Here is a 53,897-nt window from a genome sequence, read left to right on the forward strand (position 1 = left end):
CCCGGCCCCGGCCCCGGCCCCGGCCCCGGCCCCGGCCCCGGCCCCGGCCCCGGCCCCGGCCCCGGCCCCGGCCCCGGCCCCGGCCCCGGCCCCGGCCCCGGGCCCGGAACCCGCCGCCGCGCCCAAGGACCGCCGCAAGCTGTTCGCCGCACTGCGCTGGACCGCCGCCGTGCTCGTCTTCGCCACCGTCGGCGCCGGCGTCGCGTACGGAGTCGCCCGGCCCGAGCGCACGGACATCCCCGGGCTGTCCACCAAGTCCGACGGGCGATGGGTCTACCCGGCGCTGTCCAAGCCGCAGCTTCCGGCGGGCGCGGCCGTGCCCTTCGCCAAGGACAACCCGGCGGGCATCCACTACGCGGGCCTGACCCAGCTGCTGCTGCCGCCGCCCACCGGATCCACGCCCGACTCCACGCTGAAGCTGGAGAAGGACGAGGCGGTGACCGTCGACACCTTCCTGTCGGAGTACCAGGACATCCTCCGCGACAAGATGAGGGCGGACCTCGCGAACGAGGGGCTGCGCCAGATCGTCGCCCGCGGCTGGACCACCCCGGACGGCACGCGCACCCGCATCTACCTGCTCCGCTTCCACTCGTCGGGCTTCGCCGACGCCTTCACCGGCTGCAAGGTATCCATGGGGCTGAGCGACGCCCTGGTGCTGGAGGCCGACTCCGTGTGGGCCAAGGTCAAGTCCACGCAGCGCACCGACCTGGGGAACCGGACCTCCGGATACGCCACGCAGGGAAACACCAGCGACGTGTCCCTGTACCAGGAGGCCAAGCCCACGGGGGACCAGCAGGTGAGGGTCGGCTGCCTGCAGTCCGGCGACATCCAGGCCGTCGTCACGCAGACCCGCAAGGGCGAGGTGGGAGTCGTTCCCTTCCACCAGACGGTGGTCCTGCAGCACCAGCTGCTGCGCTGACCCGGGGCGACGCCCGGCGGCCCCGCGTACGGCCTACCTCACACGGTGCCCCGGTCCCCAGGCCAGTAGGCTTGGGGACCGGCCCCGTAACGCCACCCTGAAACCCTTAAGAACTCCGAGGAGCACCCCGTGCTTGAGGCAGTCTTCACCTCCCTGCTGGTCCTGGTCTGCGTCGGCGTCCTCGCCTTCTCCGGACTGGCCGTGAAGAAGCTCTACCAGGGCCAGCGCTGATCCCCTCGGATCTGCCGCCGACCGCCCCGGATACCGGAACCCCTCCCACAGATCGCCTGAGCTGAGCAGCCATTCATGATCCAGATCCCGTCCGACCTGAACCCGGGCCTCGTCCCCCTCGCCTTCCTCCTTGGGAACTGGGAGGGCGCAGGCGTCTTCGACTTCCCCGGTGAGGAGAAGTGCAACTTCGGCCAGGAAGTCGTCTTCAGCCACGACGGCCGGGACTTCCTGGAGTACACCTCCCACACCTGGGTGCTCGACGCCGAGGGCAACAAGGTGCGGCCGCTGGAGTCCGAGTCGGGCTACTGGCGCATCGACAAGGACCGCAAGGTCGAGATCGTCATGGTCCGCGACCAGGGCGTCGTCGAGGTCTGGTACGGCGAGCTCGCCGACAAGAAGCCGCAGATCGACGTCGTCACCGACGCGGTGGCCCGCACCGCGGCCTCCGGCCCGTACAGCGGCGGCAAGCGGCTCTACGGCTACGTGAAGAGCGACCTCATGTGGGTCGGCGAGAAGGCCACCCCCGAGGTGGAGCTGCGCCCCTACATGTCGGCCCAGCTGAAGAAGGTCGTCACGCCCGAGGAGGTCGCGGAGATGGCGCGCAACCTCCCGGACATGCCGGACGACGGCATCGCCTTCTTCCGCTAGACCGCTAGACCGCTAGACCGCGGCCGGACCGCGGCCGAGCCCGTACGCACGCAGGAGCCCCCGGCCGCCCCGGCCGCCGGGGGCTCCCGCATGTGCGCGGCGCGGTACCTCCCGGCGCCATACCCCCGGCGTCTTACCTCCCGGCGCCTTCCCGCCCGGGGCCTTCCCACCACCGGCGCTTTCCCGCCCGCCTCCCCGCTCCCCTCCGGCGGACCCGAGGCCTACACTGGCCGGGTGGTGACCACCGACAGCACCGAGAACCTCGCCGCCGCCGAAGGCGGCGACTGGAAGAGCGACCTGCGCCAGCGCGGATACCGCCTGACCCCGCAGCGCCAGCTCGTGCTGGAAGCAGTGGACGCCCTGGAGCACGCCACCCCGGACGAGATCCTCGTCGAGGTGCGCAAGACGGCCTCCGGGGTCAACATCTCCACGGTCTACCGCACGCTGGAGCTCCTGGAGGAGCTGAAGCTCGTCTCGCACGCCCACCTCGGGCACGGAGCCCCCACCTACCACCTCGCCGACCGGCACCACCACATCCACCTGGTCTGCCGCGACTGCACCGAGGTCATCGAGGCGGACGTGGACATCGCCGCCGACTTCACCGCCAAGCTCCGCGACACCTTCGGCTTCGAGACCGACATGAAGCACTTCGCGATCTTCGGCCGCTGCAAGAACTGCGCCGCCAAGCACCACCAGGCCCCGTAGGCAAGGCGCCCCTAGGTCCGCCCGGGCCAGGGTCGTAGGCTGGTGGCATGACCAGCAGCCCCTTGCTCCATCTCCCCGGCGCCGTCCAGGCCGAAGGCCGCGACGAGGGCGTCGCCGCCCACTACGGAGAGCTGTACGGCGAACAGCGCGCACTCGCCGACGGCCGCGGCTTCGTCGACCTCTCCCACCGCGGGGTCGTCACCGTCACCGGCTCCGACCGGCTGAGCTGGCTGCACCTGCTGATCACTCAGCACGTCACCGCGCTCCCGGCCGGCGAGGCCACCGAGGCGCTGATCCTCTCCGCGAACGGCCACATCGAGCACGCGCTCTACCTCGTCGACGACGGCGAGACGATGTGGATGCACGTCGAGCCCGGCACCCAGGAGGCGCTGATCGCCTACCTGGAGTCGATGATCTTCTTCTACCGGGTGGAAGTCGCCGACCGGACCGCCGAGTTCGCCGTCGTGCACCTGCCGGCCGGCTCCATCGCCGAGGTCCCCAAGGAACTCGCCGTACGGGAGACGCCGTACGGCCGCGACGTGTTCCTGCCGCGCGACGGGCTGGAGGCCTTCGCCGGCTCCCACGGCCCCGTCGCCGGACTGCTCGCCTACGAGGCCCTGCGCGTCGAGGCGCACCGGCCGCGGCTCGGCCTGGAGACCGACCACCGCACCATCCCGCACGAGCTCGGCTGGATCGGTACCGCCGTGCACCTGCAGAAGGGCTGCTACCGCGGCCAGGAGACCGTCGCCCGCGTCCACAACCTGGGGAAGCCGCCGCGCCGGCTGGTTTTCCTGCACCTGGACGGCTCCGAGGTGCTGCTCCCCGCGCACGGCGCGCCCGTACGGCTCGCCGCGGACGGGGAGGAGGGCCGCCAGCTGGGCTTCGTGACCACCTCGGTCCGCCACCACGAGCTGGGCCCGATCGCGCTCGCACTGGTCAAGCGCAACGTCCCGGTGGACGCCCCGCTGCTGGTGGGCAAGACGGCCGCCGCGCAGGAGGTCGTCGTAGCGCCGTAGCGGTCGCTAGATGTCGATGACGATGGTGAACGGGCCGTGGTTGGTCAGCGAGACGCGCATGTCCGCACCGAACCGGCCCGTCTCCACCGTCGCACCCAGCGCCCGCAGCTGCGCCACGACCTCGTCCACGAGCGGCTCGGCGAAGGCCCCGCCCGCGGCCGCGTTCCACGTGGGACGCCGGCCCTTGCGGGCGTCTCCGTAGAGGGTGAACTGGGAGATCACCAGCAGCGGCGCGTCCACGTCGCTGCAGGACTTCTCGGCCTCCAGGATCCGCACGGACCAGAGCTTGCGCGCCAGCAGCTCCGCCTTCTCCGGGGTGTCGTCGTGGGTCACCCCCACCAGGACGCACAGCCCCTCCCCGACGATCTCCCCGACGGTCTCGCCGGCCACCACGACGCTCGCGCCGTCCACCCTCTGCACCACTGCTCGCATACCACCTGTGTACCAGGCTTGCACCCGTCCGGGGCCGATCGGGTGGAGTGGGACTGCGTGGGGACCACGCGGAGTGGCACGATGCACGCAGGCGGTGCCCCCAGCACCGGTCGAGGGGACGGACACGAACGCATGAATACTTCTGGTACCTCCGCACCTGCTTCTGCGCCCATCACGCCCATCGGACCCGTGGGCCCCGGCGCGCCCGTCACACCCGCGCCATCCGCGGCGGCCGCCGAGACCACGGCGCCGCGACCGCCCGCACAGCGGACCGGGGCCTCGGACGCCCCCGCGACGGCTACCACCGCGCTCGGCCTGCCGGAGCTGCGCGGACTGCGCCGCGACGCGCAGCGCGACGAGGCCGACCTGAGCTACGTACGCCGGCTGCTCCAGGGCCGCATCGACATCCTGCGCGCCGAGCTCGCCCGGCGTACGGACCCCGAGGCGCCGGTGGTGGACCGGCTCTCGGAGATCCTCGCGGACGCCCCCTCCAGCCGCAGCGCCTCCGCCCGGCACGTCACGCTCGGCACCCCGCACGGGGAGGAGTACCGGCTGCTGGCGGCCGAGATGCTCTCCGACGTGGAGCTGTCGGACCTCGGTGCGCGCACGGACGAGGAACTCCACGAGGGCATGGGCCGGTTGGTGCGCTACGAGCAGCAGGTCTCGCGGCGCCGGCAGCAGCTCCAGCGCACGGCCGACGACTGCAGCGCGGAGATCACCCGGCGCTACCGGGAGGGCGAGGCCCAGGTGGACGACCTGCTGGCCTGAGCGGGCCGGGCGGTCGGTGGAGGCGCCGGGCGGCCGGGAGCGGTGCCGGGCGGGGGCCCGCGGGAAATCCGGGCGACGGGGCGGGCCGGGCCGATTAGCGTGGGCCGCTATGAGTGCTGACGTCCGGCCCATCGCCGCATCCGAGCTTCCCGACTGGCTGCGCGCTCAGCGCGCCGGTTTCCTGAACGCGTCGCGCGGCACGGCCGCGGACCTGGCGCTGCTGACCGAGACCCTCGACTTCGCCCGGACGCAGGGCGCGTTCGACGCGGACACCGGCCGGTGCGTGGCGTGCTTCCGCTCCTTCCCGCAGGAACTCACGGTGCCCGGCGGGGGGTTCGTCCCGTCGAGCGCCGTCACGAACGTGTCCGTGATGCCCACGCACCGCCGCCAGGGCCTGCTGAGCCGGATGATGGCCGCCGAGTTCACCGCCGCCCACGCGCGCGGTGACGTGCTGTCGACGCTGATCGCCGCCGAGTACCCCATCTACGGGCGGTACGGCTACGGGCCCGCCACCTCCATCGCGGAGTGGGAGATCGACCTGCCGCGCACGGGGCTCGGGCCGCGCGCCGCCGTCCCCGGGGGCGGCGCGCGGATCGACCTCGTGGACGAGGCCGAGGTACGGGAGCTGGGCCCGGTCCTGCACGAGCGGCTGCGCGCGCTGACCCCGGGTCTGGTGAGCCGCGACGCCCGCTGGTGGAGCGTGGCCACGGGCGCGGAGGCGCTCTCGCACAACCCGTACACGCCGTCCTTCCACGCGGTGTACCGGACCGCGCAGGGTGAGGTGACCGGGCTGGTCCGGTACACCGGCGACGACCACTGGACCGACGCCAAGGTGCCGCACAACACAGTGCAGGTACGGCAGTTGCTCGCCCTGACCCCGGAAGCGGAGCGGGCGCTGTGGTACTTCGTCTGCTCCATCGACTGGGTGGTGAAGGTCCGCACCGGCTACCGCGCCCCCGACGACCTCGTCACCGGGCTGCTGCCCGACGCGCGCGCCGCCCGGATGCTGACCTCGTCGGACCTGCTGTGGGTGCGGGTGCTGGACGTCGTACGGGCCCTCGGCGCGCGGACGTACGCCGTGCCCGGGGTCCTCGTCCTGGAGGTCGTCGACACCACCGGTCCCGCGGGCGGCCGCTACCGGCTGGACACGGGCGCGGGGGACTGCGTACGCACGGAGGAGCCGGCCGACCTGCGCCTGGACGTGGGCACACTGGGATCGCTGTACCTGGGCGACGCGTCGGCGGTGCGGCTGGGGGCGCTCGGCGCGATCACGGAGGAGCGCCCGGGGGCGCTGGCGCTCGCGGACGCGGCGTTCCGCACGGCGCGCCGGCCGTGGTGCCCGGACATCTTCTGAGCGCCGGACCGGAAACTGGAAACACGAGGGCTGAGGTACGTGGTGGCGACACTGGTGGAGACCCTGCGGGCGGCCGGCTGCGTCTTCGCGGAGGAGGAGGCGGAGCTGCTGACGGCCGCCGCCGAGGACGCGGGGCACCTGGAGGGGCTGGTGGCCCGGCGGGTGGCGGGCGAGCCGCTGGAACACGTCGTCGGCTGGGCGGAGTTCTGCGGGTTGCGGATGGCCGTCGGCGAGGGGGCCTTCGTGCCGCGCCGGCGCAGCGAGTTCCTCGCGCGGGAGGCGGTGGAGGCGGCCCGGCCCGGCGCGGTGATCGTGGACCTGTGCTGCGGGGTGGGCGCGCTGGGCGCCGCCGTTGCCGCGCAGGTGCCGGGTGCCGAGCTGCACGCGGCGGACATCGACCCGGCCGCGCTCGCCTACGCCCGGCGCAACCTGGCCCCGTACGGCGGCCGGGTCTGGGAGGGCGACCTCTACGCGGCCCTGCCCGCGGGGCTCCGGGGCCGGGTCGACGTCCTGGTGGTCAACGCCCCGTACGTGCCGACCGGGGAGATCGGCCTGCTGCCGGCGGAGGCCCGCGACCACGAGCCGCCCGTCTCCCTGGACGGCGGCGCGGACGGCCTGGACGTACACCGCCGGGTGGCCGCCGGCGCCCCGCCCTGGCTCGCACCGGGCGGCACCCTGCTGATCGAGACGAGCACCCGCCAGTCCCCGGTCACCGCCTCGGCCCTGACGGCAGCGGGCCTGTCGGTGCACGCGGTGTCCTCGGAGGAGTACTACGCGACGGTGATCATCGCGCAGGCCCCGTAGCCGGGGGCCACCGGTTGCGCCGTCGCCCGGCGAGGGTGGGAGTTATTGCAAGCAGCTGCTTGCAATAGTTAGCAAGGTGCGGCAGGATCGGGGCATGGCATCGCTCAACGTCGGCAACCTCGGCGAGTACCTGCGCGAGCAGCGGCGGCAGGCGCAGCTTTCGCTGCGGCAGCTGGCCGATGCGGCGGGGGTGTCGAATCCGTACCTCAGTCAGATCGAACGCGGGCTGCGCAAGCCGAGCGCGGACATCCTGCAGCAGCTCGCCAAGGCGCTGCGGATCTCCGCCGAGACGCTGTACGTGCAGGCCGGAATCCTGGACGAGCGGGACCGGGACGCCGTCGAGACGAGGGCCGCGATCCTCGCAGATCCGTCGATCAGCGAGCAGCAGAAGCAGGTGCTGCTCCAGATCTACGAGTCCTTCCGCAAGGAGAACGCCGCCGAGGCCGAGGTGAAGGCCGAAGCGAAGGCCGAAGCGAAGGCCGGGGGCGACGCGGAAGCGGAAGCCGCTGCCGAGGGCGATGCCGGGACGCATCCCGCGAGCTGAACACGCACGAACCGAGTACGAGTACGAGTTACGAGTACGAGTGACGAGTACGCACGCATCGAGACCGTGATCCGGGAGGACCACCACATGGCCATCGCCGATGACCTGAAGAAGACCCTCACCGACCCGACCCCCCTCTACTTCGCCGCCGGCACCGCCGACCTCGCCGTGCAGCAGGCCAAGAAGGTGCCCGGGCTGATCGAGCAGCTGCGCGCCGAGGCCCCCGCGCGCATCGAGGCCGTGAAGAACACCGACCCGAAGGCCGTGCAGGAGAAGGCCAAGGGGAAGGCCAAGGAGGCGCAGGAGGCGGTCACCGCCACGGTCGCCGAGGTGCTCGGCGCGATCGACGCGAAGAAGATCGGCGAGACTGCCCAGGACCTGGCGCTGCGCGGGGTCGGCGTGGCCGCCGAGTACGCGGTCAAGGCCAAGGAGGCCTACGACAAGGTCGCCGAGCACGGTGAGCAGACCGTACGGGCCTGGCGCGGCGAGGTCTCCGAGGAGATCGTCGACATCGCCGTGGTCGTGGAGCCGGAAGCCGCCGAGCCGGTGGCTGCCGAGCCGGTGGCGGAGTCCGCCGCCGAGCCCGCGCCGAAGAAAGCCCCGGCGCGCAAGGCCGCGGCCAAGAAGGCCGCCGCCGAGCCCGTCGCGGAGACGGCCGACGAGAGCTGATGTCCACGTGACGGACCGGGCACCCGCGGGGCGTCCGGTCCGTTGTGGTTTGGGAAAGAGGCTCTGCCGGTAGCGTGGAGGCAGGCGGCATCCGGCGAGCGAGGCGTGAGAAGGCGGTCAGACGATGTTGATGAACGGGTTCGATCAGGGAGTGCTTCCGCTGCTCGGATACGCCATGCTCGGGCTCGCCGTGGTGGCCTTCGTGCTGGCGGTCACCGCGCGCGAGGACGCGTACCGGGCGGCCGGGAAGCAGACCAAGACCTTCTGGCTGGTCATCCTCGGCATCACCGTGGTCGTGGACTTCTTCCTCGGGATGCTCTTCCTGCAGATCGCCGGACTGGTCGCGAGCATCGTCTTCTTCGTCGACGTGCGCCCCGCGCTCAAGCAGGTCTCCGGCGGTGGTGGCGGTGGCGGCCGGCGCGGCGGCAGCAGCAGTGACGGGCCGTACGGGCCCTACAACGGCGGACGCTAGCCGGAGGCGGGAGACGCTGGGCGGGGGAGTCCCCCCGGCCATCAGCCCTCGGCGCGGGAGAGCAGGACGACGGCGACGTCGTCCGTCAGCTCCCCGCCGTTGAGCCGGCGGGCCTCGGTCACGGAGGCTTCGAGCAGGCCTTCGCCGCTCAGCCCGTCGGCCAGGTGGCGGTTGATCATCTCGACCATCCCGTCCTGCCCCAGCCGTTCCTTGCCCGGCCCGATCCTGCCCTCGATCAGGCCGTCGGTGTAGAGCATCAGGCTCCACGTGCCGCCCAGCTCCACCTGGCGGCGCGGCCAGCGGGCCCGGGGCAGCAGGCCGAGCGCCGGGCCGCTGTTCTCGTACGGGAGCAGCCGCGCGGGGCGGCCCGGGCGGGAGATCAGCGGGGCCGGATGGCCCGCCAGGCACAGGCCCGCGCGCCGGCCGTCCGGGGCGATGTCCACCGTGCACAGCGTCGCGAAGATCTCCTCGCAGGGGCGCTCGACTTCGAGGACCTCCTGGAGGGTGGCGAGCAGGTCGTCCCCGCTCAGGCCGGCCAGGGTCAGCGCCCGCCAGGCGATGCGCAGCTCGACGCCGAGGGCGGCTTCGTCCGGGCCGTGCCCGCAGACGTCGCCGATCATCGCGTGGACGGTGCCGTCGGGGGTGCGGACGGTGTCGTAGAAGTCCCCGCCGAGGAGTGCGCGGCTGCGGCCGGGGCGGTAGCGGGCGGCGAAGCGGAGGTCGGAGCCCTCCAGGAGCGGGTGCGGGAGCAGGCCGCGTTCCAGCCGGGCGTTCTCCTGTGCCCGCAGTTTCGATTCTGCAAGCTTGTACTGGGCGATGTCCGCCCGTTTTCTCTCCACGGCGTAGCGGATGGCGCGGCTGAGCAGCCGCCCGTCGAGCTCGTCGCGGAACAGGAAGTCCTGGGCCCCCACCCGTACGGCCTCCGCGGCGCGCTCCGCTTCCTCCTCGGAGGTGAGCACGAGCACGGCGTGCCGCGGGGCGATGCGGAGCACCTGGCGCAGCGCGGCGAACGGATCGGCGGCGTCCCCCGCGCCGGATCCGGACCCGGATCCGGACCCGGACCCGGACCCGGACCCGGATCCGGACCCGGCACCGGCGCCCGGGCCGTGCGGGAGCGAGAGGTCGAGCAGGACGCAGTTCACGTCCGGGGTGAGCAGCCGGGCCGCCTCCGTGAGGTTGCGGGCGCTGCGCAGCCGGATGCGGTGGCCGTCGGCGTCGAGGATCTCGGGGACGGTGAGGCCGCCGGCGGGGTCGTCCTCGATCACCAGCAGGGTGAGCGACGACATGGCGCCCGGACCGCTCTCGGTGCTCGGGATGTCCCTCTGCCGCGGTACGGGTACGGGCATCGTCTCCGGTTCCTTCCCGCCCCCTCGGGGGTTCGCTCGTCCGGCGACCCTAGCCGCGGGACGGGGGAAGCGGAATGGCGGGTCCGGTGCGGGGCTCCGGCATATGCCGTTATCGGGTGGGAAAGTCCGTGTCGACGAATGACGAACGTCACGGCGCGGGGCTCCGGGATCCCGCCCACCGAGACGTCCTTCCGCCGGTGACGGGCCGCCCCTGAAGCGCGATATGTCCCGGTGTGCGGCCCGTCCCGGCGCGCCGCCCGTGCCGGCGACCGGCCCGCCGCTACGCGTCCGGCCGGACCACGGCCTTGATCGGCATCGAGCCCGCGCCCGCCATGGTGACGTTGCGGCCGGGGCGCGGGGCGTGGACCATCGCGCCGCCCCCGACGTACATCGCGACGTGGCTCGCGTCGTCGAAGTAGATGATCAGGTCGCCCGGCCGCATGTCCTTGATCGCGACCTTCGGCAGCCGCAGCTGCTCCTGCGAGGTGCGCGGGATCGCCTTGCCCGCCGCGAGCCAGGCCTGGGAGGTCAGCCCGGAGCAGTCGTACGAACCGGGTCCCTCCGCGCCCCACACGTACGGCTTCCCCATCTGGGCGACCGCGAACTGCACGGCCCGCTTGCCCGCGTCGGTGGCCGCCGCGCCCGTGGCGCCGGTCATCGCGCCGGTGGACAGCCAGTCGCTCTGCGCCTTGCGCTGGGCTTCCGCCTCCAGCTCCAGCAGCCGGGCCTTCTGCTCGGCCTCCAGCTTGCTCTCGAGCTCCTCCGCCGCCTTGATCTTTTCCTCGACCTGCTTCTTGGCGGCTTCCTGCTTGACCCGGTTGGCCTCCAGGGTCTCCCAGTGCGCGGTCGCGTCCCGGGCGTACTGCTGCAAGTCGGTCTGGGTCCGGTTCAGTTCGGAGAGCAGGTCCGAGGTGGCCTTCTCGCCCTGGCGCAGCCGGTCGTTGCCGTTCAGGAACTGCGTCGGGTTGTTGCTCAGGGCCAGCCGCGCGCCGGGCGGCAGCCCGCCCGAGCGGTACTGGGCGCGGGCGGCGGCGCCCGCGCGGCCCTTCAGTGCGGTGATGCGGTCCTGGCCCGCGAGGACCAGGTTGGCGATCTCCACGATCTTGTCGGACTGCGTCTTGGCCTCGCTCTCCGCGAGGTTGTAGGCGTCCGTGGCCGTGCCGGCCTCGCGGTAGAGCCCCTCTATGTCCTTGCGGACCTGCTCCAGGGACTTGCCCGTCTGGGGCTCAGGTGCGGCGAAGGCGGTGCCGGCCAGTGCGCCGGGCGCGGACAGCAGCGCCATCGCGCAGAGCAGAGTGAGGGCGATCGAACCCCGTCGTCGTTTCCTCATGGTCCCCCCAGACACCGGATTGACTAATCGTCAGTAACTTGTGATTCCTTCGGGATGGTGCCACGAGTCGGTGAATTCCAACACCCTTGTGGATATCCATCCGATGCGTCCCGATCGCCCCCGCAGCCCCTGTGGGCCCGGCAGTTCCGCCGGTCCCGGCCCGCCGCCCCGGTCACCCCGCAGACCCCAGCAGTCACCCCTCAGGCCTCCAGCCGTCACCCCGCATGCCCCAGCAGTCACCCCGAAGGCCTCAACGCTTCCCACCGCACCGTGAGTTCCCCCTGGCGCCACCGCACCGGACCGTCCGCCAGCGGCCAGTCCCCGGACAGCGCCCGCGCCGTCCGGATCCACCGCTGGCGCGCCCCGTAGGAGGCGTACGGAGCCGCCGCCGCCCACGCCCGGTCGAAGTCGCGCAGGAACGCGTGCACCGGCTCGCCCGGCACGTTGCGGTGGATCAGCGCCTTCGGCAGCCGCTCCGCCAGGTCGGAGGGGCGCTCCAGGGAGCCCAGCCGGGTCGCGAAGGTCACCGTGCGCGCCCCTTCGGGCCCGAGCGCGACCCATACGTGCCGCCGCCCGATCTCGTCGCAGGTCCCCTCCACGAGCAGCCCGTCGGGGGCCAGCCGGGAACACAAGCGCTCCCACACCGCCCCGACCTGCTCCTCGTCGTACTGGCGCAGCACGTTCGCCGCCCGGATCAGCGCCGGCCGGACCCCGCCGTCCAGCGGCACCTCGAAGCCGCCGTGCCGGAAGCTCAGGCCCTCCCGCTCGTACGGCTCGGCGCCCGCCACCCGGGCCGGCTCGATCTCGATGCCGACCACCCGCACCCGCGGAGCCGCCTCCCGCAGCCGCGCCAGCAGTTCCACCGCGGTCCAGGGCGCGGCCCCGTAGCCGAGGTCCACCGCGACGGGGTCGTCCGCGCGCCGCAGCGCCGCCCCGTGCGTGGCCGCGATCCAGCGGTCCATGCGGCGCAGGCGGTTCGGGTTCGTCGTCCCGCGGGTCACCGTGCCGACGGGGCGACGAGGGGGAGGGGTGGAGCGGGAGGCCATGTGCAGAGAGTAAGCGGAGCGCTCCCGCGCGATAAAAATCCGGGTCGGGGGCAGGAAAAACGGCGGTCCCGGAATGCGGGGGACGGCCGTTCGGGTTGCACTCCTAGAAGAGCGCCCACAGCGCTCTCCGCGTCATGCCGCCGAGCGAGAGGAACTGCTCCCTTGAGCCAGTACGTGTCCCGCATCGGCGGCAGCATCGGCGGCCGCTTCTCCGCGGCCCGTTCCGGCACCCGCCACGAGCCGCCCCGCCTGCGCCTGCCCGCCGCGGTCGGCGGCCACCGCAAACCGCGCCGCGTCGCCATGCTCAGCGTGCACACCTCACCGCTGCACCAGCCGGGCACCGGCGACGCCGGCGGGATGAACGTCTACATCGTGGAGCTGGCCCGGCGCCTCGCCGCGATCAACATCGAGGTCGAGATCTTCACCCGGGCCACCACCGGCGGCCTGCCGCCCGTGGTCGAGCTCGCGCCCGGAGTCCTCGTACGGCACGTGGACGCGGGCCCGTACGAGGGTCTCGCCAAGGAAGAGCTGCCGGCCCAGCTGTGCGCCTTCACCCACGGGGTCATGCAGGCCTGGGCCGGACACCGCCCCGGCTACTACGACCTGGTCCACTCCCACTACTGGCTCTCCGGCCACGTCGGCTGGCTCGCCGCCGAGCGCTGGGGCGTCCCGCTCGTGCACGCCATGCACACCATGGCCAAGGTCAAGAACGCGGCGCTCGCCGAGGGCGACACCCCCGAGCCCGCCGCCCGGGTCATCGGCGAGACGCAGATCGTCGACGCCGCCGACCGGCTCATCGCGAACACCGCCGAGGAAGCCGACGAGCTGGTCCGCCACTACGCGGCCGACCCCGGCAAGGTCGCCGTCGTCCACCCCGGCGTGAACCTGGAACGCTTCACCGTCGGCGACGGCCGCGCCGCCGCCCGCGCCCGCCTCGGGCTGCCGCAGGACGCCGTCATCCCGCTCTTCGCGGGCCGCATCCAGCCGCTCAAGGCCCCCGACATCCTGCTGCGGGCCGTCGCGGAGCTGGTCGACCGGGAGCCGGGGCTGCGCGCCCGGCTGTTCGTGCCCGTCGTCGGCGGGCCGAGCGGCAGCGGGCTCGCGAAGCCCGAGGGGCTGCAGAAGCTCGCCGCGAAGCTCGGCATCGCGGACCTCGTGCACTTCCACCCCCCGGTGGCGCAGGACGCGCTCGCGGACTGGTTCCGGGCGGCGTCCGTGCTGGTCATGCCCTCGTACAACGAGTCCTTCGGGCTGGTCGCCATAGAGGCGCAGGCCACCGGCACGCCGGTGCTGGCCGCGGCCGTCGGCGGGCTGCCCGTCGCCGTCAAGGACGGGGTGACGGGCATCCTCGTACCCGGCCACGATCCGGTGGACTACGCCCGTCAGCTACGGCGCTTCGTGGACGAGCCGGGGCTGTCGGACCGGATGGGCGCGGCGGCCGCGCGGCACGCGCAGTTCTTCGGCTGGGACACCGCCGCGAGCGGCACCGCGGACGTGTACACGGGGGCGATGCACGATCACCGCCGTCACGTACGCTCCCACCATGGCTGACGCTGAGCACCGCAGGATCATCGAAGCGACGCTGACCGGCGCGGAACTGAGCTGGGAGAGCCCGGCGCCGGGCTCGTACGTGGTCCAGCTCCCCGGCACCCGCAAGCTGAGCACCACCTGCTCGCTCAAGGCCGGGAAGCACTCCCTGTCGGTCAACGCCTTCGTGATCCGCCACCCGGACGAGAACGAGGCCGGCGTCCACCGGTGGCTGCTGGAGCGCAACCTCAAGCTCTACGGCATGGCCTACGCGGTGGACGCGCTCGGCGACGTCTACCTGACGGCCCGCCTCCCCCTCTCGGTGATCACCCCCGACGACCTCGACCGGCTCCTCGGCACGGTCCTGGAGGCCGCGGACGGGGCCTTCAACACCCTGCTGGAGCTGGGTTTCGCGAGCGCGATCCGGCGGGAGTACGAATGGCGGGTCTCGCGGGGCGAGTCCACGCGCAACCTGGACGCCTTCAAGAACCTGACGCAGCCGTCGGGCTGACACGGTCCAGCTCCGCCCTCAGACCCCGGCGGCATCAGGGGTGACGGCCGCCGCCGGGGCGGGCACCGCCGAGACCGGCTCCGCCGCGCCGGCGGCTCGGGGGGAGGCGCCCGTTCCCGTGCCCGTCCCCGTCCCCGGCTCCCCGGCAGGGAGCCCCCGCATCAGCAGCCAGTAGCCCGCCGCGGCCACCGTCCCCAGCACCGCCGTCGCACCCCACAGCCAGGCCGCGCCGAAGTGCTCGATCGCGAAGCCCGCCATCAGCGGCGCGATCAGCGAGGCCACCGCCCACGACATCGTGTACATGCCCTGGTAGCGGCCGCGCCCGTGCGTCGGGGAGAGCCGCGCGACCAGGCCCATCTGGGTCGGGGAGTTGACGATCTCGGCCAGCGTCCACACGCAGACGGTCAGCGCCAGGCTCCACACCGAACCGCCGAAGGCCGTCAGCCCGAACCCGTACCCGGCCAGCAGCGCCGAGATCACCAGCAGCTTCTGCGGATCTCGGTGCTCGATGAACCGGGTGACCGGGATCTGCAGCACCACGATCAGCACGCCGTTCACGGCGGAGACCAGCCCGTAGTCGACGGTGGAGAACCCGGCCGCGCCCATCGCCAGCGGCAGCCCGAACGAGCCCTGCATGAAGATCAACGAGATCAGGAACGACAGCCCGACCACCCCCATGAACCGCCCGTCCCGCAGCACCGTCCCCAGCCCGATCTCCGGCTCGGCGGCCGCCTTCTCCGCCGCCGTCCGCTCCGGCCGGGACTCCGGCAGCTTGAGGTAGACGAGCACCGCGCAGAGCAGCGTCAGGGCCGCCTCGCCGAGGAACCCGGCCAGGTAGCTGTACTCCGCGACGAAGCCCGCCACGGTCGAACTGACGGCGAAGCCGAGGTTGATGGCCCAGTAGTTCAGCGCGAAGGCCCGTACCCGGTCCTGCGGACGGACGATGTCGGCCATCATCGCCTGCACCGCCGGCCGCGAGGCATTGGAGGTCATGCCGACCAGCAGCGCCACCGCCGCGATCGCCGCCGGATGCTCCATGAACCCGAGCAGCGCCACCGAGAACGCGGTCGACGCCTGCGCCGCCATCAGCGTGGGCCGCCGGCCCAGCCGGTCCGTGAGCACCCCGGCGACCAGCGAGGACACCACACCGCCGAGCCCGTGGAGAGCCACCACAAGTCCCACGAAGGAGGCCGAATAGCCCCGCTCCAGGGTCAGGTACAAGGTCATGAATGTGGCGACGAAGGCCCCGAGCCTGTTGACCAGCGTGCTCGTCCAGAGCCACCAGAACTCCCGGGGCAGACCCGCCACGCTCTCGCGGGCCGCCCGCCTCAGACTGGCAACGGACATACGGAATCCCCCCGAGATGTAAGCGTCCCTCTACTCGTTCGGACCCTACGGACAGCAGTCGTCCGGAGCCACTGGATTGACGGCCGGCGTCAATCGGGGGACCGTCCCGCATGCCGTACACACCGCGCGCGAGGGGGCGGGTGTGTCCATTAGGCTCGTACGCATGGCCGACGCACCGTACAAGCTGATCCTCCTCCGCCACGGCGAGAGCGAATGGAACGCGAAGAACCTGTTCACCGGCTGGGTGGACGTCAATCTCAACGAGAAGGGCGAGAAGGAGGCAGTCCGCGGTGGCGAACTCCTGAAGGACGCCGGACTTCTCCCCGACGTGGTTCACACGTCCCTCCAGAAGCGTGCGATCCGCACCTCCCAGCTCGCGCTGGAGGCCGCCGACCGCCACTGGATCCCCGTCCACCGCTCCTGGCGCCTGAACGAGCGCCACTACGGCGCCCTCCAGGGCAAGGACAAGGCCCAGACCCTCGCCGAGTTCGGCGAGGAGCAGTTCATGCTGTGGCGCCGCTCGTACGACACCCCGCCGCCGGCGCTCGAAGACGGCACGGAGTTCTCGCAGTCCGGTGACCCGCGCTACGCCTCCATCCCGCCGGAGCTGCGCCCGCGCACGGAGTGCCTCAAGGACGTCGTCGTCCGCATGCTCCCGTACTGGTACGACTCGATCGTCCCGGACCTGCTGGACGGCCACACCGTCCTGGTCGCCGCGCACGGCAACTCCCTGCGCGCGCTGGTCAAGCACCTCGACGGGGTCTCCGACGCCGACATCGCGGGCCTGAACATCCCGACCGGCATCCCGCTCTCCTACGAGCTGGACGCCGACTTCAAGCCCCTCAACCCGGGCGGCACCTACCTCGACCCGGACGCCGCGGCGGCCGCCATCGAGGCCGTCAAGAACCAGGGCAAGAAGTAACAGCCACGGCGGTCATGCCCCCGGCCCGCGCACACGGTGCGGGCCGGGGGCATTCGTCTGTCCTGCGCCCGTCCTGCGCCCGGGCGCAGGACGGGCGCTCAGCGCCTCGTCGCGTACCTGGTCAGGAGCACGCCGCCGGGAAGCGTCCGGGTCTCCACCAGGCTGAGGTCCACCCGGGTGTCCAGCGCCGTGAAGAACGGCGTGCCGCCGCCCACCAGGACCGGCACGGTGGCCAGTACGTACTCGTCGATCAGCCCGGCCCGCATGGCCGCCCCGGCGAGCTTCGCACCGCCGATGTCTACGGGGCCGCCGTCCTCGGCCTTGAGCCGGGCGATCTCGGCGACCGCGTCGCCGGTGACCAGGCGGGTGTTCCAGTCGACCTCCTCGATCGTCGAGGAGAACACCACCTTCGGCATGTCCCGCCAGCGGCGCGCGAACTCGCTCTCCGCCGGGGTGGCGCCGGGCCGCTGGTCGCCGGTCGGCCAGTGGGAGCTCATCGTCTGCCACAGCCTGCGCCCGTACAGCGTCAGCTCGGTGGCCTGCAACTGGTCGGACCAGAACCGGAACAGCTCGTCGCTCGGCACGCCCCAGCCGATGTCGTCGCCGGGCGCGGCGATGTAGCCGTCCAGGGACACGTTCATGCCGTAGATCAGTTTCCTCATGGCGCCAGCCTTCCGTGCGTCGGTCTCCGGCGGACAGACCGGCGCGGCGGGGGAAACTCATCGGTGCGCGATCCGGGCCCCGCCCGACCGGTCCCGTCCGGCCGGCGCTGCCCTGCCGCCCCCGCCGGTCACCGCACGCGAAGGGCCCCGGCCGACGGTTGTCGGACGGGGCCCTTCGCTCACGGATGACCAGGCGGGCGGCCTCAGCCGCCGCACTGGCAGGGGGCGCCGGACTGGCAGCCGCAGCCGCAGCCCGAGCCGCAGCCGCAGGCCGCGAGCAGGGGCAAACGCAGGCGCAGGCCCTCCGGGGGCTGCGCTTCCTGCTCCGGGGTGATGGGGACGGGGGAATCGGGCATGGATCCTCCTCGTAGGCGTTGTGCCTTCGCCTCATTCATGCCCAGCCCGGCCCCCGCGTCAACGGCGCATTGGGGGCTCGTTGTTGATCCAGCCCCGGCTCCCTCACCTGTCACGGCCCCGGCTCCCGCACCGGCCCGGCCCCGGGCGTCGGCCCGGTCCCGGGTCAGACGCCTTCGACCTGCGTGGGGGCCTGGAGCTCGTCGGCGTGCTCGCCCGTCACCAGGTAGACCACGCGCTTGGCGACCGACACCGCGTGGTCCGCGAAGCGCTCGTAGTAGCGGCCCAGCAGGGTCACGTCGACCGCCGTCTCGATGCCGTGCTTCCAGCGGTCGTCCATCAGGTGCTGGAACAGCGTGCGGTGCAGCTGGTCCATCTCGTCGTCGTCCTGCTCCAGCTGGAGCGCCAGGTCGACGTCCTTCGTGATGATGACCTCGGCCGCCTTCGCCATCAGCCGCTGCGCGAGCTGCCCCATCTCCAGGATGGTCGCGTGCAGGTCGCGCGGGACCGCCGTGTCCGGGAAGCGGAGCCGGGCGAGCTTGGCCACGTGCTGCGCCAGGTCGCCGGAGCGCTCCAGGTCGGCGCTCATGCGCAGCGAGGTGACGACGATGCGCAGGTCGGTGGCGACCGGCTGCTGGCGCGCGAGCAGCGCGATGGCACGGGCCTCCAGGTCGTGCTGGAGGTCGTCCACTTTCTGGTCGGCGGCGATGACGCTCTCGGCGAGCTTCAGGTCGGCGTCGAGCATGGAGGTCGTGGCCCGCCCGATGGCGGAGCCGACCAGCCGGGCCATTTCGACCAGGCCTTCACCGATCGAGTCCAGTTCCTCGTGGTACGCGTCACGCATGTCTCGTGTCCCTCTCTCGACCTACTACGACCTACTACTGCCTACTGCAAGTACTGCCCGGAAGCGGGCCGGTGCGGCCATCGGCCCCACGTTGCCACGGTGACCCCCGAACGCGACCGACTCCGGCATCCCAAGTGAATCAGCACGGTCGTCAGGGTGAACTCTGGGCGACGACTGTTCGAGCTGCCACCCGAACGGCTGTGGAAGTGTCCTCCGGCCTGCTTAACCTGGAGTCATGGACGTGAACGCGGCGGTCGCCGCAGCTGCAGCGATCGCCGGTCTTTGCACCGGTGTGATCGCGATGCTGGCGTTCCGCTGGAGCGAGCGCGACCAAGCCCGCCCCACCCGGAGCTCCATGCGCCCCGACATCAACGCGGTGCTCCCACCCGGAGTGGACACCGTCCTCTCCGTACTCCGCTCCTCCGCCGTCGTGCTCGACGAGGGGGACGCGGTGGTCAAGGCCAGCTCGGCGGCATATGCCCTCGGCCTGGTCCGCGGCGGCAAGCTCGCCGTGGAACCCATGCTCCACATGGCCCGCGACACCCGGCGCGACGGGGAGATACGCCAGGTCGAGCTCGACCTGCCCCGGCGCGGCACCGGCCGCGGCGAGGCGCTCGCCGTCTCGGCGCGCGTCGCCCCGCTCGGCTCCCGCCTCGTGCTCCTCCTCGTGGAGGACCTCACCGAGGCCCGCCGCATCGAGGCCGTCCGCCGCGACTTCGTCGCGAACGTCTCGCACGAGCTCAAGACCCCGGTCGGCGCGATCTCCCTGCTCTCCGAGGCCGTCATGGACGCCTCGGACGACCCCGAGGCCGTGCACCGCTTCGCCGGCCGCATGCAGATCGAGGCCACCCGCCTGATCAACCTCGTACAAGAACTCATCGACCTCTCCCGGGTACAGAACGACGATCCCCTGGAGGACGCGGAGCCCGTCCGCGTGGACACGCTCGTGGCCGAGGCCATAGACCGCTGCCGCCACACGGCCTCCGCGAAACAGATCACCATGGCCGCCGGCGGCACCGCCGACCTGCGGGTATGGGGCAACCGGGGGCAGCTCGCGGCCGCCCTCGGAAACCTGGTCGAGAACGCCGTCAACTACAGCCCCGCCCGCACCCGCGTCGGCATCGCCGCGCGCCGGGTGACCGCGCCGGGTGGAGACTTGATCGAGATAGCCGTGACCGACCAGGGCATCGGCATCCCGGAAAAGGACCGCGAGCGCATCTTCGAACGCTTCTACCGTGTGGACCCGGCCCGCTCCCGCGCCACGGGAGGAACCGGCCTGGGCCTTGCGATCGTGAAGCACGTAGCGGCTTCGCACGGCGGGGAGGTGTCGGTCTGGAGCTCGGAGGGCCAGGGTTCCACGTTCACCCTGCGACTCCCCGAAGCAGCCGCGCCGGCCCCGGCGACGGCCTCCGCACCCGCCCACCCCCAGCTCGAACCTCACACCGCACCAGCCATCCCTGCCCCGGAGGTCCTTCCGTGACCCGAGTGCTCGTCGTCGAGGATGAGGAATCCTTCAGCGACGCCCTGTCCTACATGCTCCGCAAGGAGGGCTTCGAGGTCGCGATCGCCGCGACCGGGCCCGACGGGCTCGACGAGTTCGAGCGCAACGGCGCCGACCTCGTCCTCCTCGACCTGATGCTGCCCGGCCTGCCCGGCACGGAGGTCTGCCGGCAGCTGCGCGGCCGCTCCAACGTCCCCGTGATCATGGTGACCGCCAAGGACAGCGAGATCGACAAGGTCGTCGGGCTGGAGATAGGAGCCGATGACTACGTCACCAAGCCCTTCTCCTCCCGGGAGCTGGTCGCCCGCATCCGCGCGGTCCTGCGCCGCCGCGGCGAGCCGGAAGAGGTCACCCCGGCGGCCCTGGAAGCGGGCCCCGTCCGGATGGACGTCGACCGCCACGTGGTCACCGTCGCCGGAGCCAAGGTGGACCTCCCGCTGAAGGAGTTCGACCTGCTGGAGATGCTGCTGCGCAACGCGGGCCGCGTGCTGACCCGCATGCAGCTCATCGACCGGGTCTGGGGCGCCGACTACGTCGGCGACACCAAGACCCTCGACGTCCACGTGAAGCGCCTGCGCGCCAAGATCGAGCCGGACCCGGGCGCCCCGCGCTACCTGGTCACGGTCCGTGGCCTCGGCTACAAGTTCGAGCCGTAAACCGGCCCGTAAACCGGCCCGTAAACCGGCCCGGAAAACGGACCCGGAACACGGGAACGGCCCCCGTCCGCTCGATGCGGACGGGGGCCGTTCCCGTTGCGTACGGTGCTTCGCGCCTCAGTGACCGGTGGAGGCGGACCCGGAGGGGGATCCCGAGGGGCTGCCCGAGACCGGGGCCGAGGGGGAACCGGAGGGCGAGCCCGAGGGGCTGCCGGAGGGGGAGGCCGCGGGGCTGCCGGACGGGCTGGCACCCGGGACGGCCGGGGCGGCGGTCGGGCCGTAGGCCTCGTACATGCCCGTGGCCGGGACGACGAAGCCGTCGAGCGCGACGTCGCCCGTGGTGCTCAGCTGGAAGACGATCTTCTGGACGTTGCCGTCCACGACGTCCGCGCCGTCCGCGATCAGGGCGGAGGCGTTGCCCGCGCCGCCCAGGACGACGGAGCCGCCGGCCGGGATGACCACCTTGGAGCCGCTGCCCGCGGGCTTCAGCGTCACGACGGCCTTGCCGCCCGGAAGGGTGATGGCGTCGAGCGTCTGCTCCTTGGTGCCGTTGTTGAACACCGTCGCGGAGACCGCGGCCGGGCCCTTCTTGTCCTTCTCCTGGGTGATCACCAGAGCGTTCTGGACCTTGATGTCGCCCTTGGTGACGGCGGCGTTGTCCGGCTTCACCTGGAGGGTCGGCGCGTCGTGACCCGCGGCGCAGGCGCCCAGCGAGACGAGCGAGAAGGCGGCGGCGGTGGCGGCGAGGGCGCCGCGTCGAAGGCTGCGGCTCACGGGGGAGGCAACTCCTTGGACGTACGGAACGGAAGGGTGGACGCCTCGGAGCGGCGAAGTAAAGCCGCTCTAAGGATGTGTCAGCGCGCTTAGGTTACCGAGCCGCCGCCCCGCCCCCGCACCCGACCCTCCGCAGTGTGGAGCCGGGCCCCGGCCGGGCTCCGGCGGGGAACACGCCCCGCCCCCGGCCGGTTCCGCCGCCGCCCCGCCGGGGCCGGGTGATCTTCCATTCGCAAAAGGCCCGCTCGCAAAGGCCGGCGCGGCTCGGGTGATCAATTTCCGGATTTCATCGAACACCGCTCGTGACCGGTGCTCGTGATCAATTCCGGATTGGGCCGGAACGGACCCCGTACGGGTGGCCGCCAGTCGAACGGAGTAGTTCGGTTTCCCACCTTGGAAACCGTCAAAACGGGACGTACGCCACATCGTCGCGCCTCGCGGGCGGGTGTAACGTAGCCGTTTCGCCCGGTCCGCGCAGCCCCTCCGACCTGCGAATACCCCCTTGCGAGAGCCTCCCGCAGCACGTTCCTGTCGCTGTTGTCAAGCCCTGAGATGGGCCCTGACCTGCGAAAACGCCATTCATAACGGTCGATTCTCGTGTTACCCTGGATAGCCACGGAAGGGGTACCTGTCACATGACGTTCAAGGTTGGCGACACCGTGGTCTATCCCCATCACGGGGCCGCGCTGATCGAGGCTATCGAAACTCGCCAGATCAAAGGCGTGGACAAGACCTACTTGGTGCTCAAGGTCGCGCAGGGTGACCTGACTGTTCGCGTACCTGCGGACAACGCGGAGTTCGTGGGCGTTCGCGACGTAGTCGGCCAGGACGGGCTGGACCGGGTCTTCGAGGTGCTTCGTGCACCGTACGCAGAAGAGCCGACGAACTGGTCCCGGCGCTACAAGGCAAATCTGGAAAAGCTCGCTTCTGGCGATGTCATCAAGGTCGCCGAAGTTGTGCGTGACCTGTGGCGTCGTGAGCGTGAGCGTGGGCTCTCCGCCGGTGAGAAGCGCATGCTCGCGAAGGCGCGTCAGATTCTGGTGAGCGAGCTCGCGCTCGCCGAGAACACCAACGAGGACAAGGCCGAGGCCCTCCTCGACGAAGTGCTCGCGTCCTGACGCGATCATTCGTACGCTTGGTTGTACACAGTTGTGCCGCGGTGCCCGATGACAAGGAGACTTGTTGCCGGGCGCTGCGGCATGTCTGGACCCATGCCATCCATGCATGCCACCCATGACCGAACTGGCGTGCCGGGTCCGGGCAGCCGACTCGACCGGTCGTCACGGAAGGGGCGAGGGGCGTCGCACCCGGCACCCTTCAGGCCATACCCATGTCGGCCGAAGTCACAAACCTGGCTCGGAGCTACTGATGTCTGACGAATCGCGCCCCCACCGCACCGCCGCGGTGATCCCGGCCGCCGGCCGCGGGGTCCGTCTCGGCCCGGGCGCCCCCAAGGCCCTGCGGACCCTGGGCGGCACCCCCATGCTCATCCACGCCGTACGCGCCATGGCGCGCTCCCGCGCGGTCGCCCTCGTGGTCGTCGTGGCACCCCCCGACGGCAACGCCACCGCCGAGGTCCGCCGGCTGCTCGACGAGCACGCCCTGCCCGAGCGCACGGAGATCCTGGTCGTCCCCGGCGGGGAGACCCGGCAGGAATCCGTACGCGCCGGCCTGGACGCGCTCCCGGCCGACATCACCTCCGTCCTCATCCACGACGCGGCCCGCCCCCTGGTCCCCGTGGACACCGTCGACTCCGTCGTCGAGGCGGTCCGCAACGGCGCACCCGCCGTCGTCCCCGCCCTGCCGCTGGCCGACACCGTCAAGGAGGTCGAGCCCGGCCCGCCCGGCGAGCCCGAGCCGGTCGTCGCCACCCCCGTACGGGCCCGCCTGCGCGCCGTGCAGACCCCGCAGGGCTTCGACCTCGCCACGCTGCGCCTCGCGCACGAGAAGCTCGCGCAGCTCGCCGTCGACGGCGAGGGCGCCACGGACGACGCCGGCCTGGTGGAGCAGCTCGGCATCACCGTCGTGGCGGTGCCCGGCCACGAAGAGGCCTTCAAGGTCACCCGCCCGCTCGACCTGGTCCTCGCCGAGGCCGTACTCGCCCGCCGGAGGGCCACCGATGCCTACTAGCCCCGCCGCCGCGGGCACCCCCGCGGCCCCCCTGATCCCGCTCGTCGGGATCGGCACCGACGTGCACGCCTTCGAGGCCGGCCGCGAACTGTGGTGCGCCGGCCTGCTCTGGGAGGGCGAGGACGGCCTCGCCGGGCACTCCGACGGGGACGTCGCCGCGCACGCCGCCTGCGACGCCCTCTTCTCCGCCGCCGGCGCCGGCGACCTCGGCGCGCACTTCGGCACCTCCCGCCCCGAGTGGTCAGGCGCCGCCGGTGTCACCCTTCTGGCGGAAGCCGCCCGGATCGTGCGCGCCGAGGGCTTCGAGATCGGGAACATCGCGATCCAGGTGATCGGCGTACGCCCGAAGATCGGCAAGCGGCGCGAAGAGGCGCAGAAGGCGCTCGCCGCAGCGGCGGGCGCCCCCGTCTCCGTCTCGGGCACCACCACCGACGGACTGGGCCTCACCGGCCGCGCCGAAGGCCTCGCCGCCATCGCCACGGCCCTCGTCTACCGGACGAACCGGGCCTAGTACCCCGTACGGATACACCCCTCCCGCACCTCTCCGCCAACAAAGCGGGCCCCGCATACCGAAAGGGTCGCGGGGCACTGCTACAGGCGCACTACCCTGGATGCCGTGACTATTCGCCTGTACGACACCAGCGCCCGGCAGATCCGTGACTTCACCCCGCTCGTTCCGGGCTGTGTCTCGATCTACCTCTGCGGCGCCACCGTGCAGGCGGCTCCGCACATCGGGCACGTCCGCTCGTACCTGAACTTCGACATCGCCCGCCGCTGGTTCGCCCACCGGGGTTACGACGTCACCTTCATCCGCAACGTCACCGACATCGACGACAAGATCATCGGGAAGTCCGCAGAGCAGGGCCGCCCCTGGTGGTCCATCGGGTACGAGAACGAGCGCGCCTTCAACGACGGCTACAACGCGCTGGGCTGCCTCCCGCCCACGTACGAGCCGCGCGCCACCGGCCACGTCCCCGAGATGATCGAGATGATGCGCGGGCTCATCGAGCGCGGCCACGCGTACGAGGCCGACGGCAGCGTCTACTTCGACGTGCGCTCCTTCCCCGGCTACCTGGAGCTGTCGAACCAGAACATCGACGACCTGCGCCAGCCCGCCGAGGAAGGCATCACCGGCAAGCGCGACCCGCGCGACTTCGCCATGTGGAAGGCCTCCAAGCCGGGCGAGCCCGACTGGGAGACCCCGTGGGGCCGCGGCCGTCCCGGCTGGCACCTGGAGTGCTCCGCGATGGCCCACAAGTACCTCGGCAGCGCCTTCGACATCCACGGCGGCGGGCTCGACCTGATCTTCCCGCACCACGAGAACGAGATCGCCCAGGCCAAGGCCTACGGCGACGAGTTCGCGACGTACTGGATGCACAACGCCTGGGTCACCCTCTCCGGCGAGAAGATGTCCAAGTCGCTGGGCAACTCCGTCCTCGTCTCCGAGATGCTCAAGGTCTGGCGCCCGATCGTCCTGCGCTACTACCTGGGCACCCCGCACTACCGCTCGATGATCGAGTACAGCGTGGAGTCCCTGCGCGAGGCCGAGTCCGGCTTCGCGCGCATCGAGGGCTTCATCCAGCGCGTCATCGAGAAGGCCGGCGGCTCCGTCGATCCGGCCGCCGAGGTTCCGCCCGCCTTCGCCGAGGCCATGGACGACGACCTGGGCGTCCCGCAGGCGCTCGCGATCATCCACACCACCGTCCGCCAGGGCAACAGCGCGCTCGCCGACGACGACAAGGACGCGGCCATCGCGCGCCTGTCGGAGGTGCGGGCCATGCTGGGCGTCCTCGGACTCGACCCCCTCGACCCGCACTGGGCCGGCGAGGCGGACCGCGGGGAGGACCTCCACGGAGCCGTGGACACCCTCGTGCGCCTGGTCCTGGAGCAGCGCGAATCGGCGCGCGCCCGCAAGGACTGGGCCACCGCCGACGCCATCCGCGACCAGCTCCAGCAGTCGGGCCTGGTCATCGAGGACAGCCCCACCGGACCCCGATGGACGCTCGGCCCCCGCTGAGCCCACCGGCGCAGTCCCACTGGCGCACTCAGATTGGGCCGCCCGGCGCTCCGGGCGGCACACTCTTCATACGTACATATCGCAGAACCAACGAAATCAGGTAGAGGTCATGGCCGGGAACAGCCAGCGCAGGAACCGCCGCACGTCCAACAAGAAGGGCGCGACGGTCGGCAGCGGTGGCCAGCGGCGCAAGGGCCTCGAAGGCAGGGGCCCCACGCCCAAGGCCGAGGACCGCAAGAAGCACAAGGCGAACCGCATCGCGGGCGCCATGGCCCGCCAGGCCGCCAAGCGCCGCCCGGCCCCCCGCCGCGGCGGCCCCAAGGGCACCAGCGAGATGGTCGTCGGCCGCAACCCGGTCTTCGAGGCGCTGCGCGACGGCGTGCCCGCCGTCACCCTCTACGTCCAGCAGTTCATCGACAACGACGAGCGCGTCCGCGAGGCCCTCCAGCTCGCGGCCGAGCGCGGCAACATCAACCTGATGGAAGCCCCGCGCCCCGAGCTCGACCGCCTCACCAACGGGCTCAACCACCAGGGCCTGGTCCTCCAGGTCCCGCCGTACGAGTACGCGCACCCGGAGGACCTCACCGCCGCCGCCTACGACAACGGCGAGGACCCCCTCATCGTCGCCCTCGACGGCGTCACCGACCCCCGCAACCTCGGCGCGATCGTCCGCTCCGTCTCCGCCTTCGGCGGCCACGGCGTGGTCATCCCCGAGCGCCGGGCCGCCGGCATGACCGCCGGTGCCTGGAAGTCCTCCGCCGGCACCGCCGCCCGTACCCCGGTCTCCCGGGTCACCAACCTGACGCGCGCCATCCAGGAGTACAAGAAGGCCGGCATCACCGTCGTCGGCCTCGCCGCCGAAGGCACCCACGAGGTCCACGAGCTCGAAGCGCTCGCCGGCCCCGTCGTCATCGTCGTCGGCTCCGAGGGCAAGGGCCTCGGCCGCCTCGTCGGCGAGAACTGCGACTACCTCGTGCGCATCCCGATGCCGGGCGGCGCCGAGTCGCTCAACGCCGGTGTCGCCGCTGGCGTCGTCCTCTACGAGGCGGCCCGCCGCCGCGCCACCCGCGGCCGCGTCTGAACGGCGGGCGCGCCCGCCGCTTGATCCACTTGGCTCACCGGAAGTGACCCGTGAGCGTGCCACCCCGCCCCCTGTGGGCGGGGTGGCTTGATTTGACGGGTCTCGGACACATCCCTGATGTCAAGGCAGTGTCCTAAACACTCATCACTCGGTTAGATGAGTGTGGACACCAGAACGCCAGGGTTCGACGACCAGCCCGCGCTGAGCATGGTCAAGGTGCCGTGCGACCCCGCACAGGTCATCGTCAACCACGCCAGCTTCCGCGTGCGGCTCGCACCGAGCCCCAGCGCGCGTCCCAGGCCCTCGGGCGCCCCAGGGCTCGCCCCCGCACTCGGCGGAGCCCTCGCGGCCGCCGGAGCCGGCGCCGCCCGCCGCAGGCCCGTCGTCTGGAGCGGCAAGTCCGCCCCCGGCGACGCCGCCGCCAGCGCCGCCATGGGCGGCCTGCTCCAGGCCGTACGCGATCACGGGCGCGCCCACGACGGCCGCGACGAGTACGACGGCGGCGCCACCCAGACCATCCCGCGCATCGACCTCGCGCACGACCTCGCGGACGACACCCTCGCCACCCCGACCGTCATCGGCCAGCGCAGCTACGGCGACGCCGACGAGACCCGGCTGCAGCCCGTCGTGGGCGGCCTCTCCCACTCCCACGAGGCCTACGACGCCGCCCACTCCGAAGGCAGCGGATCCGCCGACTCCCGCCGGGCCCAGGCCGAGGCCCGCGCGCAGGCCTCGTACTACCCCGGCCGCCGCATGAACCTCGGCGTCGTGCTGCTCCCGCTGCGCGTCTTCCTCGGCTTCATCTCCATCTACGCCGGCATGGGCAAACTGTGCGACCCCGTCTACTTCGACGGCGGCGAACGCGGCTCCATGGTCACCTGGCTGCACACCCTCCAGCCCTGGGCCCTCGCCGAACCGCTGCGCGACTTCGCACTGGCCCACCCGGTCGGCGCCGGGCTCAGCGTGGCCTTCCTCCAGGTCATCGTGGGCGTCCTGACCGTCTTCGGCCTGTGGCAGCGGTTCGCCGCCTGCTTCGGCGCACTGCTGTCCGCCGCCCTGCTGATGACCGTGAGCTGGAAGACCGTCCCCGCCTACGACGCCCCCGACATCATCTATCTCGCCGCCTGGAGCCCGCTGATCATCGCCGGCGCCCCCGTCTACTCCCTGGACGGCCGCCTCGCGAGCGAGGCCTGGCGCACCCTGGGCCCGCGGTCCGAGGTCTGGCGGCTGCGCCGCCGCGTCCTGCGCCGCGGGGCCGTCATGGCCAGTGTCATCTGCGGACTCACCCTCCTCATCGGCTCGCTCCTCGGCGGCGCCGTCCGCTCCGCCACCGTGGTCACCGTGCCCGGACCGGACGAGGCCCCGAGCAACTACCTGCCCGGGCGGCCCCTGCCGAGCAGCCCCAAGCAGCAGCTGCCCGTACGCCCCACCCCCTCCTCCAAGCAGGCCGCCCAGCCCTCCGCCGGAGCCTCCTCCCCGGCCGCCAAGCCCGGGCGGGGCGCAGCCGGTTCCAGCTCCCCGACGGCCGGCTCCGGCTCGCCCTCCGCGACCCGCGGCTCCACCAGCGGCAGCCAGTCCCCGCGCAGCACCCCCCGCCAGTCCACCCCGCAGAAGCCCCCGGCCAGCTCCGCGGGAACGCGCAGCGGGGGCTCCACGGGCGGATCCGGCAGCACCGCACCGAAGAAGCCCGACCTGCTGGGCGGACTGCTCGGCGGCTGACCGGCCCCACGAAGGCCGCATCCACGTGAAGGGCCCGGCACGCGAAAGCGTGCCGGGCCCTTCTGCCGTGCCCCGGGACGGGGCCTAGGGGGCGTTCTGCGCGGCCAACTCCCGTGCCGCCTCGGTCAGGTCCTTCGCCGTGTCGATCGCCCGCCAGTAGGCCCCCTGGGGCAGCGGGAAGCCCGCGAGGCGCCGCTCGCGGGCCAGGCGCGGGAACGTGGTCCGCTCGTGGTCGCCCAAGTCGGGCAGCAGGGCCGCGAATTCGGGCCCGAAGACGTACACGCCGGCATTGACCGGGTACGGGGACTGCGGCGCCTCGATGAAGTCCAGCACGTGGCCGTACTCGTTGATCTCCACCACCCCCCACGGAATGCGCGGCCGGGCCAGCGCCAGCGTGGCGGTGGCACCGCGCTCGGAGTGGAAGGCGGCCATCTCGCGCAGCGAGAAGCGGGTCCACACGTCCCCGTTGGTCGCGTACCAGGACCGCTCGGGATGCGGCAGGCGCCGGGCGGCGTACTTCAGACCGCCGCCCCGGCCCAGCGGCTCGTTCTCCACGACGGTGGTCACCCGTAGCGGCAACGGGGCCTCGGCCAGCCACTTCTGGAGCACCTCGGCGAGGTGCCCGCAGGAGACCACCGCGTCCGTCACCCCCTCGGAGGCCAGCCACGCGAGCTGGTGCCCGATGATCGGCATCCCCGTACCGGGGATCTCCACCATCGGCTTGGGGCGGTCGTCCGTATAAGGCCGCAGCCGCGAACCCTGGCCCCCCGCCAGGACAACCGCCTGGGTCGGGGAGGCCGGGAACGCGGCCGCGTGGGGTCGGTCGGAAGGCTCGGAGCCTTCGGAACGCTCGGATTCGGTCATGTGCGGTGTGTCCGGGGGCGGAAGGGCGTGCGGCGGCGGCCGTCAGCCCATGGAGGCGACGCCGGACGCGTACGCGGTGTCGCACACCGGCCGCGCGAACGACTGGGCCTTCGTGGGCCCGTAGGCGTCCACCGCGGCCCGCCCGAGGGCGCGCGCGATCCCCACGCAGTGCTCGGCGAGGGAGGGCCGGCGGTCGACCTCCTGCTGGAGGTGGGTGAGCACGTCACCGGGCTGCTCGCCCTCCTGGATCTCGCTCAACAGCTTTTCGCGCAGCACGTCCTGGGCGGCGCGCGGCTTCGCGGGGACGGAGACGTCCTCGGCGGACGCGGTCAGGATCTGGGAGGGGGTGTTGTCCGCCCAGGGGACCATGGTGACCGCGAGGGTCCCGGACAGGACCAGGACGACGGGCAGGACCAGGGCGAGGGATCGGCCGATACGGCGGGCAGTGTGGGTCACGAGGGCGAGAGTAGCGCTCGGTGAAGATATGGCGACATTTAGTCACCCGGTCGGGGGATGGTTCGACGTGGCTTTTCGAATTAAGGGTTGACGCTTGGGGCCGAATGGCCCGATCTGCCGGACCTCGTACGGGGACGCGGACCGGAACTCGCGCCGAAGGGGCGCCCCTTGACGGGACGCCCCTTCGGCGGCTGTGCGCGTACGGGCCGGGTCAGCCGGAGAGGCGGGCACCCGAGGACGTGGAGAAGACGTGGATCTCGTTGCCGCGCGGCACCACGTGCAGCGTGGAGCCCTTCTCGGGCACCTGGCGGCCGTTCACGCGCACCACGATGTCCTGCGAGCCCGCGGAGTGCGAGGTCGAGCCGTAGACGTACCCGTCGGCGCCCAGCTCCTCGACGACGTTCACGGTGATTTCCAGGCCGCCCGTCTCGCCGATGTCGAAGTGCTCGGGACGCACGCCCACGGTGACGGTGCGGTCGCCCGCGTCGGCGGCCGCGGTCAGCGCCTCGCGGGACACCGGGACCACGCTGTCGCCGAACTTCACGCCGCCGTCGGTGATCGGGACCTCGACGAGGTTCATCGCCGGCGAGCCGATGAAGCCGGCGACGAAGAGGTTCGCCGGGCGGTCGTACATGTTGCGCGGGGTGTCGACCTGCTGCAGCAGACCGTCCTTCAGGACGGCCACGCGGTCGCCCATCGTCATGGCCTCGACCTGGTCGTGGGTGACGTAGACGGTGGTGATGCCCAGGTCGCGCTGGAGGGCGGCGATCTGCGTACGGGTGGACACGCGGAGCTTGGCGTCGAGGTTCGACAGCGGCTCGTCCATGAGGAACACCTGCGGCTTGCGCACGATCGCGCGGCCCATCGCGACGCGCTGGCGCTGACCGCCGGAGAGCGCCTTCGGCTTGCGGTCGAGGTACTGGGTCAGGTCCAGCATCTTCGCCGCGTCCTCCACCTTCCGGCGGATGGTGGCCTTGTCCTCACCGGCGATCTTGAGCGCGAAGCCCATGTTGTCGGCGACGGACATGTGCGGGTACAGCGCGTAGTTCTGGAACACCATCGCGATGTCCCGGTCCTTGGGCGGCAGGTGCGTGACGTCGCGGTCACCGATGCGGATCGAACCGCCGTTGACGTCCTCCAGGCCGGCCAGCATGCGCAGCGAGGTGGACTTGCCGCAGCCGGAGGGGCCGACGAGGACGAGGAACTCGCCGTCCGCGATCTCCAGCTCCAGCTGGTCGACGGCGGGCTTGTCGCCGCCGGGGTACAGACGGGTCGCCTTGTCGAAAGTGACAGAAGCCATGGTGATGAATCCCTTCTACCGGCAGGAACGTGCCGGACGATCCGAGTGGAAGGTCTAGTCCAGTGGACTGGACTCGGCCCGACGCTACCCGCCCGATCCGCTCCTGTCAGCACCTGGACGCGAAGACTTCTCCCCAGGCCGCGGGCGACTGTCAGAGGGGGCTGCTTTGATCACGCCCATGACCATCTACGACGTGACCCGCGCGCTGCCCGACATCGAGACGCTGCGCGACCGCTGCCGGGCGATGGCGGCGCTGGAACTGGTGATCAGCGGCGAAGAGGACGACGGCCACTTCTCCTACGACCCGGAGTGGGGGCCGGGCGAGGAAGCGGCACTGATGGACAACGGCTCCGGCGACGACTACGCGATCGTCTTCTCGGCCGCCGGGGTCTTCGGACACGGCTTCGACCACGAGTCGGTCATGAGCCCCTGGGCGGACACCGACAATGAGGACGGCTGGCCGGGCCTGACCGAGGGCATACCCGAGGCCTTCCGGCCGTACCTCACGGAGCCCGCGTTCTGCGTGGACGGCGTGCTCAACGCGACCGCCGTCTTCTGGCGCGAGACCGGCGACGCGCAGTGGCGCGCGGGCAAGGTGGAGTTCCCGGAGGGCAAGTCCGACCCGGACGGCGCGGACTATCTCTTCGAGCTGCTCGTCGCGGGCACCCCGGAGGCCTACCGCGACTTCGCCGAGGACTACTACGAGACGGACCTCCCCCTGGCCGCGGTCCGCCACATCTGGGAGCTCCGCCCCCTGACCCAGTCCGTCGTCGACGCCCTCAACCCGGGGCTGCCCCTGGCGGCGGTGGCGCCGAGGGTGGCCCGCGCGGGGTATCCGGGGGTGTGAGGAAGGGCGCCGGCGGGGGCCCCGGACACCGGAAAGGTCTTCGCTGAGCGGTGGGGGCGATGTGTAGAGTGAAGGCGATTCCGTGCCTTGCGCAGAGTCACCACGCCTCCTTAGCTCAGTCCGGCCAGAGCAACGCACTTGTAATGCGTAGGTCGTCGGTTCGAATCCGACAGGGGGCCCCATTCCAGGTCGGAGGTTCTTCGGCCAGGTGGCTTCGAACGGAAGCGGAAGGCCCCGGGTGAGCACCCGGGGCCTTTTGCGTGCCGTCAGTGGCGGCCCGCGATGCGGTCGGCCAGGCGGGCCAGGGGGGTTGTCGTCGGGGTGTGGGTGGTGGATTCGCGGCGGTCCGCTTCGCGGTAGGCGGCGTAGAGGGCCTGGACGCCCAGCCAGCGGAAGGGCTCCGGTTCCCAGCGGCGGACGCGGTGGTTGACCCAGGGGAGGGTGGTGAGGTCCGTCTTGTCGCCCAGGACCAGGTCGCGCAGGGTGCGGGCCGCGAGGTTCGACGTGGCCACGCCGGAGCCCACGTAGCCGCCGGCCCAGCCGAGGCCCGTCGTGGCGTCCAGGGTGACCGTGGCGCACCAGTCGCGGGGGACGCCCAGGATGCCCGACCAGGCGTGGGTGATCTCCACGCCGGTGAGGGCCGGGAAGAAGGATTCGAGGAGGCGGGTGAGGGAGGCGATCGTGGCGGGCTGGGTGCGGCCGTCGTTGTCCGTGCGGGAGCCGTAGCGGTAGGGGACGCCGCGGCCGCCGATGGCGATGCGGTCGTCGGCCGTGCGCTGGGCGTACATGTAGGCGTGGGCCATGTCGCCGAGGGTGGCGGCGTCGGACCAGTTGAGCTGGGACCAGGTCTCCGGGGAGAGCGGGGCCGTGGCGATCATCGAGGAGTTCATCGGGAGCCAGGAGCGCTTCTGGCCCTTGAGGGCGGCGGTGAACCCCTCCGTGCAGCGCAGGACGTACGGGGCGCGGACCGTGCCGTACGGGGTGAGGGCGCGGCGCGGGGCGATCTCCGTGACGGGGGTGGACTCGTGGATGACGACGCCGAGGCGTTCGCAGGCGGCCGCCAGGCCCTTGACCAGTTTCAGGGGGTGGATGCGGGCTCCGTGCGGGGTCCAGGAGGAGCCGACGGCGTCCGCGACGTTGATGCGGGCGCGGGTGTCGGTGGCGTCGTAGAGCTCGCGGTCCGTTTCGCCGAAGGCGAGTTCGGCGGCGTGGAAGGCCCTGAGGCGGGAGAGCTGGGCGGGGGTGCGGGCCACTTCGAGGACTCCGCCGCGGTGGATGCCGGCGTCGATGCCCTCCTTGGCCGCGGTGTCGATGACCTCGGTGACGGTGGCGTTCATGGCCTGCTGGAGGCGCCGGGCGGCCGGGTGGCCGTGGAGGGCGGCGTAGCGGTCGCGGCCCGCGATGCCGTTGTAGAGCCAGCCGCCGTTGCGGCCGGAGGCCCCGTAGCCGCAGAACTTCTGCTCCAGGACGGTGACGCGCAGGTCGGGGGCGGCGGTCTTGAGGTAGTACGCGGTCCACAGTCCGGTGTAGCCGCCGCCGACGATGACGACGTCGGCCGTGGTATTGCCGGTGAGCGGGGCGCGGGGTGGGCGGGCGGGGGCGGTCTCGTCCGTCGCGTACCAGAAGGAAATTCCGCCGTTGATCGTCATGGGGGAGTTGGTACACGGGGTTTCGGGTGGGTGTCCAGGGACGTGACGTCGGGTTTTGGGGGTCGAGGGGTGGCCGGATGGCTGATGTGGGCGCTGTGGAACCCTCCTTAGGGTGGGGCGGGGAGTTTGTCAGGTTTTTGGGTGAGAGGTGCGGGTTCGTATGGCACGGGTTGTGGTGGCCGGGCGGCTGGTCGCGGCGGTCGCGGCCGTGTCCCTGCTGGGCGGGGCGGTCGTCGGGTGCGGTTCCGGGGCGGACGAGGGCAGGCCTGCGGCCGTCTCCGGGGTCGCGGTGCGGACCAGCCCGATCGCCGGTCAGCTCGCGGGGCTGCCCGCGGCGGTGAACGGGCCGAGGATCGTCGTGGGGAAGCCGGACGCCCCGCGTACGGCGCAGGTGCTGGTGGACCCCAAGTGCGGTCACTGCGCGCGGTTCGAGGAGGCCGGCGGGGAATCGCTGCTGAAGCTGGCGGTGGCCGGGCAGGTGAAGATCGAGTACCTGCTGGCCTCGTTCCTGGACCGGGACGGCGCGAGCGGTTCGGTCAGGGCGGTCAACGCGCTGCGCGCTTCGGCGGATGCGGGGAAGTTCGCGGAGTACCACGCGGCGGTCTTCGCCAGCCAGCCGAAGGGGAAGTTCACGGACGAGCTGCTCCTGAGGATCGCGGACGAGGTGCCGGGGCTGCGCGGGCCGGAGTTCGACGCGGCGGTGAAGGACCAGAAGTACAAGGGGTGGGTCGGCGAGGCCGAGAAGGGTTTCGAGGCGACGGGTGCGCAGGGGACGCCGATGGTGCTGGTGGACGGGGCGCCGGTCGGGTCGAAGGACGGGGCACTGTTCGAGGCGGGGGCGTTCGTGCGGGCGTTGAAGGGTGTGGGGGTGGGTTCCTCCGCCTAGGGGGGGGAACGGGCGCCGTGGGCGGTGGGTCGTAGGGCTGTGGGGCCGTGGAGGCGTGGAGCCGTGGGGACTTCGGGCCGTGGGGCCGCGGGGAGTTGGGGTCTTGGACCCCTAGGGTCGGGGCATGGACGGTGTGGCGGCGGGCGGTTCGGGCGGTGTCGCCGGGCGGGGGTTCCGCGGGGTGCCTGCGCGGTTCGCGCGGGCGCAGGTGCGGGACAACGGCGCGGCCGGGCGGGAGTTCGTCGACGGGCTGCCCGGGCAGGTGGCGGCGTTCCTGGAGCGGTGGGAGCTGCGGGTGACCGGGCCGGGGATGTACGGGGTGACGGCCCTGGTGCTGCCGGTGGTGCGGGCCGACGGGACGGCGGCGGCGCTGAAGCTGCCGGCGCTGGACGAGGAGAACGAGCGGGAGGCGCTCGCGCTGCGCGCGTGGGCCGGGGAGGGCTGCGTACGGCTGCTGGCGGACGATGCGCCGACCGGCACGCTGCTGCTGGAGCGCCTCGACGAGGGCCGGCCGCTGTCGGCGTTGGCCGTACGGGACTCCGCGCGGGCGGTGGAGCTCCTCGGCGGGCTGCTGGCCCGGCTGACGGCGGTCCCGGCGCCGGCCGGGGTGCGGCGGCTGGGGGACGTGGCGGCGGCGATGCTGGAGGCGGTGCCGGGTGCGCTGGCGCAGCTGGGGGAGGGCCGGGAGCGGGGGCTCGTGGCGGACTGCGCGGCGGCGCTGGCGGAGGTGGCGGGGGAGCCGGGGGACCGGCTGCTGCACTGGGACCTGCACTACGACAACGTGCTGGCGGGCGGGCGCGAGCCGTGGCTGGCCATCGATCCGAAGCCGCTGGCCGGTGATCCGGGGTTCGAGCTGTTTCCGGCGCTGGTCAACAACTTCCGGGCGGAGGAGGTGCGGTGGCGCTTCGAGTCGCTGGCGCAGGCGGTGGGCTCGGACCGGGAACGGGCGCGGGCCTGGACACTGGGGCGGGTGCTGCAGAACTGCCTGTGGGACGTGGAGGACGGGGGCCGGCCGGCGGTGGCGCCGCTGGGGATCGCCGAAGCGCTGCTGGGGCGGGGCGGGCGGGGGCGGGGCCGGTGCGGTGGCTCGTAGGGTGCAGGCATGATCCGTAGCGCCGTCGTCAGCGACGTACCCGTCATCCACGCCATGATCCGCGAGCTCGCGGAGTACGAGAAGGTGCCGCACGAGGCGCGCGCCACCGAGGAGCAGTTGCGGGAGGCGCTCTTCGGGGAGCGGCCGGCGGCGTTCGCGCACCTCGCGGTGACGGACGAGGGCGAGGCGGTCGGATTCTCGCTGTGGTTCCTCAGCTTCTCGACGTGGCGCGGGGTGCACGGCATCTACCTGGAGGACCTGTACGTCCGCCCGGGCGTGCGCGGCGGAGGCCACGGGAAGGCGCTGCTGCGGGAGTTGGCGCGGATCTGCGGGGAGCGCGGGTACGAGCGGCTGGAGTGGTCGGTCCTGAAGTGGAACGAGCCGACGATCGCCTTCTACGAGGCCCTGGGTGCGCGGCCGCAGGACGAGTGGTCGGTGTACCGGCTGACCGATGGGGCGCTGGCGGAGCTCGGGGGCGCGTAGGCCGTCCGGGGCGGTGGTCGCTCAGGGTTCCAGGACGACCTTGCCGGTGGTGGCGCGGGTTTCCAGGTCGTGGTGGGCCGTGGCGGCTTCGGCGAGGGGGTAGCGCTGGAGGGCGGGGCGCAGGCGGCCCGTGGCGGCTTCGGCGAGGGCGCGGGTTTCGAGGAGGCGCAGGGGGTCTTCGCCGCCGGTGCGTTGGAGCATGGCGGGGCCGAGGACGTGCTGGGTGGTGATGCCGCGGGCGTCCAGGGCGGCCTGCTCGGTGTCGGTGAGGGCGAGCGGGCCGCCGGACCAGCCGAAGACGAGGTGCTGGGCGTCGTTGCGGAGCAGGCCGAGGGCGGTGCGGGCGATGGCGCCCCCGACGGAGTCGAAGAGGACGGTGGCGCCGTCGGGGTGATGGGCGCGGAGGGTGTCGGCCCAGTCCGGGGCGGTGTAGTCGAGGGCGAGGTCGGCGCCGTTGGCGGCGGCCCGGGCGGTTTTGGCGGGGCCGCCGGCGAGGGCGACGACCGTGGCTCCGGCGTGCTTGGCGTACTGGACCAGCAGGGTGCCGATGCCGCCCGCGGCTGCCGGGACGAGGGCGACGGAGCCGGGACCGAGGTCGGCGAACTGGAGGATGCCGAGGGTGGTGCGGCCGGTACCGATCATGGCGACGGCGCTGGCGGGGTCGAGGCCGGGCGGGACGGCGTGCAGGCGGTCGGCGTCGGCGACGGCGTACTCGGCGTAGCCGCCGGGGGCGAATCCGAGGTGGGTGACGACGGTCTGCCCGAGCCAAGCGGTGTCCGTGCCGGCGCCGAGCGCGTCGACGGTGCCGGCGACCTCCCGGCCGGGGACGGTCGGCAGTTCGGGCAGGGGTGCGGGCGGGCCCTGGACGTCGCGGCGCAGCGCGGTGTCGAGGAGGTGGACTCCGGCGGCGGCCACGGCGATGCGGACCTGGCCGGGGGCGGGGAGGGGGCGGGGGACGGACTCGTAGGTGAGGTTTTCGACGGGGCCGAAGGTGTGGAGGCGGATGGCGTGCATCTCGCCGGGGGCGGGGGGCGTGGGGGTGGCGGTGTTCGGGGCCGGGGTGGTGGTCATGGGGACAGGGTGTGACCTCAAGTGCGGTTGAGGTCAAGGGGTTGTCGGTGGGGTCGGTCAGGATGGGGGGATGGTGCGAAACGGGCGGCAGCAGACGGTGAAGGCGGCGCGGCGGCCGGAGGTGCGGTTGCCGGAGCTGAGCGGGTGGGAGGACGCGGGGCTGGAGCTGGAGCGGGACGGGGACTACGACGGGCTGGAGCTCGTCGAAGTGGACCTGGCGGGCGGGGACGGGCGGGGGGCGCGGTTCATGGACTGCGCGCTACGGCGCTGCGTGCTGGACGAGACCGGACTGGCCAAGGTGCGGATCCTGGACTCGGTGCTCGACGGCGTCCGGGGGGTGGGGACGGACCTGTCGGAGGCCTCGCTGCGCGACGTGGAACTGCTGGACGCCCGGCTGGGCGGCGTGCAGTTGCACGGGGCGGTGCTGGAGCGGGTGCTGGTGCGCGGGGGCAAGATCGACTATCTGAACCTGCGGACGGCGCGGCTCAAGGACGTGGTCTTCGAGGAATGCGTGCTGGTGGAGCCGGACTTCGGGGGTGCGGTGCTGGAACGGGTGGAGTTCCGGGACTGTGAGCTGCGGGGGGTGGACTTCACGGGGGCGCGGATGGGGGACGTGGACCTGAGGGGGGTGCGGGCGCTGGAGATTGCGCGGGGGGTGGAGGCGCTGGCCGGGGCGGTGATCAGTGCGGGGCAGTTGTTCGAGTTGGCGCCGGCGATGGCTGCGCAGCTTGGGGTGAGGGTGTTGGCGTAGGTCGTCTGGGTGGCGGGTCGCGTGCCGCGTGCCGCCTGCCGTGTGGGCGCCTGCCGTGTGGCCGTGTGGCCGTGTGCCGCGTGGCCGCGTGCCGTGTGGCCGCGTGCCGCGTGGCCGCCTGGCCTCCGGGGTGGCTCCGGTGTGTGGGGGCGTTGCCGGGGCTGGGGCCGGGGTGGGCCCTGCGGGGCTGTCCCCTACCCGCCCTTCCACCGTTCCCCGGGCTGCGCCCGGACCCGCCTGGACCGGGCTGCGCCCGAGGCTTCTGGGGCTCTGCCCCAGACCCCGGTCCTCAAGCGCCGGACGGCTGGGTGGGACCGGGCTGGGCCCCGGTCCTCGAGCGCCGGGCGGCGCCGGGTGGGGGTTCGGTTAGGCCGGGACTCGGGGGAAGCGGGACTGGAGGGTCCAGATGATGGGGTTGTCGGCCAGGCCGTCGTGCATGTCGGTCAGGTCGGCGATGACGTCGTGGAGGAAGTCGCGGGCTTCGCGGCGCAGGAGGCGGTGGCTGAAGGTGAGGGGGGCTTCCTCCGACGGCATCCAGTCGGCCTCTACGTCGACCCAGCCGAAGCGGCGTTCGAAGAGCATGCGGTCCGAGGACTCGGTGAAGTCGATCTCGGCGTACTGGCGGTTGGCCGCGCGGCTGCCGCGCGGGTCCTGGTCGAGCTGCTCGACGATGTCGCACAGGGCCCAGGCGAAGTCCAGTACGGGCACCCATCCCCAGGCTGTGGACACTTCCCGGTCCGCGTCGGTGTCGGCGAGGTAGACGTCCCCGCAGAACAGGTCGTGGCGCAGGGAGCGGACGTCCGCGGAGCGGTAGTCGGTCTGCGGGGGGTCGGGGAAGCGACGGGAGAGGGAGTAGCCGATGTCGAGCACGTACCCGATGGTGTCATGGGTGGGGTGGGGGCCTCGCATGTCCCGCATGGTCCGGGGCCCGCGTGGCCGGGGACCGGCATGGGCGGGGGGCCGGCATGGTGCAAGGCCCGTGTGGCCGGGGACCGGCGTGGGCGGGGGGCCGGCATGGTGCAAGGCCCGTGTGGCCGGGGACCGGCGTGGGCGGGGGGCCGGCATGGTGCAAGGCCCGTGTGGCCGGGGCCCGCGGGGCCCGGCACCCGTGTGGCCGGGGAGCCGACATGGCGCAAGGCCCGTGTGGCCCGGGAGCCCGCATGGCGCAGGACCCGCATGGCCCGGGAGCCCACATGACCCTGGGGTCGGCATGGCGCAGGGCCCGCGTGGCCCCGGGCCGGCATGGCGCAGGCCCGCACGGCCGGGGCACGAGTGGCCGGGGACCCACGTGGCCCGGGGCCGGCATGGCGTAGGACCGCGTGGCCGGGGGCCCGCATGGCGCAAGGCCCGCATGGCCCCGGGACCCGCATGGCCCCGGGACCCGCATGGCAACAGGACCCGCATGACACAAGGCCCGTACGTGCCTTGCGGGTGGGGATCAGAGTTGCTGATGTCCCGGCGGGGTGTCGGGTTCGCCGGATTATGCTCGGCGCGTCCGGGGGGCGTGGCGAGAGGGGGCGGGTGTGGGGGGTGCCAGGGGGCAGGGGGAGGTCGTGGGGGCTGGGGTGCTGCGGGAGCGGCATCGGCTTGCGGCCGAGCTGCACGACACCGTGGCGCAGGGGCTGACGAGCATGCACCTGTTGCTCGACGCGGCGGACCGGGAGTGGACGCGGGAGCCGGGGCAGGCCCGGCAGCTGGTCCGGCAGGCTGCCGCCGCGGCCCGCGAGAATCTTGCCGAGGCCCGGCGGCTTATTCGGGACCTGGCTCCGGTGGAGCTGGAGCGGGCGGCCCTGGCCGATGTGCTGCGCGAGCTGTGTGCCGGGACGGACGGGGCCCGGTTCCGGCTGGAGGGGGAACCCCGGCCGGTGCCGGGCCGGGTCGAGGCCGCGGTGCTGAGGGCGGCCCAGGGCGCCCTGGGCAACGTACGGCGGCACGCGCGGGCTTCGGTCGTGGTGGTGACGCTGACCTATCAGCCGTTCGGGCTGGCGCTCGACGTGTGGGACGACGGGGTCGGGTTCGATCCGCAGGCTCCGGTGAACGGGGGCCCGGGTGGGGACGGGCTGCGGCTGCTGCGGCGTCGGGTCGCGTACCTGGGGGGCACGGCCACGGTGGAGAGCAGTCCGGGCGGGGGCGGGACCGTGGTGTCGGTCTGTCTGCCCGCGCTGCCGCAGGGGCCGGCGCCGGCCCGGGGACCCAGACCGGGGCCGGGCGCGGCATGACTCCGGTGCGGATCCTGTTGGTGGACGACCATCCCGTCGTACGGGCGGGGCTGCGGGCGCTGCTCGACGGGTGTCCCGAGTTCGAGGTGTGCGGGGAGGCCGCGGACGGCGGCGCCGCGCTGCGGATGGTGCGCGAACTGGGTCCCGGGCTGGTGCTGATGGACATCCGGATGGGGCCGGGGATGTGCGGGCTGGAGACCACGCGGCGGATCGGGCGGATGCCCGCGCCGCCGCGGGTGGTCGTGCTCAGCAGCTACGAGTCCGATGCGTACGTCGTACGGGCCGTGGAGGCGGGTGTGGCGGGGTACCTGCTGAAGGGGTCCCCGCCCGACCTGCTGTTCCAGGCGCTGCGGACGGTCGCGGCGGGGGAGTCGGCGCTGTCGCCCTCGGTGGTCTCGCGGCTGATGAGCCGCTACCGGGCGCCGAGTGCGGCCCTGACGGCCCGGGAGACCGAGATCCTGGAGCTGATCGCGACGGGCCGCTCCAACCGGGAGATCGGATCGGCCCTGTTCATCAGCGGGACGACGGTCAAGACGCACCTCGTGCACGTCTACGAGAAGCTCGGGGTGGAGAACCGTACGGCGGCCGTGCGTGCGGCCGTCGACCGCGGGCTCATCGGGCTCGGGTGAGCTCCGATGTTCGTGTGGGCTCCGATGGGGTCGGGGCCTCTGGGACTCGGGTCAGTTCGGGTACGCGATCTGGACCGCGGTGCCGTTGTACTGCCAGAGCGGGGAGAAGATGCGCTTGCGGATCTTCCAGACGCCGGCGGACTTCACGTACTCGTCGCGGTAGCGGATGCCGCGGACGACGACGGTCTCCGGGGCGGTGGCGGTGGCCGGGTACACGAGCTGGGCGGTGGCGTGGCTGTCGCCGGTGGCGGTGTAGCGGCCGGTGACGCGGATGTAGGCGTTGGCCGTGACGTGGGTGGAGTAGCCCCAGGCCGCCGCGCCGTCGAGGTTGGCGACGACCGCCTCGATGCCGGTCTTGACGATGCCGGCGGTGCCGTCGGGGTGGGCCATCACGGTGAGGACGGCGTCGTCGGTGAAGAGGGTCCGGAAGACCGTCTTGTCCTTGGTGTCCACGGCGAAGAGGTAGGTCTCCAGCAGGCGGTTGATCGCCAGCTCGTCCTCCGCCGAACCGGCCGGGCCGGTGAAGGAGGAGGTCGACAGGTCCTCGGGCGCGGCGGCGGCGGGCGTCGCGGCGGCCAGGGCGCCGAGCCCGGCTGCGGCGGCACCGGTGCCCAGCATGGTGAGCATGCGGCGGCGTTCCGGGGCGAAATCGGTGGTCGGCATGGCGGGTTCCTCTCGACACGGCTGGTGGCGCCCGGGCCTGCTCGGGGCGGTCCGGGCACTCACGAGCCTGTCGTGTCGGCGCCTGCGGCGGATCGGCGCGGCGTACGAGCGTGATCTCGTACGGATGGACGATGCGGGGCGGGTGGGTGATGCGGGCCGGGTAGGGCGATGTGGCCCGGGTGGGCTGCCGTGCGCTGCCGTGCGGGCGGTGTCAGGGGAGGAGGCGCTGCTCCTTGGCCACCGAGACCGCGCCCGCGCGGGTGTCGACGCCGAGCTTGTCGTAGATGCGGCCCAGGTGGGTCTTGACCGTGGCCTCGCTGATGAACAGGGCGCGGGCGATGTCGCGGTTGCCGAGGCCGCGGGCGAGCTGGCCGAGGATGTCGAGCTCGCGGTCGGTCAGGGTGGGCCGGTTGCCGCCGCGCATGTGGGCCATCACGCGGCTGGCCACGGGGGCGGAGAGCGTGGTGCGGCCCTGGGCGGCGGAGTGGATCGCGGCGAACAGTTCCTCCGGGCGTTCCGCCTTCAGGAGGTAGCCGGTGGCGCCCGCACCGATGGCCCGGGTGATGTCGGCGTCGGTGTCGTACGTGGTCAGGACCAGCACGTGCGGGGGGTTCGGGGCGGCGGTGATGCGGCGGGTGGCCTCCACCCCGTCGATGCCCTCACCGAGCTGGAGGTCCATCAGGACCACGTCGGGGCGGAGTTTGGCGGCGAGCGCGACGGCCTCCTCACCGCTGCCCGCCTCGCCGAGGACCTCGATGTCCGGCTCGCTGCCGAGCAGGGCCAGCAGGCCGGCGCGGACCACGACGTGGTCGTCGCAGAGGAGGATCGTGGTCATGGGGTGGTCTCCAGGGGGATCGACGCCGACAGGACCGTGCCCTCGCCCGCGGTGGATTCGATGGTCAGGGTGCCGCCGAGCTGGCGGACGCGGGCGCGCATCGCGGGGAGGCCGTGGCCGCGTTCCCCGGCGGAGGCGCGGAGCCGGGTGAAGCCGTGGCCGTCGTCGGCCACGTCCAGGACGACCTGGTCGCCGAGGAAGCTGAGGGTGAGGGCTGCGGTACGGGCCCCCGAATGCTCCCGTACGTTCGCCAGCGCGCCCTGGGCGATGCGCAGCAGTGCCTGCTCCGCGCGGTCGGGGAGCGGGACCGGCGCGCCTTCCAGGTGGAAGCGGACCTCGATGTCCGGGCCCGCGTCCAGCGCGCGCAGGGCGTCGGGGAGACCGGCCCCGTCGGCGAGTTCGCGCGGCGCGAGGTCGTGGACCAGGCGGCGGGCCTCGGCGAGGCCGCGCGCGGTGATGTCGGTGGCGGTGCGGACGTGCGAACGGGCGGTGCCGGGGTCGCTGTCCCAGGTGCGGTCGGCGGCCTGGAGGAGCATCTGCTGGCTCGACAGGTGCTGGGCCAGGGTGTCGTGGATCTCCATCGAGAGGCGCTGGCGCTCGGCGAGGGTGCCGGCGCGGCGTTCGGTGGCGGCCAGTTCCCGGCGGGTGCGGATCAGGTCGTCGATCAGGGTCCGCTGGGCCGCGGCCTGGCGCTCCATGTGGATGAACACGGCGGTGGCGAGGGCGGCGACGGCGGGCGGCGCGAGCAGCAGGTTGGGGTCGAAGGGCTCGCCCGGGGCGGAGGTCTGCGCGAGGCGGAGCTGCGCCGCCACGACGAACACGGTGAGCAGGGCCACGAGGACGACGGCCGCGCGGGGCGGGAGGGTGCGCAGGGCCGTGTAGAAGAGCGGTACGGCGCACCAGGCGAAGCTCGGCGCGAGGACGACGAGGACCACCCAGACGGCGACGACCAGGCCTAGCCAGACGAGGCGGCGCAGGGTGGGGGCGGCGCCCAGGGCGGGGCCGAGCACGTAGAGCAGGGCCAGGGTGATGCCGAGGGCGATGATCCACGGGGTGCGGGGTTCGTCGGGGTGGCGGAGGAGGAAGCGGGCCACGGAGGCGCCGAGGAGGAGGAAGAACGCGGTGTGCATGACCGTGGCGAGGGCGCGGGTGTCTTTTCGGGGTGGGGGCGCCTGGGTCGGCTGGGTCGCCTGGGCCTGAGGCGCCTGGGCCGCCCGGCCCGTGGGGGGTGCGGGGCTCGGTGGAGCCGCCTGGCTCGGCGGGGGCGCGCTGGTCACGGGGTGCTCCTGGGGTGGTGCGGTCGTTCCATGGTGCCGGGTCGGTGTGCGGTGCGGGTGGGTGGGCGCTGCGCGGGCCGTCCCCTACCCACCCTTCCACCGTTCCCCGGGCGCTGCCCGGACCCGGTCCTCAAGCGCCGGACGGGCTGAGGAGGGGTGCCGGGCTGCGCCCGGACCCCCTGGGGCTCCGCCCCAGACCCCGGTCCTCAAACGCCGGACGGCTGAAAGACCCGGACCCGGTGCATCGACGCCGGACGGCTGAAAGACCCGGACCCGGTGCTCGAACGCCGGCGCAGCCCGACGGGGCTTTGGGAAGGGCCCCGGCAGGGGTCGGGGAAGGACCAGGTAAGCGTCCCGTCGGGGCAGGCCGCATCAACCGATCGGTTGACCCTCGGGTCGGCCGGTGGGGGGCGGGTTCGGAGCCGGTACGGGGACGGGGGGGTGGGGGTGGCGGGGAGAGGCTTGGAGCAACGGCAGGACAGCCCGCCGTGCCGACGTTCACAGGAGCAGCAGACATGAACACCCGCACCCGCGTTCTCACCGGTACCGCCCTCGCCGTCGCCCTCGGCGCCGGAGCCCTCGGCGCGGTCAGCGCCAACGCCGCCCCGGCTTCCGCTCCGGCCGCGGCCTCGGCCGCCGTCGCGAAGAAGGACGGGGGCAAGAAGAACTTCACCACCACCACGCACCTCACCATCGACGCCGCCACCCGCGCCGCCCAGGCCGCGCTGGACGCCGCCGAGAGCGAGAACCAGAAGGTGACCGTCGCGGTCGTCGACCGCAACGGCAACACCATCGTCACCCTGCGCGGCGACGGCGCCGGTCCGCAGTCCTACGACTCGGCGCAGCGCAAGGCCTTCACCGCCGTGTCCTGGAACGCCCCGACCTCGGTGCTCGCCGGCCGCCTCGCGCAGACCCCGAACCTGAAGGACATCCCGGGCACCCTGTTCCTCGGCGGCGGCACCCCCGTCCAGGCCGACGGCGCCCCGGTCGCGGGTGTCGGCGTGGCCGGTGCTCCGAGCGGTGACCTGGACGAGAAGTTCGCCAAGGCCGGCGTGGACGCCCTCAACAAGTAGGGACGCCCTCACCGAGGAGAAGAGTCCGGCACTGCCTCACGGGACGTAGTCTCGAACGCGTGGATCACCGCGTTCTCTCCCGCCTCGCCGCCCCCGCCGTCGCCGCCCTGCTCGCCCTCACCACGGGCTGCACGGGGGAGACCGTGCAGGGGCGGCCGGGTGCGTCGGGGGTGCGCGACCCGTTCTTCCCGAAGGCCGGCAACGGCGGCTACCAGGTCGAGCACTACGCCCTGGACCTCGACTACGACCCGGCCGACGGGCGGCTGCACGCCACCGCCGTGATCACCGCCCGTGCCGGGCAGGGGCTCAGTTCCTTCAACCTCGACCTCAGCGGTCTGGAGGTGGAGGGCGTGCGGGTGCAGGGTGCGGGTGCCCGCTTCAACCGCACCGGCAACGAGCTGACGGTGCGCCCCGCCGAGGACCTGGAGCGGGGCGAGGTCTTCCGTACGGAGGTCGACTACTCCGGCCGGCCCAGGCCCGTCACCGACCCCGACGGGTCCGAGGAGGGGTGGATCGTCACCCCGGGCGGCAAGGGCGCGGTGGCCGTCGGCGAGCCCGTCGGGTCGATGGGCTGGTTCCCGGGGAACCACCACCCGAGCGACAAGGCCGCGTACGACATCACGGTGACCGTCCCGAAGGGCTACGAGGCCGTGTCCAACGGTGAGCTGCGCTCCCGTACGGAAACGGGCGACGGGCGGACCGTGTTCGCCTGGCACTCGGCGGAGCCGATGGCGAGTTACCTGGCGACGGTGGCCGTCGGGAAGTTCGAGGTGTCGACCGGGCGGACCGCCTCCGGGATCCCCCTCTACACGGCGGTCGCGCCCGGGGAGGCGGCGGCGAGCCGGGCCGTGCTCGCGCGGCTGCCCGAGATGGTGGAGTGGGGCGCGGGGCGGTTCGGCCCGTACCCCTTCTCCGCGTCGGGCGCGATCGTGCTGCCCGCGCACAGCCTGGGCTACGCGCTGGAGACCCAGACCCGGCCGGTGTTCTCGGGGGCTCCGGGCAGCGAGGAGCTGCTGCTGCACGAGCTGGCGCACCAGTGGTTCGGGGACTCGGTGTCGCCGAAGTCCTGGAAGGACATGTGGCTCAACGAGGGGTTCGCGACCTACGCCGAGTGGCTGTGGTCCGAGGACCACGGCGGCCCGAGCGCGCAGCAGCACTTCGACGCCTACCTCACCGGTGACACCCGCGTCGACCGGGAGGCGGGCTCGGACTGGGGCGCCTTCCCGCCGGCCGCCCCGCCCGGCCCGAAGGAGATCTCCGGGTCCCCGGTGTACGGGCGCGGGGCGATGGTCCTGCAGCGGGTCCGTCAGGAGGCCGGCGACGAGAAGTTCTTCGCCCTGCTGCGGGGCTGGGCGGCCGACCATCGGCACGGGAACGCGTCCACGGCCGAGTTCACCGCCTACGCGCAGGAGAAGACGGGCCGCGACCTGTCGGAGGTCTGGGACGTGTGGCTGTACGGGAAGGACCGCCCGAAGGCGCCGAAGCACCCGGCGAAGGCCTCGTAGCCCTGCCCTGCAGGGCCTTGCCTGCAGCGCCTTGCCTACAGGGCCTTGCGCAGGACCGTGCAGGGGCGGCCCGCCTCGCGGTCGGGGGCGTGGCGCAGGGTGAGGTAGCCCTGGGCCTGCCAGAAGGCGAGGGCCTTGTCGTTGGCGTCGAGCACGGCGATCCGTACGCCCTTGCGCCCCGCGTCGCGGAAGCGGTCCTCGACCATGGCGACCACGGCCCGGCCGTAGCCCTCGCGGTGCGCGGTGGCGTCGATGAGCAGGAGGCCGATCCACGGGTCGGGGTCCTCGGCCGCCGGATCGGGATGGTGGGCGAGGGTGGCGGCCAGGCCTACGAGGCGTCCGGCGGAGCGGGCGAGGAGGACCTCGGCGCCCTCGTGGGCGAGCTCGTCGGCGAGGGCGGCGGCGACCTGCTCGACCGTGATGCGGCCGGGGTCGGGGAAATCGCCGCTGAGCTCGAAGAACGCGTGGTTGGTCGCGTAGAGCGTGGCGATTTCGGTGAGGACCGGGCCCGGCAGGGCGCCGTCCTCGAGGGGAGCGAGCGGCAGGAGGATCACGTACGGAACGGTAGCGAAGCCCCCTCCCCGGACGGCCGGGAGGGGGCTCCAGCTGCGACGCGTCCGTGGACGCGGGTGCTCAGGGTCAGACGTTGACGCCGAAGTCCTGGGCGATGCCGGTGAGGCCGGAGGCGTAACCCTGGCCCACGGCGCGGAACTTCCACTCGGCGCCGTTGCGGTAGAGCTCGCCGAAGACCATGGCGGTCTCGGTCGCCGCGTCCTCGGAGAGGTCGTAGCGGGCGATCTCGACGCCGCCGGCCTGGTTCACGACGCGGATGTAGGCGTTGCGGACCTGGCCGAAGTTCTGGCTGCGGGTCTCGGCGTCGTAGATGGAGACCGGGAAGACGATCTTGTCCACGTCGGCGGGCAGGCCGGCGAGGTTGACGTTGATGGCCTCGTCGTCGCCCGCGCCCTCGCCGGTGCGGTTGTCGCCGGTGTGCACGATGGTCTGGTCCGGGGTGGACTTGTTGTTGAAGAAGACGAAGTGGCCGTCGGAGACGACCTTGCCCTGCGCGTTGACCGCGATGGCCGAGGCGTCCAGGTCGAAGTCCACACCGGTGGTCGTGCGGGTGTCCCAGCCCAGGCCGACCGTGACGGCCGCGAGGCCCGGGGCCTCCTTGCTGAGCGAGACGTTTCCGCCCTTGGAGAGGCTTACTGCCATGGTGACTGGTGTCCCTTCCTAGTCTCACTTGGTCTCACTCGTCGTACCGACCGTGAGGCGCCCAAGGTACCGCTGCCCTCCATAACGCGGGGAGAGGGGCGGCAGGTTCCGCAATCGGGGAATTGTCCGCGATGCGGGCCGAAATGCGGGTGACGGGGCACCGGCGGGCACGGATCATAGGGGGCATGCCTGGTCCCTATGTCATCCGCGGTTCGGTCGTGCTCCCCGAGGGCGAGCTCGCCTGGCGCTTCTCGCGGTCCTCCGGGCCGGGCGGCCAGCACGTGAACACCTCGGACTCGCGCGTGGAGCTCCTCTTCGACGTCGCGGCGACGAAGTCGCTGCCCGACGTGTGGAAGGAGCGGGCGCTGGAGCGCCTCGCCTCCCGGCTGGTCGACGGGGTGGTGACGGTACGGGCCTCCGAGCACCGCTCGCAGTTCCGCAACCGGGAGATGGCGCTGGTCCGGCTGGCCGCGCTGCTGGCCGAGGCCACGGCGCCGCCGCCGAAGGCGCGCCGGGCGACGAAGATCCCCCGGGGGATCAACGAGCGGCGGCTGCGCGAGAAGAAGGCCCGCGGGGAGACCAAGCGGGGACGCAACGCGCGGGACTGGTAGCTCGGGCGCCGGGTGCCGGCAGCTCAGGGCGCCAGGTGCCGGCAGCTCAGAGCGCCAGGTGCCGGTAGCGCCCGCGGAAGTACGTCAGCGGCGGGGAGTCCGGTGCCGGCTGGGCGGCGGTGAGGACGTGGCCGATGACGAGGGTGTGGTCGCCCGCCTCGACGCGGTTCTCCGTACGGCACTCCAGGGTGGCCAGGGCATCCGAGAGCAGCGGGGCGCCGGAGACGCCGCCGCGCGTGCAGGGCAGGTCCGCGAAGAGCAGCCGGTCGCTGATGCGGTTCTTCATCGAGAACCGGCTCGCGATCTGGAGCTGGTGGCCGGCGAGCACCGATACCGCCCACAGCGGCTGCTCGGCCAGCAGGTCGTCCATCCGGGAGTCCCGGCGCACGCTGACGAGGACCAGGGGCGGTTCCAGGGACACGGACATGAAGGCGGTCGCCGTCATGCCGACGTCCTCACCGCGCCGGCCGTCGGCGGACAGGGGCGGTTCCTGCGCGGTGATCAGGCACACGCCCGCCGCCAGTCGGGACATCGCGGCCCGGAACTCGTCGTTGCTCACCCCCTCAGCATGGGGTGCGGGTACGGAAAGTGGTGTCACGGGGGTCGTAGGGGGCACGGTCAGGACGCTACTGTCACCCGTCGCGCGGCGCATCGGGCGGAAGCCCGAGCAGCGCCCCCGCCCGTCGGCCTAGGCCGGCCCGGTCCGCACCCGTTCCCGGCGTATCTCTTGCCCCGGTCTTTTGCTTCCGGGAACAGTCCGGACGAACCGGTTGGAACGAACCCCGGCGGAGCGGCACGGCGGTCACCTATATTCATCTCATGTGACTTGAGTCACAGAGAGCAAGATTTGTTGACCCTGTGTACCTGCCGCACAGCTCACTGTGATTCAGTGGACGGGACAACGCAACGAAGCGCCGATGACAAACCTGGAGTTGCTGTCGAGGTCTCGGGGAGAGCGAGCAATGGAGGCCGAGTCGGAGCCGTACGTCCGTCTTGCGACCCTGCGGCAGCTGCACCGGGTGGTGGCCGAGCTCAATACGGCCCGGAGCCTGGCGGACACCCTGCAGACCGTCGTGGACGGCATCGTCCTCGGCCTCGGCTACGAACTCGCCTGCGTCAACCTCGTTCGCCCCGACGGTGATCTGGTCGTCGCCGCCTTCGCGGGAGACCCCGCCGCAGAAGCCCTGATCACCGGCCGCGTCGGCTCGCGCGCCTCCTGGGAACGCCGCCTGACGATGGGCGAGAACTGGGACGGCCTGCGCTTCATCCCGCACACCGAGGGCTGGGTCCTCGTCGAGGACGACGTCCCGCAGTGGCACACCGAGGGCCCCGATCCGCGGTTCGAGGACGAGTGGCACCCCGAGGACCGGCTCTACGCCCCCATGTACGCCTCCGGCGGCGAACTGCTCGGCGTGGTCTCCGTGGACCGCCCCCGCAACGGCCGCCGGCCCGGCGCCTGGGGCCGCGAAGCGCTCCAGATGTACGCCTTCCAGGCCGCGATTGCCATCAGCAACGCGCGGCTGCGCGCCAACATGCAGCGGGCGCTGGTCCGGCTGGAGCGTGAACAGCAGGCCCTGCGCGCCAGTGAGGAGTCGTTCCGCCAGGCCTTCGAGTACGCGCCGAGCGGCATGGCCATCGCCGAGATGGGCGGGGACCAGCACGGCCGGCTGCTGCGCACCAACGACGCGCTGTGCCGGCTGCTGGGCCGGCCCGCCTCCGTGCTGCGCCGGTACTCCTTCTCCGACCTCGTGCACCCCGAGGACATCGGCACCCTGCTGCGGACCTCCGCCGAGGGCGGCCGCGCCGAGCTGAGGCTGGGGCGGCGCGACGGCACGTACGTCTGGGTCTCGCTGCGCAACTCCGTGGTCGCCGACGCCGCCGACGGGCCGCGGTTCCTGCTCACGCACGTCGAGGACATCGAGGAGCGCAAGCGGCACGAGCTGCAGCTCGCCCACCGGGCCAGCCACGACTCGCTGACCGGCCTGCCCAACAGCGCCGAACTCCGCTCCCGCCTCGGTGCGCGGCTCTGCCGCCGCCCGCAGTCGGTGCGCGCCACCGCCGTGGAGGCGCTGGACGCCGCCTTCGAGACCCGGCCCACGGTGGAGGCCGGCTCCGGTCAGCACGGTGCGCACGGCGAGCACGGGTACCGGCCCGACGGCTTCCCCGAGCCCTTCGAGTTCCCCGGGGGCATGGGCGGCCCCGGCGGCATGCCGGGCGGGGGCTCGGCCGCGGGGGGTCCGTACGACCACCACGTGCACACGGTCGCCCCGGCGACCGACATCGACGACGGTACGAAGGGGCTCGCGGTGCTCTTCTGCGACCTCGACGGCTTCAAGTCGATCAACGACCGGTTCGGGCACCACACCGGCGACGCGGTCCTGATCGAGGTGGCCCGGCGGCTGACGACCGGGGTCCGCGACGGGGACACGGTGGCCCGGCTGGGCGGCGACGAGTTCGTCGTCCTCGCCGACGGGCTGGGCGCCGCGGATGCCGCCGACCTCGCCGTGCGGCTGCGGAACGCCATCATCCCGCCGATCCGGGTGGACGGCCGTGCGGTCCGCGTGGGAGCCAGTTTCGGCATCGGCTGGGCGAGCTGCGGCATGTCGGCCGACGAGGTGCTGCGCTCGGCCGACCAGCGCATGTACATCGAGAAGCGCTCCCGTTCGAAGGCGCACCGCCGAGCCGGGTAAGCTTTCGGGCCGCCCGTGGGCGCACCTGTTCGGGGTAGGCTCCCCGGGGTCGAAAGGAGTGACCTGCGATGACGACGCCCGCGAACCACGGCCCGAACAACGGGGCGAACCAGCCCGAGGATGACGACCCGTTCGGCTACCTCTACGAGGACGGCCAGGCCGCGGGGGCCACCCCGCCCGGGCAGGGCGGCGGGTACGGCTACCCGGGACCGGCCGGCGGTCAGCCGGGCGTGCCCAGGACCTCGTACAACCAGGTCCGCACCGTCGGTGACCGGCCCTACGGCGGTCAGCGCGGGCCCGTTCCCTATCAGCAGGGTCCGCAGCAGCAGCCGCCCTACCAGGCCCAGTACCAGGCTCCCGAGGCGCTCCAGGCGGGCGGCTACGGCGTTCCGCCGCAGCAGCAGCCCCCGCAGTACACCCAGTCCGTTCCGCTGCCGGGCTCCGGCGGCGGCCACGGCGGTGGCGGCGGGTCCAGCCGCAAGGGCATGCTCATCGCGGCCGTCGCGGTGGTCGCCGCGGTGGCGATCGGCATCGGCGCGGCGGTGATCTTCGGCAAGAAGGACGACACCGACAAGGGCAAGGACACCGCGACCACGGGCCAGAGCCCGTCGGCCCCCGCCCCGACCGCCCCCTCGGGCCAGCCGAGCGGCTCCGCGTCCGCGGAAGCCCCGATGCCCAAGGGCGACGCGGGCGGCTCCGGCATGGTGATCAGCGGCGGCGCCAAGCTGGAGAGCGCGGTGCCCGGTGCCAAGAGCGCGGGCGGCCAGTACGTCGGCGGCTTCGCCCAGCAGGGTGCGGCCGTGACCTGGACGCTGGAGGTTCCCAAGGCCGGCGAGTACACCTTCCGGATGTACTACGGCGTGCCGGGCAAGGACGCCAGCATGACGCTGTCGATCAACGAGGTCGCGCAGAGCCGGGCGATCAACATGAAGAACTTCGCGAAGGCCGCCGAGGGTGCCTGGGACAAGGGCTGGACCAACACCTACTCCTACGTGAACCTCAAGCAGGGCACGAACACCATCAAGATCTCCTGCGAGGCGGGCAACTCCTGCGAGGCGGTCATCGACCAGTTCGTCCTCGAGAAGCGCTGACCGGCGGGCCGTACCGGCCGTAGGCGGCGTCCCCCTAGCCCTCCGTGACCTTCACCGACCCCCGTACCTCCTCGTAGGTGCGGGGGTCGAAGTCTCCCGCGGTGGGGGCGGCGACCGTGGCGGCCGAGAGGGCGACCGCGCGGGTCAGGCGGTCGGGCCAGTCCAGGCCTTCGGTGAGGGCCGAGAGGAGGCCGGCGACGGCGGAGTCGCCGGCGCCGGTGGGGTTGCCCGCCAGGGTGCGGGGCGGGGCGGCGCGCCAGGTGCCGCGGGCGGTGGCGGCGAGCAGGCCTTCGGGGCCGAGCGAGGTGACCACGGCGTGGGCCCCGCGGCGGCGGGCGTCGCGGGTGGCGGGGAGCGGGTCGCGGGACCCGGTGAGCTCGGCGAGCTCGGCGGCGTTCGGTTTGATCACGTCGGGGCGGGCGGCGACCCCGCGGCGCAGGGCCTCGCCGCTGGTGTCGAGCAGGACGGGTACGCCGGCCGTGCGGGCGGCGCGTACGAGGGTGGCGTAGGCCCCCACGGGCACGCCCGGGGGCAGGCTGCCGCACAGGGCGACCGCGCGGGCGCCGCCCGTCAGCAGGGCCTCGTAGCGGGAGAGGAACCCGGACCACTCGGCGGCGGTGATCAGCGGGCCGGGTTCGTTGAACTGCGTGGTGTCCCCGGAGGCCTCGTCGACGACGGCCAGGGTGCGGCGGGTGGTGCCCGCGCAGGGGACCAGCGCGTCGCGGACGCCGGGGGAGCCGGCGAGCAGCTGCCGTACGAGGGCTCCGGTGGGGCCGCCCGCGAAGCCGGTCGCGGTGACCTCGTGGCCGATCGCGGCGAGCACGCGGGCCACGTTCAGGCCCTTGCCGCCGGGGCGTTCGGTGACCTCGGTGACGCGGTGGGAGGCGTGCGCGAGCAGGCGCGGTACGCGGTAGGTGACGTCGAGCGCGGTGTTGAGCGTCACGGTCAGGATCATGCGGGCCCCGGGTTCTGGTGGGTGCGGCCTCGGCCGGGGCAACAGCATGCCAAACGTGTGAGCGGTCGGCCCAGTACCCCCGGCCGACCGCTTTCGCGTACGGCTGCGGTCAGTTCCCCGCCGCGAGCGGGTCCACGATCCATTCGCCGCGCCGCATGACGCCCCGGACGTCGAAGGCGGAGTCGAGGACGACGAGGTCCGCGTACTTGCCGGGTTCCAGCGAGCCGACCTGGTCGTAGACGCCGATCAGCTTGGCCGGGTTGGCGGAGATCGCCTGGACCACGGATTCGACGGGGAGCTTGTCGAGGGTGACGGACCGCTTGAAGGCGGTGTCCAGGGTGAGGGTGGAGCCCGCGATGGAGCCGCCCTCGACGAGGCGGGCGACGCCCTCCTTGACCTCGACCTCCAGCGGGCCGAGGTGGTAGATCCCGTCGCCGAAGCCGGCCGCGTCCATCGCGTCGGTGATCAGCGCCACCCGGTGCGCGCCCGCGTGGTGGAAGGCGAGCTCCAGCATGGCCGGGTGCAGGTGGGTGCCGTCGTTGATCAGCTCGACGGTGACCCGCTCGTCCTCCAGCAGGGCCGCGATGGGGCCGGGGGCGCGGTGCTCCAGGCCGGGCATCGCGTTGTAGAGGTGGGTGGCCACGGTCGCGCCCGCGTCGATGGCCTCGCAGGTCTGCTCGTACGTGGAGTCCGTGTGGCCGATCGCCGCGATGACCCCGTGCTCGGCGAGCAGCCGTACGGAGTCCAGGCCGCCGGGGAGCTCGGTGGCGAGGGTGAACATGCGGGCGGCGCCGTGCGAGGCGTCGATCAGCTTGCGGACCTCGGCCGGGTCGGGGTCGCGCAGCAGGTCTTCCTTGTGGGCGCCCTTGCGGCAGGGGTTGATGAACGGCCCCTCGAAGTGGATGCCCGCGATGTCGCCCTGCTGGGTCAGCTCGGCGAGCAGTCCGGCGCGCCGGGCGAGCTCGTCCAGGTCCCCGGTGACGGTGGAGGCCACCAGGGTGGTGGTGCCGTGCTCGCGGTGGGTCCGTACGCCTTTGAGCACCTCCTCGGCGGTGCCGGAGGTGAAGGAGGCGCCGCCGCCGCCGTGGTTGTGCATGTCGACGAAGCCGGGGACGATCAGGCACCCGGTGAGGTCGACGACGGCCGCGTTCTCCTCGGCGCTGCCGGCGATCCGGTCGCCGTCGACGATGAGGCGCCCGCCCTTGACGATGCCCGTGGGCAGCACCACGTCGGCGCCGGAGAGAACGGTGCTGCGGCCCACATGTGCGCTTCCGGACATCAGGCTGGTACCTCCGTGGCGAGTAGATCCCAGGCGAGCAGCCCTGCACCCAGGCATCCGGCGGTGTCCCCGAGGGCCGCCGGAACGATGTGGGGCAGCCGCTGGAACGTCACGCGTTCCTCGACG

57 protein-coding genes and 1 tRNA gene (1 of these 58 cut by a window edge) are annotated in these 53,897 nt (G+C 72.7%); 34 read left to right on the top strand and 24 right to left on the bottom strand.

Features of this window, described 5'->3' with window-relative positions; all coding sequences use genetic code 11:
- From ACIA8F_RS34380 to ACIA8F_RS34395, 4 genes are all read left to right on the top strand, one after another.
- The coding region (locus ACIA8F_RS34380) for a hypothetical protein (protein WP_399384793.1) at positions 1-919 on the top strand (919 nt) is incomplete at its 5' end.
- A 306-nt stretch (positions 920-1,225) separates the two neighbouring features.
- Positions 1,226-1,798, top strand: a complete 573-nt coding sequence (locus ACIA8F_RS34385) for an FABP family protein (protein ID WP_250744595.1) — start codon at positions 1,226-1,228, stop codon at positions 1,796-1,798.
- A gap of 234 nt (positions 1,799-2,032) precedes the next feature.
- The gene (locus tag ACIA8F_RS34390) at positions 2,033-2,503 is read left to right on the top strand and encodes a Fur family transcriptional regulator (RefSeq protein WP_399384794.1); all 471 of its coding nucleotides are present in this window, start codon (positions 2,033-2,035) and stop codon (positions 2,501-2,503) included.
- 47 nt (positions 2,504-2,550) lie between these two features.
- A complete protein-coding gene (locus ACIA8F_RS34395; RefSeq protein WP_399384796.1) occupies positions 2,551-3,519 on the top strand; it encodes a YgfZ/GcvT domain-containing protein in 969 nt (322 codons plus the stop codon).
- Between the two features lie 6 nt (positions 3,520-3,525).
- Here ACIA8F_RS34395 and dtd read toward each other — a convergent pair whose 3' ends face one another.
- Complete coding sequence (gene dtd / locus ACIA8F_RS34400) at positions 3,526-3,951, bottom strand: D-aminoacyl-tRNA deacylase (protein WP_399384797.1); 426 nt, start codon at positions 3,949-3,951, stop codon at positions 3,526-3,528.
- 132 nt (positions 3,952-4,083) lie between these two features.
- Between dtd and ACIA8F_RS34405 the strand changes: the two genes are divergently transcribed.
- The 6 genes from ACIA8F_RS34405 (at position 4,084) to ACIA8F_RS34430 (ending at position 8,562) form a co-directional block, all read left to right on the top strand.
- Positions 4,084-4,719 carry an AmfC protein gene (locus tag ACIA8F_RS34405; protein ID WP_399384799.1) on the top strand — a complete coding sequence of 212 codons (636 nt, stop codon included), beginning with the start codon at positions 4,084-4,086 and terminating at the stop codon, positions 4,717-4,719.
- A 109-nt stretch (positions 4,720-4,828) separates the two neighbouring features.
- A complete protein-coding gene (locus ACIA8F_RS34410) occupies positions 4,829-6,073 on the top strand; it encodes a GNAT family N-acetyltransferase (RefSeq protein WP_399384801.1) in 1,245 nt (414 codons plus the stop codon).
- A 39-nt stretch (positions 6,074-6,112) separates the two neighbouring features.
- Entirely contained in the window at positions 6,113-6,877 is a 765-nt protein-coding gene (locus tag ACIA8F_RS34415) for a putative protein N(5)-glutamine methyltransferase (protein ID WP_399384803.1), read from the top strand.
- 94 nt (positions 6,878-6,971) lie between these two features.
- Positions 6,972-7,421, top strand: coding sequence for a helix-turn-helix domain-containing protein (locus tag ACIA8F_RS34420; RefSeq protein ID WP_399384804.1), 450 nt, complete (start codon positions 6,972-6,974; stop codon positions 7,419-7,421).
- A gap of 87 nt (positions 7,422-7,508) precedes the next feature.
- The gene (locus ACIA8F_RS34425) at positions 7,509-8,090 is read left to right on the top strand and encodes a hypothetical protein (RefSeq protein WP_399384806.1); all 582 of its coding nucleotides are present in this window, start codon (positions 7,509-7,511) and stop codon (positions 8,088-8,090) included.
- A gap of 124 nt (positions 8,091-8,214) precedes the next feature.
- Entirely contained in the window at positions 8,215-8,562 is a 348-nt protein-coding gene (locus ACIA8F_RS34430; RefSeq protein ID WP_399384808.1) for a DUF2516 family protein, read from the top strand.
- A gap of 41 nt (positions 8,563-8,603) precedes the next feature.
- On the opposite strand, the gene ACIA8F_RS34435 is transcribed toward ACIA8F_RS34430, so the two are convergent.
- The 3 genes from ACIA8F_RS34435 to ACIA8F_RS34445 form a co-directional block, all read right to left on the bottom strand.
- Positions 8,604-9,908, bottom strand: coding sequence for a PP2C family protein-serine/threonine phosphatase (locus tag ACIA8F_RS34435; protein WP_399384809.1), 1,305 nt, complete (start codon positions 9,906-9,908; stop codon positions 8,604-8,606).
- 280 nt (positions 9,909-10,188) lie between these two features.
- Positions 10,189-11,238 carry an NlpC/P60 family protein gene (locus ACIA8F_RS34440; RefSeq protein ID WP_399384811.1) on the bottom strand — a complete coding sequence of 350 codons (1,050 nt, stop codon included), beginning with the start codon at positions 11,236-11,238 and terminating at the stop codon, positions 10,189-10,191.
- A 236-nt stretch (positions 11,239-11,474) separates the two neighbouring features.
- Positions 11,475-12,284, bottom strand: coding sequence for a class I SAM-dependent methyltransferase (locus tag ACIA8F_RS34445; RefSeq protein WP_399384812.1), 810 nt, complete (start codon positions 12,282-12,284; stop codon positions 11,475-11,477).
- Between the two features lie 162 nt (positions 12,285-12,446).
- On the opposite strand from ACIA8F_RS34445, the gene mshA reads away from it, so the two are divergent.
- Together mshA and ACIA8F_RS34455 are read left to right on the top strand one after the other, a co-directional pair.
- Positions 12,447-13,835 carry a D-inositol-3-phosphate glycosyltransferase gene (gene mshA, locus ACIA8F_RS34450; RefSeq protein WP_399384814.1) on the top strand — a complete coding sequence of 463 codons (1,389 nt, stop codon included), beginning with the start codon at positions 12,447-12,449 and terminating at the stop codon, positions 13,833-13,835.
- Positions 13,828-14,322: a YbjN domain-containing protein gene (locus tag ACIA8F_RS34455; RefSeq protein ID WP_399384816.1), complete on the top strand. Its 495-nt coding sequence runs from the start codon at positions 13,828-13,830 to the stop codon at positions 14,320-14,322. The genes mshA and ACIA8F_RS34455 overlap by 8 nt, the downstream gene beginning before the upstream one ends.
- An 18-nt stretch (positions 14,323-14,340) precedes the next feature.
- On the opposite strand, the gene ACIA8F_RS34460 is transcribed toward ACIA8F_RS34455, so the two are convergent.
- Positions 14,341-15,669 carry an MDR family MFS transporter gene (locus tag ACIA8F_RS34460; protein ID WP_399384817.1) on the bottom strand — a complete coding sequence of 443 codons (1,329 nt, stop codon included), beginning with the start codon at positions 15,667-15,669 and terminating at the stop codon, positions 14,341-14,343.
- A 163-nt stretch (positions 15,670-15,832) separates the two neighbouring features.
- On the opposite strand from ACIA8F_RS34460, the gene ACIA8F_RS34465 reads away from it, so the two are divergent.
- Entirely contained in the window at positions 15,833-16,591 is a 759-nt protein-coding gene (locus ACIA8F_RS34465; protein ID WP_399384819.1) for a phosphoglyceromutase, read from the top strand.
- A gap of 98 nt (positions 16,592-16,689) precedes the next feature.
- On the opposite strand, the gene ACIA8F_RS34470 is transcribed toward ACIA8F_RS34465, so the two are convergent.
- The 3 genes from ACIA8F_RS34470 to phoU form a co-directional block, all read right to left on the bottom strand.
- Positions 16,690-17,253 carry a dihydrofolate reductase family protein gene (locus tag ACIA8F_RS34470; protein ID WP_399384820.1) on the bottom strand — a complete coding sequence of 188 codons (564 nt, stop codon included), beginning with the start codon at positions 17,251-17,253 and terminating at the stop codon, positions 16,690-16,692.
- A gap of 203 nt (positions 17,254-17,456) precedes the next feature.
- Positions 17,457-17,609: a hypothetical protein gene (locus ACIA8F_RS34475; RefSeq protein WP_243339483.1), complete on the bottom strand. Its 153-nt coding sequence runs from the start codon at positions 17,607-17,609 to the stop codon at positions 17,457-17,459.
- A gap of 164 nt (positions 17,610-17,773) precedes the next feature.
- Positions 17,774-18,451, bottom strand: coding sequence for a phosphate signaling complex protein PhoU (phoU, locus tag ACIA8F_RS34480; protein WP_030858619.1), 678 nt, complete (start codon positions 18,449-18,451; stop codon positions 17,774-17,776).
- Between the two features lie 235 nt (positions 18,452-18,686).
- On the opposite strand from phoU, the gene ACIA8F_RS34485 reads away from it, so the two are divergent.
- Both ACIA8F_RS34485 and ACIA8F_RS34490 read left to right on the top strand, forming a co-directional pair.
- Positions 18,687-19,931 (top strand): cell wall metabolism sensor histidine kinase WalK, encoded by a 1,245-nt coding sequence (locus ACIA8F_RS34485; RefSeq protein WP_274548321.1) that lies wholly within the window; start codon positions 18,687-18,689, stop codon positions 19,929-19,931.
- Complete coding sequence (locus ACIA8F_RS34490; protein ID WP_007265514.1) at positions 19,928-20,608, top strand: response regulator transcription factor; 681 nt, start codon at positions 19,928-19,930, stop codon at positions 20,606-20,608. The genes ACIA8F_RS34485 and ACIA8F_RS34490 overlap by 4 nt, the downstream gene beginning before the upstream one ends.
- Before the next feature lie 117 nt (positions 20,609-20,725).
- Here the strand turns inward: ACIA8F_RS34490 and ACIA8F_RS34495 are convergent, their stop codons facing one another.
- Complete coding sequence (locus tag ACIA8F_RS34495) at positions 20,726-21,382, bottom strand: DUF461 domain-containing protein (RefSeq protein WP_399384822.1); 657 nt, start codon at positions 21,380-21,382, stop codon at positions 20,726-20,728.
- A 635-nt stretch (positions 21,383-22,017) separates the two neighbouring features.
- Here ACIA8F_RS34495 and ACIA8F_RS34500 point away from each other — a divergent pair.
- The 6 genes from ACIA8F_RS34500 (at position 22,018) to ACIA8F_RS34525 (ending at position 28,329) form a co-directional block, all read left to right on the top strand.
- Positions 22,018-22,500, top strand: a complete 483-nt coding sequence (locus tag ACIA8F_RS34500; protein ID WP_003953493.1) for a CarD family transcriptional regulator — start codon at positions 22,018-22,020, stop codon at positions 22,498-22,500.
- Positions 22,501-22,750: 250 nt separating this feature from the next.
- On the top strand, positions 22,751-23,512 hold the full coding sequence (gene ispD / locus ACIA8F_RS34505; protein ID WP_399384824.1) for a 2-C-methyl-D-erythritol 4-phosphate cytidylyltransferase: 762 nt from the start codon (positions 22,751-22,753) through the stop codon (positions 23,510-23,512).
- Positions 23,502-24,023: a 2-C-methyl-D-erythritol 2,4-cyclodiphosphate synthase gene (gene ispF, locus ACIA8F_RS34510; RefSeq protein ID WP_399384826.1), complete on the top strand. Its 522-nt coding sequence runs from the start codon at positions 23,502-23,504 to the stop codon at positions 24,021-24,023. The genes ispD and ispF overlap by 11 nt, the downstream gene beginning before the upstream one ends.
- Before the next feature lie 105 nt (positions 24,024-24,128).
- The gene (gene cysS, locus ACIA8F_RS34515; RefSeq protein ID WP_399384828.1) at positions 24,129-25,529 is read left to right on the top strand and encodes a cysteine--tRNA ligase; all 1,401 of its coding nucleotides are present in this window, start codon (positions 24,129-24,131) and stop codon (positions 25,527-25,529) included.
- Between the two features lie 109 nt (positions 25,530-25,638).
- A complete protein-coding gene (rlmB, locus tag ACIA8F_RS34520; RefSeq protein ID WP_399384829.1) occupies positions 25,639-26,610 on the top strand; it encodes a 23S rRNA (guanosine(2251)-2'-O)-methyltransferase RlmB in 972 nt (323 codons plus the stop codon).
- A 156-nt stretch (positions 26,611-26,766) separates the two neighbouring features.
- Positions 26,767-28,329, top strand: coding sequence for a DoxX family membrane protein (locus ACIA8F_RS34525; protein ID WP_399384831.1), 1,563 nt, complete (start codon positions 26,767-26,769; stop codon positions 28,327-28,329).
- Between the two features lie 84 nt (positions 28,330-28,413).
- On the opposite strand, the gene ACIA8F_RS34530 is transcribed toward ACIA8F_RS34525, so the two are convergent.
- The 3 genes from ACIA8F_RS34530 to ACIA8F_RS34540 form a co-directional block, all read right to left on the bottom strand.
- The gene (locus ACIA8F_RS34530) at positions 28,414-29,193 is read right to left on the bottom strand and encodes an NDP-sugar synthase (protein WP_399384833.1); all 780 of its coding nucleotides are present in this window, start codon (positions 29,191-29,193) and stop codon (positions 28,414-28,416) included.
- Positions 29,194-29,235: 42 nt separating this feature from the next.
- On the bottom strand, positions 29,236-29,649 hold the full coding sequence (locus ACIA8F_RS34535; RefSeq protein WP_399384835.1) for a hypothetical protein: 414 nt from the start codon (positions 29,647-29,649) through the stop codon (positions 29,236-29,238).
- 211 nt (positions 29,650-29,860) lie between these two features.
- Entirely contained in the window at positions 29,861-30,949 is a 1,089-nt protein-coding gene (locus ACIA8F_RS34540) for an ABC transporter ATP-binding protein (RefSeq protein WP_399384836.1), read from the bottom strand.
- 178 nt (positions 30,950-31,127) lie between these two features.
- On the opposite strand from ACIA8F_RS34540, the gene ACIA8F_RS34545 reads away from it, so the two are divergent.
- Both ACIA8F_RS34545 and ACIA8F_RS34550 read left to right on the top strand, forming a co-directional pair.
- Positions 31,128-31,796 carry a hypothetical protein gene (locus ACIA8F_RS34545; RefSeq protein WP_399384838.1) on the top strand — a complete coding sequence of 223 codons (669 nt, stop codon included), beginning with the start codon at positions 31,128-31,130 and terminating at the stop codon, positions 31,794-31,796.
- Positions 31,797-31,900: 104 nt separating this feature from the next.
- Positions 31,901-31,978: transfer RNA gene (locus ACIA8F_RS34550), tRNA-Thr, on the top strand.
- Positions 31,979-32,062: 84 nt separating this feature from the next.
- Here the strand turns inward: ACIA8F_RS34550 and ACIA8F_RS34555 are convergent.
- Positions 32,063-33,445 carry an NAD(P)/FAD-dependent oxidoreductase gene (locus ACIA8F_RS34555; protein ID WP_399384839.1) on the bottom strand — a complete coding sequence of 461 codons (1,383 nt, stop codon included), beginning with the start codon at positions 33,443-33,445 and terminating at the stop codon, positions 32,063-32,065.
- 160 nt (positions 33,446-33,605) lie between these two features.
- On the opposite strand from ACIA8F_RS34555, the gene ACIA8F_RS34560 reads away from it, so the two are divergent.
- From ACIA8F_RS34560 to ACIA8F_RS34570, 3 genes are all read left to right on the top strand, one after another.
- The gene (locus tag ACIA8F_RS34560) at positions 33,606-34,331 is read left to right on the top strand and encodes a DsbA family protein (RefSeq protein ID WP_399384841.1); all 726 of its coding nucleotides are present in this window, start codon (positions 33,606-33,608) and stop codon (positions 34,329-34,331) included.
- Positions 34,332-34,455: 124 nt separating this feature from the next.
- Entirely contained in the window at positions 34,456-35,424 is a 969-nt protein-coding gene (locus tag ACIA8F_RS34565) for an aminoglycoside phosphotransferase family protein (RefSeq protein ID WP_399384843.1), read from the top strand.
- Positions 35,425-35,433: 9 nt separating this feature from the next.
- Entirely contained in the window at positions 35,434-35,907 is a 474-nt protein-coding gene (locus tag ACIA8F_RS34570; protein ID WP_399384844.1) for a GNAT family N-acetyltransferase, read from the top strand.
- A 21-nt stretch (positions 35,908-35,928) separates the two neighbouring features.
- On the opposite strand, the gene ACIA8F_RS34575 is transcribed toward ACIA8F_RS34570, so the two are convergent.
- Entirely contained in the window at positions 35,929-36,921 is a 993-nt protein-coding gene (locus ACIA8F_RS34575; RefSeq protein ID WP_399384886.1) for a zinc-binding dehydrogenase, read from the bottom strand.
- A gap of 127 nt (positions 36,922-37,048) precedes the next feature.
- Between ACIA8F_RS34575 and ACIA8F_RS34580 the strand changes: the two genes are divergently transcribed.
- Positions 37,049-37,729, top strand: coding sequence for a pentapeptide repeat-containing protein (locus tag ACIA8F_RS34580; protein WP_399384846.1), 681 nt, complete (start codon positions 37,049-37,051; stop codon positions 37,727-37,729).
- 366 nt (positions 37,730-38,095) lie between these two features.
- Here the strand turns inward: ACIA8F_RS34580 and ACIA8F_RS34585 are convergent, their stop codons facing one another.
- Entirely contained in the window at positions 38,096-38,599 is a 504-nt protein-coding gene (locus ACIA8F_RS34585) for a hypothetical protein (RefSeq protein ID WP_399384887.1), read from the bottom strand.
- A 683-nt stretch (positions 38,600-39,282) separates the two neighbouring features.
- On the opposite strand from ACIA8F_RS34585, the gene ACIA8F_RS34590 reads away from it, so the two are divergent.
- A complete protein-coding gene (locus ACIA8F_RS34590; RefSeq protein WP_399384847.1) occupies positions 39,283-39,948 on the top strand; it encodes a sensor histidine kinase in 666 nt (221 codons plus the stop codon).
- Positions 39,945-40,577 (top strand): response regulator, encoded by a 633-nt coding sequence (locus ACIA8F_RS34595; protein WP_399384849.1) that lies wholly within the window; start codon positions 39,945-39,947, stop codon positions 40,575-40,577. The genes ACIA8F_RS34590 and ACIA8F_RS34595 overlap by 4 nt, the downstream gene beginning before the upstream one ends.
- Before the next feature lie 51 nt (positions 40,578-40,628).
- Here ACIA8F_RS34595 and ACIA8F_RS34600 read toward each other — a convergent pair whose 3' ends face one another.
- From ACIA8F_RS34600 to ACIA8F_RS34610, 3 genes are all read right to left on the bottom strand, one after another.
- Positions 40,629-41,240, bottom strand: a complete 612-nt coding sequence (locus ACIA8F_RS34600; protein ID WP_399384851.1) for a nuclear transport factor 2 family protein — start codon at positions 41,238-41,240, stop codon at positions 40,629-40,631.
- 211 nt (positions 41,241-41,451) lie between these two features.
- Positions 41,452-42,075, bottom strand: a complete 624-nt coding sequence (locus tag ACIA8F_RS34605; RefSeq protein WP_383953186.1) for a response regulator — start codon at positions 42,073-42,075, stop codon at positions 41,452-41,454.
- The gene (locus ACIA8F_RS34610) at positions 42,072-43,352 is read right to left on the bottom strand and encodes a sensor histidine kinase (protein WP_399384853.1); all 1,281 of its coding nucleotides are present in this window, start codon (positions 43,350-43,352) and stop codon (positions 42,072-42,074) included. The genes ACIA8F_RS34605 and ACIA8F_RS34610 overlap by 4 nt, the downstream gene beginning before the upstream one ends.
- Positions 43,353-43,867: 515 nt before the next feature.
- On the opposite strand from ACIA8F_RS34610, the gene ACIA8F_RS34615 reads away from it, so the two are divergent.
- Both ACIA8F_RS34615 and ACIA8F_RS34620 read left to right on the top strand, forming a co-directional pair.
- The gene (locus ACIA8F_RS34615) at positions 43,868-44,425 is read left to right on the top strand and encodes a heme-binding protein (protein ID WP_399384855.1); all 558 of its coding nucleotides are present in this window, start codon (positions 43,868-43,870) and stop codon (positions 44,423-44,425) included.
- 59 nt (positions 44,426-44,484) lie between these two features.
- On the top strand, positions 44,485-45,930 hold the full coding sequence (locus ACIA8F_RS34620; RefSeq protein WP_399384856.1) for a M1 family metallopeptidase: 1,446 nt from the start codon (positions 44,485-44,487) through the stop codon (positions 45,928-45,930).
- A gap of 35 nt (positions 45,931-45,965) precedes the next feature.
- Here the strand turns inward: ACIA8F_RS34620 and ACIA8F_RS34625 are convergent, their stop codons facing one another.
- Positions 45,966-46,484 carry a GNAT family N-acetyltransferase gene (locus tag ACIA8F_RS34625; RefSeq protein ID WP_399384859.1) on the bottom strand — a complete coding sequence of 173 codons (519 nt, stop codon included), beginning with the start codon at positions 46,482-46,484 and terminating at the stop codon, positions 45,966-45,968.
- 85 nt (positions 46,485-46,569) lie between these two features.
- Positions 46,570-47,145, bottom strand: a complete 576-nt coding sequence (locus tag ACIA8F_RS34630; RefSeq protein ID WP_243339523.1) for a TerD family protein — start codon at positions 47,143-47,145, stop codon at positions 46,570-46,572.
- Between the two features lie 185 nt (positions 47,146-47,330).
- Here ACIA8F_RS34630 and arfB point away from each other — a divergent pair, with 185 nt between their 5' ends.
- Positions 47,331-47,756 carry an alternative ribosome rescue aminoacyl-tRNA hydrolase ArfB gene (gene arfB, locus ACIA8F_RS34635; protein WP_250744548.1) on the top strand — a complete coding sequence of 142 codons (426 nt, stop codon included), beginning with the start codon at positions 47,331-47,333 and terminating at the stop codon, positions 47,754-47,756.
- A 46-nt stretch (positions 47,757-47,802) separates the two neighbouring features.
- Here the strand turns inward: arfB and ACIA8F_RS34640 are convergent, their stop codons facing one another.
- Complete coding sequence (locus ACIA8F_RS34640) at positions 47,803-48,408, bottom strand: flavin reductase family protein (RefSeq protein WP_399384861.1); 606 nt, start codon at positions 48,406-48,408, stop codon at positions 47,803-47,805.
- Between the two features lie 310 nt (positions 48,409-48,718).
- On the opposite strand from ACIA8F_RS34640, the gene cdgB reads away from it, so the two are divergent.
- Positions 48,719-50,446: a diguanylate cyclase CdgB gene (cdgB, locus tag ACIA8F_RS34645; RefSeq protein ID WP_399384863.1), complete on the top strand. Its 1,728-nt coding sequence runs from the start codon at positions 48,719-48,721 to the stop codon at positions 50,444-50,446.
- 68 nt (positions 50,447-50,514) lie between these two features.
- On the top strand, positions 50,515-51,537 hold the full coding sequence (locus tag ACIA8F_RS34650; RefSeq protein ID WP_399384865.1) for a carbohydrate-binding protein: 1,023 nt from the start codon (positions 50,515-50,517) through the stop codon (positions 51,535-51,537).
- Between the two features lie 34 nt (positions 51,538-51,571).
- Here ACIA8F_RS34650 and ACIA8F_RS34655 read toward each other — a convergent pair whose 3' ends face one another.
- From ACIA8F_RS34655 to ACIA8F_RS34665, 3 genes are all read right to left on the bottom strand, one after another.
- Positions 51,572-52,492, bottom strand: a complete 921-nt coding sequence (locus ACIA8F_RS34655) for a 1-phosphofructokinase family hexose kinase (RefSeq protein WP_399384867.1) — start codon at positions 52,490-52,492, stop codon at positions 51,572-51,574.
- 109 nt (positions 52,493-52,601) lie between these two features.
- Entirely contained in the window at positions 52,602-53,771 is a 1,170-nt protein-coding gene (nagA, locus tag ACIA8F_RS34660) for an N-acetylglucosamine-6-phosphate deacetylase (RefSeq protein ID WP_399384869.1), read from the bottom strand.
- Positions 53,771-53,897, bottom strand: the end of a protein-coding gene (locus ACIA8F_RS34665) for an ROK family protein (protein WP_399384888.1). Its footprint extends 806 nt past the window's final position; 127 of the gene's 933 nt are visible here — the last part of the coding sequence; the start codon falls outside the window, past its right edge; it ends in the stop codon at positions 53,771-53,773. Before ACIA8F_RS34665 ends, nagA begins: the two co-directional genes overlap by 1 nt.

Origin of the sequence: Streptomyces sp. NPDC051563 (genome assembly GCF_044454225.1) — a bacterium.
Lineage (GTDB): Bacteria > Actinomycetota > Actinomycetes > Streptomycetales > Streptomycetaceae > Streptomyces.

Bases quoted from the DNA above. Each gene is read 5' to 3' on its own strand.
- ACIA8F_RS34580 (WP_399384846.1), top strand. From the start codon at position 37,049: ATGGTGCGAAACGGGCGGCAGCAGACGGTGAAGGCGGCGCGGCGGCCG.
- ACIA8F_RS34545 (WP_399384838.1), top strand. From the start codon at position 31,128: ATGACCATCTACGACGTGACCCGCGCGCTGCCCGACATCGAGACGCTG.
- ACIA8F_RS34395 (WP_399384796.1), top strand. From the start codon at position 2,551: ATGACCAGCAGCCCCTTGCTCCATCTCCCCGGCGCCGTCCAGGCCGAA.
- ACIA8F_RS34555 (WP_399384839.1), bottom strand. From the start codon at position 33,445: ATGACGATCAACGGCGGAATTTCCTTCTGGTACGCGACGGACGAGACC.
- ACIA8F_RS34500 (WP_003953493.1), top strand. From the start codon at position 22,018: ATGACGTTCAAGGTTGGCGACACCGTGGTCTATCCCCATCACGGGGCC.
- ACIA8F_RS34455 (WP_399384816.1), top strand. From the start codon at position 13,828: ATGGCTGACGCTGAGCACCGCAGGATCATCGAAGCGACGCTGACCGGC.
- ACIA8F_RS34565 (WP_399384843.1), top strand. From the start codon at position 34,456: ATGGACGGTGTGGCGGCGGGCGGTTCGGGCGGTGTCGCCGGGCGGGGG.
- dtd (WP_399384797.1), bottom strand. From the start codon at position 3,951: ATGCGAGCAGTGGTGCAGAGGGTGGACGGCGCGAGCGTCGTGGTGGCC.
- ACIA8F_RS34485 (WP_274548321.1), top strand. From the start codon at position 18,687: ATGGACGTGAACGCGGCGGTCGCCGCAGCTGCAGCGATCGCCGGTCTT.
- ACIA8F_RS34570 (WP_399384844.1), top strand. From the start codon at position 35,434: ATGATCCGTAGCGCCGTCGTCAGCGACGTACCCGTCATCCACGCCATG.
- ACIA8F_RS34525 (WP_399384831.1), top strand. From the start codon at position 26,767: ATGAGTGTGGACACCAGAACGCCAGGGTTCGACGACCAGCCCGCGCTG.
- cdgB (WP_399384863.1), top strand. From the start codon at position 48,719: ATGGAGGCCGAGTCGGAGCCGTACGTCCGTCTTGCGACCCTGCGGCAG.
- ACIA8F_RS34435 (WP_399384809.1), bottom strand. From the start codon at position 9,908: ATGCCCGTACCCGTACCGCGGCAGAGGGACATCCCGAGCACCGAGAGC.
- ACIA8F_RS34530 (WP_399384833.1), bottom strand. From the start codon at position 29,193: ATGACCGAATCCGAGCGTTCCGAAGGCTCCGAGCCTTCCGACCGACCC.
- ispF (WP_399384826.1), top strand. From the start codon at position 23,502: ATGCCTACTAGCCCCGCCGCCGCGGGCACCCCCGCGGCCCCCCTGATC.
- ACIA8F_RS34575 (WP_399384886.1), bottom strand. From the start codon at position 36,921: ATGCACGCCATCCGCCTCCACACCTTCGGCCCCGTCGAAAACCTCACC.
- ACIA8F_RS34470 (WP_399384820.1), bottom strand. From the start codon at position 17,253: ATGAGGAAACTGATCTACGGCATGAACGTGTCCCTGGACGGCTACATC.
- ACIA8F_RS34640 (WP_399384861.1), bottom strand. From the start codon at position 48,408: ATGCGCCGCGCGACGGGTGACAGTAGCGTCCTGACCGTGCCCCCTACG.
- ACIA8F_RS34465 (WP_399384819.1), top strand. From the start codon at position 15,833: ATGGCCGACGCACCGTACAAGCTGATCCTCCTCCGCCACGGCGAGAGC.
- ACIA8F_RS34445 (WP_399384812.1), bottom strand. From the start codon at position 12,284: ATGGCCTCCCGCTCCACCCCTCCCCCTCGTCGCCCCGTCGGCACGGTG.
- phoU (WP_030858619.1), bottom strand. From the start codon at position 18,451: ATGCGTGACGCGTACCACGAGGAACTGGACTCGATCGGTGAAGGCCTG.
- ACIA8F_RS34540 (WP_399384836.1), bottom strand. From the start codon at position 30,949: ATGGCTTCTGTCACTTTCGACAAGGCGACCCGTCTGTACCCCGGCGGC.
- ACIA8F_RS34420 (WP_399384804.1), top strand. From the start codon at position 6,972: ATGGCATCGCTCAACGTCGGCAACCTCGGCGAGTACCTGCGCGAGCAG.
- ACIA8F_RS34425 (WP_399384806.1), top strand. From the start codon at position 7,509: ATGGCCATCGCCGATGACCTGAAGAAGACCCTCACCGACCCGACCCCC.
- ACIA8F_RS34605 (WP_383953186.1), bottom strand. From the start codon at position 42,075: ATGACCACGATCCTCCTCTGCGACGACCACGTCGTGGTCCGCGCCGGC.
- ACIA8F_RS34475 (WP_243339483.1), bottom strand. From the start codon at position 17,609: ATGCCCGATTCCCCCGTCCCCATCACCCCGGAGCAGGAAGCGCAGCCC.
- ACIA8F_RS34600 (WP_399384851.1), bottom strand. From the start codon at position 41,240: ATGCCGACCACCGATTTCGCCCCGGAACGCCGCCGCATGCTCACCATG.
- ACIA8F_RS34560 (WP_399384841.1), top strand. From the start codon at position 33,606: ATGGCACGGGTTGTGGTGGCCGGGCGGCTGGTCGCGGCGGTCGCGGCC.
- ACIA8F_RS34405 (WP_399384799.1), top strand. From the start codon at position 4,084: ATGAATACTTCTGGTACCTCCGCACCTGCTTCTGCGCCCATCACGCCC.
- ACIA8F_RS34595 (WP_399384849.1), top strand. From the start codon at position 39,945: ATGACTCCGGTGCGGATCCTGTTGGTGGACGACCATCCCGTCGTACGG.
- ACIA8F_RS34650 (WP_399384865.1), top strand. From the start codon at position 50,515: ATGACGACGCCCGCGAACCACGGCCCGAACAACGGGGCGAACCAGCCC.
- rlmB (WP_399384829.1), top strand. From the start codon at position 25,639: ATGGCCGGGAACAGCCAGCGCAGGAACCGCCGCACGTCCAACAAGAAG.
- ACIA8F_RS34655 (WP_399384867.1), bottom strand. From the start codon at position 52,492: ATGATCCTGACCGTGACGCTCAACACCGCGCTCGACGTCACCTACCGC.
- arfB (WP_250744548.1), top strand. From the start codon at position 47,331: ATGCCTGGTCCCTATGTCATCCGCGGTTCGGTCGTGCTCCCCGAGGGC.
- nagA (WP_399384869.1), bottom strand. From the start codon at position 53,771: ATGTCCGGAAGCGCACATGTGGGCCGCAGCACCGTTCTCTCCGGCGCC.
- ACIA8F_RS34410 (WP_399384801.1), top strand. From the start codon at position 4,829: ATGAGTGCTGACGTCCGGCCCATCGCCGCATCCGAGCTTCCCGACTGG.
- ACIA8F_RS34460 (WP_399384817.1), bottom strand. From the start codon at position 15,669: ATGTCCGTTGCCAGTCTGAGGCGGGCGGCCCGCGAGAGCGTGGCGGGT.
- ACIA8F_RS34385 (WP_250744595.1), top strand. From the start codon at position 1,226: ATGATCCAGATCCCGTCCGACCTGAACCCGGGCCTCGTCCCCCTCGCC.
- ACIA8F_RS34615 (WP_399384855.1), top strand. From the start codon at position 43,868: ATGAACACCCGCACCCGCGTTCTCACCGGTACCGCCCTCGCCGTCGCC.
- ACIA8F_RS34440 (WP_399384811.1), bottom strand. From the start codon at position 11,238: ATGAGGAAACGACGACGGGGTTCGATCGCCCTCACTCTGCTCTGCGCG.
- ACIA8F_RS34430 (WP_399384808.1), top strand. From the start codon at position 8,215: ATGTTGATGAACGGGTTCGATCAGGGAGTGCTTCCGCTGCTCGGATAC.
- ACIA8F_RS34630 (WP_243339523.1), bottom strand. From the start codon at position 47,145: ATGGCAGTAAGCCTCTCCAAGGGCGGAAACGTCTCGCTCAGCAAGGAG.
- ispD (WP_399384824.1), top strand. From the start codon at position 22,751: ATGTCTGACGAATCGCGCCCCCACCGCACCGCCGCGGTGATCCCGGCC.